This window comes from Shewanella sp. SM29 (assembly GCF_025654245.1).
Classification (GTDB): domain Bacteria; phylum Pseudomonadota; class Gammaproteobacteria; order Enterobacterales; family Shewanellaceae; genus Shewanella; species Shewanella oncorhynchi.
Window position 1 is genome coordinate 1 of record NZ_JAKKRN010000016.1, and the last position, 57,671, is coordinate 57,671.

Below are 57,671 nucleotides of genomic sequence, written 5' to 3' on the forward strand. Positions count from 1 at the left end.
CAAGCCAGAGCTACAGTGCAACAACTGCAATAAGCCTTGGTGGTACGATGATTTTGACTCGTTATTTATCCAGTGCCCACATTGCCAAGGCGAACTGCGACGAGTCACGCCAGAAGAACCATTTAGACATCGTTAATGTGTGATAAATATAGTTATCACACATTGACAGTAATCAAGCCTCAATGCCGATAAGTGACGTTATCGGCATCCCCAAGCCCTCTCACATAAAGCTGCGCACAATGTATATTATGTTAAATGAAGAATATTTGCTACTTACTTAATCACTAGTGTGTGTGGCTTGTCATTCCAAATGAGTTTTGTGTCATTTCGTGAGTCTGACTTTTTTTATTATATATCAAGGTCATAACTCACTCCTTCAACAGTTTTGCTCCATTATGGTGCAAAACTGTTCATCCAGAGCGCATTAAACTTTGTGTTTGCTGCTTTTTAACAAAGTGCATCTCACACGCAGCTATGCGAACACTTTTGAAGTATAGATGACGTGTTAGAAATGAATTTTATGAAACAATGCCCCAATCAAATTATGTTGCTCCATTAGAATGATTACTTACAATAATTCATAGGTTTACCAAGCTTAATTGAAATTGGTTCGTAGCTATATTTCCACTGCTAAATCTTACCGATTAATTTGTTGTAATGTTGATGACGTGATTTATCAACATAGGAGTCGCTCGAACACATCACCAGTTCCACTTGACTGTATCTTAAACAATTTAATCGTCGCTACGTGAATGCTTTGGTATATTGGACTCGCAAACTAGCCAGAAACACCTAGCAACGCGCTTATGCTTGTCCAAAAAGTCACAATAAAATACTAAGATGTTGCCGATTTTGAGCTGCTATGGACATAAATATGTCATTTTCAGGAGTTTTTATAGATATCGAGTGAAGCGCCCTAACCTTCTTTGGGACAAAAGCGTGTTAGGACGTGGGCCGTATCAGGCGAATTTCGGATAAAAATTTATATGGATTAACGCCTAGCTCACCGGCAAAATGCGAGTGCAGCGAGTATTCTGTCCGGTGAAGCTGCTTGTTGTGTGGCAAATTTCATTTTTCATTCAAAGATTCACCCGGTTTGGTATTATGAATTTCAGGACATAAATGATCCGCTATTCCATGCAGTAGTACTCTAATTCTCGCTTGGTCGACACGTGCCATTGCCATGTTTATATCTCCATGACCATAGCCGGAACGATATTTATCTGCTTCTTCACGTAGATCAGAGGCGGTTCTTGAACGAATATCAAAAGTAGGGGCATCTTCCTTAGAAATATATGCATCAATATCAGTGAATAGTTTCTCATCTTGCAACTCAAGGATGAGATTTAAGCATGCCAAGCCGCAACAAGCTGTTTGTAAGGATGCCCAACCAGTCTGATATTTACCGACCTTACGTGTCCAGCTGAGAAGTAAGTCTCTAATTTCAATGGCCTCCCTATCACAACCCCGTTGATGTGCATCTACTGCGGACCCGAATATGTTATCTGCGATTCGGTACGTTTCAATGTATTTTATTGTTACTTCATCGTCAGGTATCCATGAAAACACATAAATCAACCAACGAGCCGATTTTCTTAGATTATCTCTATGATGATCATCGCAAACATCCGAACAAGAAACAGCGAGGAGTAATTTTGTGATATGTACTATCCAATGGACTAAATCGAATGTAAGTTGAGATCTTTTCTCAATAGCCAGCAATAATAATTCCTTTTCTGTTTGATACAACCCATCCGCCCACTCCTCTATATGGCCAACAACTCGCTGTGCTGCTTCATCACCAGAATCCGCATTTGATAAAGCATTTACTAATACCGTCAACCATGCCATTAATGTATCGTTGCTGGTTCCGGAATAGTAAGGCGCTAAGCTTGTGCTATGTACTCTCGTCAGCGGGGAATCAGGTATCTTGAGGTACATTTCTGCAATCAGTTTTATATCATCTCGCACCTCTTTGACCGCATAACGGACTTCCCATGACTTGCTTCGCAGTAATTCGAAAGTGAGAGTTGCAAGCTGTTTAACGGCTACTTGAGATGCCGGCTGGTAGTTTTTATTAACAGCGCCAGTGCAAGCAATAAATGCGATTTTCTCCGAGATAGAAGCTATGTACTCAGGTTTGTCATGTGCAACGATAAGTCGAGCAGCATTTCCTAACAGTGATACGCCTTCAATTAACACGTCAGCCATATCATGCGGAATAACACTTTCCACTGCACTTATCAGATAGCTTGATACAAGATGCGCATGCGTCCGTGCAGCATGCTCTTCGCCATATTCAATGGAAAGGTAGAGCTGTATGAGCTGAAGTAGGCTGTGTAGATTTTGCTCAATGAATTGCTCATCTTTTCGTGAAACGCCTACTTGCACATTCTGCCGCAAATGCTCAAGTGTATTTGTTAGAAATCTATCAGATGCGAGCGGATTTTCTAAAATATAGCTGTTTGAGAAGAACGTTTTTCCCTTTGTTTTAATATACAATGCATTGATTGCAACTATCCCATTAAGTGCAACTCGTGAAACCTCGTGGTCACCTTGTTCTGCGTAGCGCCTTGAAAAGGTTATGCAATAGGAAATTGCTTGCTCGGCTGGTGCTGTCCAATTTGGATGCAACTGAAAATAGGTAACACGATCCATATTGTATTTACCCCTGATTTTCTCATCTTCTTTTTCATCACTTGCATTAGCTCGAAATATCGGAGTCGTCCGCTTTACGGCTCTGTCCCATATATTAAAATTCCTTTTCGTATCAGCGACCACCAATTCCAATTGCGTAGTAGGACTAATCAAAGCAAGCGCTCTGCGATACGCAAGCACAAATAGCAATATAATTAACAACATACACCAAGCTGTTGCTGCAGTAGCGCCCGCCACCCAGGATTTATCTGGTACCAGCGACAACCCTGCGATGATCACAGCCAAAGAGAATGTCGAAACAAATGCTCCAAGCAGTCTAACGTCTGAGCTAAACTTCCTGAATAAGCCATGCGGCATACGCTCTACATTTACCTGCATCGCGAACATAATGAGTGAGAAAGCAATCGCGGTAGCGCCAATCATGGCCCCACCAAGAGAAAGGAATAGCGCCTTAAATGAGTCTAGTAGTTCTGGCTTGGAAAAATGTGGTTCGAGATAAGTTTGAAGTGATGGAACAAGTATTGCGCTTACCATCATTAGAGCTGCTAGAAGAATCAAGCCTAATTTGCCAGCATATTTAGACTTGAAATTGAAAATCCAGTTTTTTCCAAGATATAGATATTGCCATCCTTTGGCATGCCAGAGAGACAATGATTCTTTCGCTCTTGATGTAATAGCAAGGGGTATTTGTCTTATCTTTTTCCAGTGCAATATGGCTTTATCGAGCACAGTTTGGTGATCCCTTTATATAATGAAGCCGTTAGAATCAATTCACAGGGCAAGTAATGTCCCAGATTCATAATGTTAGCATCGGTAAGACACACAACATTTTATTCGTGCGCATGCACGTTTACCTCGTTGGACCAGTAAAAGCGTGCGCGGTTAACTATCTGTATGCAAAGAACTTATCAGCTTTCTGCCAAATACACCATCTGGAAAAACGCGCATGCGCGTTTTCCAAACCTATGAACTAAAATTCGGTTACTATATTCAACTGATTTTATAGATTTTTATTTATTTCGGATAGAATTAGTGCGCACTGATTTTGTCTGAAAATCATACCAAACACCTAAGTTTAAATACGACTGTATACCCATACATTGTTAGCCGATTTCTAGTAAGGCCAAATATAGGTAAATAGATAAGAATATGTATGGCAGCAGGTGTGGGAATTTTCGGTTGAACTAACGAGCCGAAACTCGTTTTGGGGCATAAAGGATTTAGATTTAGAAATGGCAGCGTACCGCATAGGATCGCTGCCATTTTAGTATGATACTTTAATACTCAGTATGAATCTTTTTTACTTAGTATGAGACTTTATTACTCTCCCACACCAGGGCAATGGATTGAATACAATGATGAGCTGCTACAGGCCCAATTCCGTTTGTGAGAATTGTCGGGCACAAGGCTAGGAAACAGGAGCTTTACTGGATGGCGCATTAGTGTTCGCCTCTAACTCCCCTTTTGACTCGTTATTTAGGCTATTCAATCGTGAAATTTTGATTAAACGGCCCCAAACGAGAGGTAAGTTAGTTTTCAAGTCTTCGAAGTGCTCTTAATTCTATATCGATCTGCTTAGCATCTAAAAAATACCCTTGCACAAATCGTCTGAATAGAGCAAGGCTAAACCTTGTCAGGTAAGGCATTGCCTCAAGTTTTCTTAATACTTCTGATATCAAAGCGGCCAGCCTTTTTTCACTGGTATCCCCTTCAATGCATTCCATAGAGGATTTACAGCAAGCATAAACAATATTCTCAGTATATCTCCAGCTAGACAGTGATAATGGTTGTCTGTTATCCAACCCTATAAACGCTGCACATATCGACTTGAGACAGCATGCGGTGAGAACTTCAAGTGCAATTTCGCTAGATGGATAATGATTAGGATACATTTTAATAATTTCGGCTGCGAGATATTGCCCTTTCTCTTCATAAGTACATAGTTGAATTACATCTTGATGCATAAGTGGTACAGGTAGCCCAAATTGAACATGACATAGAGCGCTCCTATTTTCATCAGTTTTTGTAGCGGTATTAGCATCAATCATAAACTGGTTTGTATTCACCAGATTTACATTAAGTTGATGATAAAAAGAGCAAAGCATTGAGTCTAAGCACAGGAAAGGTATCGAGTGTGAAATGGCTAACTTTAGTGAGCTATAGTGAGAAATATCAAAGCAATCTCTCAATTGAGTTAACATTTCTGGCATATCAATACTGCGGGGTGAAAGCACCTCACATTTTCCTATCAACAAACGTAGATTATTAATCGAATCATCTCGGGCAATATCTTTCGAAGTTGTTTTGATAAAAGCATTTTCGACTTTTGCGATAGATAAATAATCGTCACGACTAGTATCTCGTAGCCAACCTGAGACAATATCTTGAGTCTCTCTTGTGACATACAATTTGATACCAGAACGGAGTACTCCGTGAACCAAACCAGTCAATGATAAATAAACTAACGAGAGCATATCTAATATCGCAGATTCTTTAGGAGTTTCACCATCAGAAAAGAGCCTTAAGCTCTTGTTGCTCTCCTTATCACAAAGGTATAATAATGAGCCTTTTACTAAGTCGTTACTATGGGTTTGATTTAACCGCATTAGAATAGGTATTGGCCGCTCCCCTATCTCTGGCTCTACGATTTGTTTCTGTTGGGACATTTCATCTACCCATTTCAGAATGCCATCAACACCATCATCCTCAAAAGACATTTTAAAAAAACTATCAGTACCTGTGTTTATGTCGTTACGAATATCTATAGATATCCTTACAGCACCGACACTTGGTGGAACTTTTTCAATAATCTTATATTTTGCCATACCCAATTTAACTTCATCACCAACCTGCGCATCATTGAGTAACACACCTAATGGACTCATAGTATCGATTAAGTATTCACTATGACCACAATTATCCACTAGAAGTTTTGTGTATTGACGTTTTCCAAGACTATACACAACGGCTTCAGCGCAACGTTCTGAAGAATATTGAAAACCCATAGGATCTTGGAGTTGCTCTAGATGATTAAAGTGTAAGTTCGTAACATGAATAGACATTTCAACGGGAGCGTCGATAAACCATTCAAGCATGAATGAATCGGCAAATCCCAAATCAACGCTAGCAATGTTGTGAAGAAGTCTAAGTCCTTCATCGCTGTATTTTTCTAAGATATTTTTTGGAATTTTTTTAAGTAAGGCCGTTATTCTCTCTCTCTCAGCATTCGTCAAGATCAAGAGGTGTATCAATATCCCCCAGTAATAGCAGGAGTTACGAAATTGCTCTATACCTTTCTCCGCCAATTCAATTGCTGTCGAAAAATCCCCAGATTGTGAATATCTTCTAATTTTAACAGCTAAAAAACGGTAACTTTCATCAATGCCTTCTACTGTATCAAGCAAGCGATCCAATTTTTCAATCTGGTCGGACTCTAATAACGCCTCCGCATAATCTTCAAGAACTGGACTACACCAAGGCGTTTGAGGTAGAAGTGGCTCAACTAACTTAACAACATAAATAAATAACCCGACCCTTTTTAAGTCAAGGCACAGTTGATGAATAGCTAACACATTGAAGTCTTTTAATTTATCAGTACTTGATTGCAGAAAGTCTTCTATACTTTTAGACAATTTGATCTTTTGCCTCTGATCTGTAGGAGTACAGATCATTGAATCTAATATTATTCGAATAAATTCTTTAAGTTGGTCATCGGGTACAGATACATCACCACCTTTATCCAACCATCTTTTAATCTCGTGGTTTGTAATCGAGCCTTGTAAAAACGCTGAAGAAACCTGAGAAAAATCACTTTCGCTTATAGTAAGTTCTCCGTCTTTGAGAATCTTCTGAGCAAAACCGTGTGTATCAATGTCGCTTACTTTGAATGGAGGAAAATCATGGACTTCAGGTATAATCTTTTCTACTTCTTCAAGATTCTTAGAGCAAAGTTTTATTAAAGCAATGACTTGAAACCATGATGTTGCTAGTAGAACAGCAGCAACTCGAAATATACGCGTATCTTCAATTCTATTTGCAAAGTCTAGGCATTCAGAGATTTGATCTTCAAGCTCTTTCATTTGATCTTGGTTTACAAGCCAGAAATGTCGTCCGCTAATATCTCTATTTAGTTTAAAAGCCTTAGATAAAGATAAAAGAATCGTGCTATTCGTATTTGGATATCTTGTATTAAGTTCAGTTGCAATATTTGCAGCTAGAAGAAAATCTTCGTTTCGAATAGCACATCGAACCCCCGAACATAACTCGTGTTCAAATTTTTCGGATAGACCGTCAGCGATGAACAGTTCTAATTCTTGCCTATCAGCAACAATTTCATAAAACACTTCATCAGTGAAACTTTCCTTGTACTGAGATGATTGGTAACGCTTCCTCGCAGTACTATGAGATGCCTGTGCTAAGTGGTGAACATAAATTGACTCGACCACATCTTTAATCACCTGCTTACAAGAAGGATTTCGAAGCAGTTCAACGAAGATATCTTGATGAATCGTAATTTTTTTTCCTTGTAAAAGACAGAGTTTGTAATTAAGCAACTTAAGCAGACTGTGACACTCGTCATCAAGAGAGGTGACAGAATTAATGCTCGTTAAATATGCTTCTGCCGTCTTCCAATCTCGGTGGGTAATCGCATAAAGCAATTGTCGAGTAAACGTAACCAAATCATTTGAAGATAGACTAGTAATAACCAAATTGCCGATTGAGACAGTTGCATTTTCAGCCGCTTGAACATTGTGACCAATAGTTGTGACTTGAGAAGAGGAATCAGAAGGCATTGTTTCTACTCACTAGTATTAGTGATGACGATATCACCAATAGAAATAGTGCTATTTCCATTGTTACTGACGTTGTGACCTATATGTGAGGTTTGAACTACAAAATTATTGTGTTCATGTGCTTTTATTTGCTTCAAAAGCTTAGTTAGGGGTTGATGTTCTTGAATTTTTCGTTCGATGGCATGAGGAGCAAGATCTTCGTTGATTCCAGCTTCTTTCAACTCTTCAACCAGCAGCTGAATCTGATTGTCGTCAATAAGCCAACCTTGAAGTTTTGATTTAAGTAAATCAAACCCTATCATTGCTCCACCCTTGACTCCATCGTAAATAAGTCCAGACAAAATTGTTGCTGTAAGAAAATCCATAATTAATCCTAACTATCACCTTTATCGAGTGGACTGAATCGCCACAGTTAATGTAGCCACTTTGCTGCATTACTAAAATTTGGTCAATGCCCTGATGCTAGAGTTGGTCAAACGTCAGGCTGATAAAACGCTTTGGGGCAACAGTGAGTTACATTGGGAAGTGTTCATTTTCATATGATTCAACTAATGAAATCCATTTTTCAAGCTCGGAACCTTCAGCGGTATTAGGTATTGCATCAAACAATCCTTCAATTTTCTTTAAAGCTGCACGATACTCATCATCAGAACTCAGAGGTGTCTCTTCGCAATAAGTAATAATCTCATTCCCGACAGAAGGAGAATCAACCCTTGCCGCTAAGTCATCAGGTAGTGGTGCGGTAGCATCACATTTTGAGAGCAATATATTGATTTTAGTATTCTTCATTATCAATTCCTCTATTCGAATCGTCACAGTTACAGTAGCCACTCTGAAGTATGACTAAAAATTGGGTCTAAGCTATACTGACACGCTTTGAGGCATTAACGTGTTAATCCATCTACTGTCAGATATCAACATTTTATCTCTGGCAGACAATGCCACTTGGTTGTGTATTGTGGCGTGAGCTGGTCTCGGCGCATGGCCCATTTTTGCTCGATACCTTGGGCGGCAATGAATAAGGTGTCTGTGCCATAACGTTGATTGATACCATCAAGGATTTTCATTAATGCTGGCTTGGCTTTTGAGACATTGAATAAATCTAACTGGCCATGCTGGGTGCTGACCAAATCAATCAGGCCAACACCGACTTTATAATAACGTACGCCGGTACGGAAAAGTTGAGATGCTGCTTGTGTCATACCCTGAGTGAGTTCAATGCTGCAATCGGTGGCACAAGCAAAGTGCACTAAGGTTTTAAAGCCAGTTGGGCGTTCATCGTAGGGAGAATTGCTAGCAAACAACAACATGGTTTTACAGCTTGAGCCTTGCTTACGCGCTTTCGCTGCAGCAATCGCCACATGTTTACTTAAGGCTTGCAGTAAATCCTCATACTCGGTAATACGCTCGCCCACACTACGAGTTGAGAATATTTGCTTCTTATCCGCCCTCGCCTCGTCCCACACTTTGCACGCTTGCCCATTGAGTTCACGCACAGTGCGTTCTATTTCAATACTAAATTGCTTCCGCGCTAAACCTGCAGGGATTTTGGCTAAGTCATAGGCGGTCTTGACGTTCATCAATTCAAGTTTTTTGCTTATCCTGCGCCCAATACCCCAGACATCATTCACATTCATTGATTGTAAAATTGAAATCCTGTCTTGTTCATTATCAATAACACACACACCATGATAGCCAGGTAACTTCTTTGCCGCGTGATTGGCCGCTTTAGCCAGTGTGAGTGTTGAGCCTATGCCGACACAAACCGGTAAACGTGTTTCTTTCCAAACTGCTTTTCGAATCAACTGACCTTGGGTTTGTAAGCACTTAATGGCGGGGTAACAATTTTTAAAGGAGAGAAAGCTTTCATCAATGGAATAGACATGCTGCTCTGGTGCAAATCGGCCAATAATATTCATCATCTTTGCGGATAAATCAGCATAGAGTTCATAGTTACTTGAACAAACAATGACACCTAATTTCGTACACAGGTCTTTGACTTGAAAGTATGGTGCAAACTTAGGAACGCCCCGTTCTTTCGCTTGCTTGTTTGCCGCTACGATGCAGCCATCATTGTTGCTCAACACAATCATTGGCTTACCACGCCAATCAGGTCTAAATACCTGCTCGGCGCTGCAATAGAAACTGTTGGCGTCTACTAAGGCAAACATCAGATGTCAGCTAATAATGGACTTTGGCGATGGCAACGAACAGAACGAATAACAACCCCTTCAATCGTAAAATTATCATAGTCGTGAATAGGCTGAGGTTGGTGCTGCTCATTCGATGACAGCAGCATGCGATGCGTTTTATCGAGGATTTTACATACAAATTCACCGTTGAAATTGGCAACAATCACATCACCATGACGCGCGGTTTCCTGGCGGTCAACAATCAGTAAATCGCCATAAAAAATGCCCACGCCCTGCATTGAGTCACCTTTTGCGATACCAATAAAGGTCGCACTAGGATGCACAACTAACAGCTCATCAAGGCTGAGACCCAACTGACTATATTCAGCGGCAGGGCTTTCAAAGCCAGTAATACCGGCACTGGCATAGATGGGAATAATACGCATAGTTAACACCACTGTTTTTATATACAGTAATTATAGGCGTTGTTAGGTAACTGGCAAGAATTATTGTGATGTTTCGATGTAACACCATTGGTTCTTTTCTTTATCAAACCCCACGTCAAAATTCACCGCGGTGGTGTCACCCGTCTGGTCTCTCTTTGCAACGATATCTTTTAGTTCAGATAAATCATCAACACAGGTGAGTTCCGACAACTGCACCAGAAACATGATTAAGAAGCTAAAAGCGGTTAAAAGTAATGTTGTGACAAACACCCGCACTGGTCTGAAGAGCATGGTTCTGCTTTCCTTTGCAAATAAACAACCTGTTCAGCTACGTTGAAATGTAGTAACAGCGGGTCAAAAATGCAAAATCAATCAAGATGACCAACTTTTCATTGAGCTTGTTCAAATCATCATCTTCGCCAATACTCAATTGGCTACATTTTTCCCAGATATAACTAACTAATAAACAAAGACATTAGCTTTGCGGCATACAAGGAGTTAACAGTTCATGGCTGCTTAATTCGTGAGAAGTACAGGCTAGACTTGGGCAGCGCACATACTGATTTTTTTCACTTAGTCTATTGTATAAAGAGAGAAATATTGAGGAATTAGCCTAATGTGCGGACGCATAAGCATTGATAGTTTTCTCGCTAATACGGTATCCCTTCAACTGGGTGTGCCATTTAATCCACAAACTAACCTTGATTTGCGCCCTACTGTAGTGTGCCACTACAGTAATCCTCCAAACTCAGGTCAAAATGAATCTCTACAAGTTTGTGCTATCTGGCACAACTTGTGATTTCAATTTTTCTTCAGCAAAGATAAGAAATGATTTAGATGTAAAACTTTGATCTACGTAAAGAACGGCTCTCTAACGATAGTGTAATTTATATGGTAAGAACCGCTTTCTCCCCCCTACTGCAAAGGATTGTGAAATCAATGCCAAAATCTCCTGAAGTGTATATCACATTTGATTGTAATATTTACAGTAAAGAGGCAGTTCTTAAGGCCTGTTACCAGTTGGCAGATATAGCCGTTTTCGATGTCAGTTCCCAAAAGAATAAAATCACCGTATCCGCAGTGGTTCATTCTACCAGTAATACTTCGGCAGATGAATTGTCTAACGATCTGAAAACTTCGGTTATCGACTATCAATTGCGTGAGAAAATTGAAGCACAAACTAATAAAATCAAAAACATATTAATCAGTGCTGCATTAAGTAACTCTTTGAGGGCGTCGAACTGATGAGAGTAGCTTCTCCAGAAACTTTTGCATCACAGAGTTATCGTTTACTGCCATTTCGGTTTGAACGTGTAAATGATGATAGATTTTTACTCATCAATGAGGTTGGCGAACATTGCTATTTAAATTGTGCGGATTTAAATGACTTAGTTGATGGATCCTTAACCACATCAGGAAAAACCTTTCAGAATCTTGAATCTAAATCATTTGTTTACAGTGAAAAGAACAACTTTGCGCTGAGAGCTTTCAGTGCAAAATATAGGGCAAGAAAATCATTTCTGTTTGATGGTCCAGCGCTACATATTTTTGTTTTAACACTCAGGTGCGAAAACTCGTGTGAATATTGCCAAGTAACACGAAGAAGCCCTGATGCAGTTAAGTATGACATGCCACTTAGTATCGCAAAGCAGGCCGTGTTGCGCATGTTTGAGTCACCAGCAGAAAATCTAACGGTCGAATTCCAAGGTGGAGAACCACTACTTGCCTATGACGTACTAAAGTACATTATTGAACTCTGCATAGAACTTAATATAACTGAACAAAAAAATTTGCAGTTTGTTGTAGCTACGAGCCTGCAAAATATAGACATGGAAATGCTCGAATTTTTCCACCTCCATAACGTTCATATTTCTACTTCGGTCGACGGTCCTCAATGGTTACACCAACTCAACCGGCCAAATAGTTGCTCAAATAGTTATGAGAAGACAATGCATGGTCTTGAAATGGCTAGGAGTGTTCTGGGACATGACAGAATAGCAGGAATGACCACTATCACTCGTAGTAGTTTAACTGCGATAAAAACCATTATCGATGAGTATGTACGTCTTGGTTTTCACTCGATTTTTCTACGCCCCTTGAACATGTACGGGTTCGCAGTGAAGAAAGAAAACAAGGTAGGTTACTCATCTGAAGATTTTAATAAATTCTATGAGCAAGCGCTTAAGTACATCATAGAAATCAATCAGCAAGGCTATCGTTTAGATGAAGTAAACGCAGCTTTAGCGTTAAACAATATCCTGACGCCACAGGCAAATGGATATGTCGATATGCGTTCGCCATGCGGAGACGGTACAGGAGTCTTGGTATACAACTACAATGGAAAAGTGTATCCATCGGATGAGTCTAGAATGCTGGTTGAAATGGGCGACGAATCTCTCGCACTTGGTTCGGTTAATGAATCATACCAAGACCTGATGTCATCAAGTGTGTTGAACACTATCTTACACGCAGGGATTGCTGAAGCCCTACCTGGATGCTCTGATTGCGCATATTTACCTTACTGCGGAGCGAATCCAATACAAAATTACTCTCGTTATGGCGACATGATTGGTCATCGAACATTTAGTGCTTTCTGTGCAAAGCAAAAGTTTCTTTATCGATATGTATTCAATTTATTGCAAGACAAATCTAATCGTACTGTCTTCAATAGCTGGTTGCCACATAGTCTCTGTCAGAGAGCCGAAGAGGGGCTGACAAATGAATAAAGGGATCCCATTAAAAACGAGAGCAGAGATCAATGCATTCAATGGTTCGAAGATGTTAAAAGTCATAGGACTGGATGAATTTGTGTCTAGCGGCATATGCGATAACAGACATTGCCTGCTTCTGCCAAATTATGATCCAAACCAAAGAGAGTTACTCAGTCTAGATTGGGGAGCTGTTGCTATACAATGTGGTGGCATACCAAGTAATCTAACAGTTCCGGTTATCAGTAAACTAGAGCATCCTGAAGTCATCTCTACTGGAGATGTGATTGTATTAAACGAGAATAGAGTTGATATTCTGTATCGTCGTAAAAGCACTGCGAATCTGCTTTTTGTCACAGAGAGATGCAACCACCAATGCATCATGTGCTCCCAGCCGCCAAAAGTGCTAGATGATGGCTGGCGTTTTGAGGAGTGCCATCAGCTACTGGAACTCATTGACCGAGATATCCCTGTTTTAGGTATTAGCGGTGGCGAGCCGACATTGCAACGCGACGGATTTCTAAAACTGCTTGAGCATGCCAAAAAAGCTCTGCCATCAACGCAATTGCATATCCTGACCAATGGGAGTGCTTTTGAAGAATATCACTATGTCGAGCAGATCATTCAGTTAGGCCATCAACAAATTGTATGGGGAATTCCAATTTATGGTTCTACTCCTCAACAACATGATTACCACACACAAGTTCTAGGCTCATTCAATAAAACCATGCATGGGCTCTACAATCTTGGGCATGTCGGAGCACAAATAGAGCTAAGGGTTGTACTAACTCGACCAATCATAGAAAACATAGTAGAGCTATCAGAGTTTATTGTTAGGAACCTTCCATTTGTATCCACTGTCGCCTTAATGGGATTAGAACCAACCGGATTCGCCAGAACAAATTATGAAGCCGTATGGTGTGATTTAAATGAATACCAAGAAGAATTACTCGAAGGAACACATGTTCTACTAAGCTCAGGGCTAGATACCGTCCTTTATAATATTCCACGATGCCATGTTCCCAAATCACTGCGTTCTATCGCAGTACAAAGCATCTCAGATTGGAAAAGCAGCTCTAGGAAAGAATGCGAATACTGCGAAGAACAGGATCTTTGCTGTGGTTTTTTTAAATCTCATACCCAGCGATTTAGTGAGCAAAATGTTATGCCCATTCAGTTAGAAAGGAGAGCAGAAAATGTGGTTAGAACTTAATAAAATCTGGCGATCAATTACAGGAATCCTTCCAACAATTTCAGTTGCTTCTATAGGCGGAAGTACATTATTGGTTCCTCAGGCGTATGCTATTCCGTCAGTGACAATGGCAGAGATTGATAGCGCTCAATTGAACCGCTTGGTCAGTTTTGACATGCAAATAAACGCAAACAGCGAAAACTTATATGCAGGTCATCGTTCTCATTCCAGCCACCGTTCTCACTCAAGCCACAGATCTCATTACTCATCTAGGACTGGAACGAGTTCATATCCATCCACACCTAGCCCTATTAATACACAGCCAAATACTCCGACATATCCCAGCTCAGCAGCTCAAAACAGTTCTGTATCAGATACTCCGTCTTATCAGGGCAGTAGTGATACCCTGAAAGCATTAGTGATGAGAGTTCAAATCGTACTTCTCAGAAATGGTTACAACATAGGAGCGATTGATGGACTAATGGGACCGAGTACTTCATTAGCACTGAAATCATACCAAAAGGATATGGGGCTGAAGATGACGGGGACCATGACAACAGAGACACTAACTAGCTTAGGAGTTTCACTTCCATAAATGCAATGTCATGAACAATGTATAAAACGCCACCGTTACAGTAGCCACTTTGAATCATTATTAAAATTTGGTCAGCTTGATTGAAGCCATACGAGTTTCATTGCCAGTGCTGATTTGAAAATGATTTGTACCTTAATATGTATTAACATGCAGAAATCGCGTGTTTACGCGCATATTTTCACTGTTTCAGCAGCAAACTACAGTAAAACGCGATTTAGTTGCTGTTATGCACATGAAAGTGCATAACTACTCAGATCTTGAGTGTGTCATGATACTGAAGTCTTGTTCGTGTCATAGCTAGATAGTCTTAACGCTTCACGCTCTCTCTATAGAGCGCATAGCATCACTCACATCTGCAAAGTGCTGACCGATGAACTCATTGTTGCCATCAAGTGACGCATTTCGATGTCTCTGTTCGCAGATCAATATCAGATGTAGAAAATTCTGAGTACAATTCCTAAGTTTGCCAAAGGGATAAGTGAATTTCTTTTTAAAATAGTAGAAGCTCTTGTTGCGGCGATTGAGATTTAGATAAAGTAGTCCAAACCCAAGAATCAAAATTTCTTCTAGGAATGGAGAGTAGGTCTGCCGCCGAACAGAATACATCACGCAGAAAATCATAGTCAGTATGTTCTACACCAGCATTTTGAGCAAAGGTTCTAATATGTCTATCCACTGCAATTGAGTCAATGCCAACTAAGCATTTCATATAATCAACAGTTTTGGGGCCAATTCCTGTCAGGCTTTGTAATTCATTACAGAATATTCTTGTTGATAGGCGATCTTTTAAATCTGCGGATGTATTAACATCATTGTTGTACATAAATAAAACTAGGTTTTTGAACCGGCTTATTTTCGTATTATGTGACCAATTTAAAAACTCGCTGACAGTATCATTCTCAACAAGTAGAACAAGATCAAAAACAGTATTTTTATCTTTATGAGTATTTAAAATAATATCGATTCTTGGCTTTACGACAGTTGAGTAGTTCAGTCCAGCTTGAAGGATTGAATCAGCTAATACAGCTCCCATATGCTCATATGTAGGTCGGCTGTTGTTGTTAATTTGTGATATACCCTGTGCTTGAGCATAATCAGCCACTTTTCTGGCGGATTTAATGGTATGTATTGCTGACTGATATACTTGTGTTTCGAATGTCATATCTCTATAAACTCTGAAAGTGCTTTTAAGCGCTCAACGCAGTTGGGGCAAGCTCCACAAGGATACTGACTCGACGCTTGGCATGAGTAGGTTTTCCCTATAGGAACACCTAATTGCAAGGCGACTTTTACCACTTCAGCTTTAGATGAATATCGAAAAGGTGAATGGAATTTTACGGGGCCAATTGACTCTGTTAAACCATCTAGTTTATTCATAAAGGCAGAAGTGCAATCAATTTCTTTTGCGTGATTGCTGTTAATAAAGCCAGTAAATACATCCAAAGTGTTTAAAGTTTGTGCTCTGGCTGCAGCGGCGGCAAAAAATAGCATAGTTCTATAGGGGATGTACAGGTCATCATCTATAACTTTTTCACGCCATAAATCCGCTTCTTTTATCAGTCTAGATTTAGAACCACTAAATACTTCACTTATGTCGATTTTTTCTGGAACTGCAACAAAAGTTCGAGGTAGAACATCATTCAATCTAGTCCATTCAGTATCCATGCAATGCTGACCATAATTGAAAAAAAGTGGCTTTACTCTGATATTTTGGGATACAAGCTGGTAGACGACTGTTGTTGAATCTAGTCCTCCCGATGTCAGTACAATTGCTTCTTTCATTTGCGTTCTTTTTCTATGTTGGAAAGAGTTATAAATAGTGAGTTTAGGCATAAATCCATATCGTCGGAGTAACAGGTACTTCCCACTGTAATCATATTGTTATCATTCTCACATTTAGGGTCGTAAGTGATAACTGGTTTCTTTTGGGCAAACGCTATTCCAACTTCAGCTAATGTTCCCGGATCTCTGCCTAAAGGGACAGCGAAGACAACATCGCATTGATTGATTAGTTCTATATCTTGGTGGAAGGTTTGTATTCGCTCAAATTCGTTTGACTGTGCATTTAATTCGCCGTTCTCTATTATAGGACGCTTAACGGTAAAGTTGTGATAGCTCAAGCATGCTAAAACTCTGTCTAAGATTGTCCTATCCACATATGAAAAGTCAGGAGCAGCAAAATAAATGCTGTACTTATTCCTCTCATGCCAAGGAAGAAAGGTTCCACCTAGCTTTTCTTGTATTTCAATAGGAAGTAAAAGACTTCTGTGCAAATCTCTTTTAAAGTCATCAGGGAAAGTTGTTTGAGAATAATGTGTTGCTGCTAAAGCTCCCACTCTAGATGCCTCTTTCCAGCACCTTCCGTCAGAAGCAAGCGCTACAACAATTGCAGAATAAACATCTCCAACTCCTACAGAGTTAACTGTTCTATCTAGGGTAGAAGAAATGTTTAGTACTTCGTTGTTTGTAAAGTCAAATAGTCTACTTCCTCCTCTGTTTTCTTTTAGAAGGAAGCTACTTGGACCTAAACTAGATATTTCTTTTAATAATGATGCAATATCATTTCTTCCGTGTTCAATAAATAGGTCGGAAGAGGTTGATGTTATGATAGATAGTAATCTCCCTTTAAAAGGGTTGAGACTTGAAAATGAATCAACTCCGTAAGCAATATCAATACTAAAAACTGCACTTGTGCTGAATTGCTTGATGATCTCATTTAGGTCGAAACTACCTGGAAAAATTAGAATAGAGTTAAATTTGCAGAGATCATTAAAAACATCGTTTAGTAAAACTTCTTTTGTCTCCCTAAGTAAATCCTCATAACCTTGTTCACTAACTTCCGTTGGGTCTGCTATAGCAATAACGTTTGGTGCGCCTATAATTTCACCCAAAAAAATGACTTCACTACACCCATGAGCTTTCAAGTAAGACGAGGTTTCTTTTTGTAGGTAACTTGGACAAATTATGGCTACAGAGTAAGGGATGTTAGCAGCCCAAAGACCTCGGCAGGCATGGACGATTCCCCCAAGCCTCAATTTGCATTTTTTTTGTGATGTAGGGAGAGTGAAGTCGACAAACACTTCACCTAGGATCAGCAACATAAATATGTCTCCTACTATACGTGAGTCACATCAATACGAACTATAGGTTGGGGTATCAAACTCGTATTTGTAATTACACCTATGTAAGAGTGTCCATCTTGTAAGCAAGCTGCTAGATAATTGAACTGGGTGGGAAGTGCTCCCAATGGCAACTGGCTCCTAGCTTCAATTGCTACTATTCTTGACTGTCTAAAATTTATTTGTACTGCATCTCCAACGTTAGGTAGAGAGCTATTAGTTGTGTAATATGCCGATATCCCTACGTCTTCAAGAATACAGTTTAACGACATTAAACATCTGTCAGTGCCGCTAGCGCCCCCAGTTTCCCCTCCGACGCTTCTTGATCCTGAATAATCGGTAAAGCGCCCAGATCCTGTACTTCCCATGTGAAATTCCTTTTTGTAGATATATCATGTAATTGCAAATTATCTATGTAGTGGCATAGTGAATTTGGCTATCTGATTAGAGGTATAAGCCAACACTTAAACAATCTCGACTCCATAATCAACTAATGAGATATCAAAGAATGGCTCAAGAATGTGTTGTTCAAACTCTTCAACCTCAGTCTCTGGAACTTGAACAAACGTCGAGCGATGGTTAGGCGCCCACCACTTGTTGGGGCCTTCGTAACCAATATTGCTGTTAGCTAATCGGATTATTCTGAAAGGCCTATCAGCCCATCCCTCCCCCTTCGATGAGAACACGTTAACAGGACCAGTAAACTGCCCTAATAAACAAATGCCGCGATTTCCATGAGTGAGATAGAAGTAATCACCAATCTCAGCTTGAATAAAATTTTCTGCTTGGGTGACTACTGATTGCCCTTTTGCGGGAGTATCCAGATGAACGTATACCAGCCTTTGTTCAATAGATGATGAGATGTCTGAACGAGAAAAATACTCAGTGCCTTGGGACAACTTCCAAAAGGTCAAACGCATGTGAACTCCATTTCAATAACCTAAATATGCAATACACTGTGTTGTATACTAACCAGCGTCCCACTTGCAACATTTTATTAGAGAAAAACACTTAGTTGTCACATTTAGTGAATCGCCACTACTTCATTGGACAACTGTCAGTTGATGCACCGCAGTCTTGCAGTGAAAAAGAACTAATCAACGATGTCAGTTTGCAACTTATGTAACTCGTCCTGCATTTTAATAACTGTTAAAGTGCAGTTTTCGTGAGTTATAGCGCTTAAACGATGTGTTTTGCGCATCATCGTGACAAATTTGTCTCAAACTAAGCTTATGCAGCCCTATATGCATACATAAACACGTTAGTGAATTTGGTAAGTTAACAAGTCACATATTAGCTCTGATATCTTGATTTATATTAAGGCTGAACATTCAACTCGTTCAAATTGCATATTCATTAACGCCCGCAACATTCAACAAAGTGTAAAAATCTGCGACCTTAACTCTATCCCCTCTTTCCTGGCAATAGAAAAATATCGCTCTTTGTTTCGCCCGCGAAAGTGCTACAAAAAAAGTCGATAGCCCTTCGGTATCGCCTGGCTTATAGGACCACCAAGCGTTGTCGTCGATCCCCATGAAAATGGTTGTATCGAATTCTAGCCCTTTACTTTTGTGTATAGTCATAAGCGGAATATGGTTTGTGCCTTCAAACTCATCCAACAAACCTTCCCAAGAACTTTGAGTATCAAGACATTTTGTAAAAAACTCTTCAAGTGCAGCCACGTTTATTTCAAGTAAATCCCCTGTTGCGTAGCGAGAAAAGGAGCTGCGAAGATCGTCTGAATTAATAAATGTAATGGTTTGCTCAAATACATCTCGACCATTTTCCAATGTCATAGGCTGTTGCATTAACATCCGTAGTGTAGAAATAAACTTTGTTAGCTGGAGTTCAACCTGTCGCAGTGCTTTTTCATCTTCCTGGTTAGTATTTCGAAGAACCTGTATATCTGATGATAATTGACTCCACGCTTGTGCATTTCGACGACCAAGCCCAAGTTTTAGCAGAGTAGAAAATAAAATAGTCACTTCTTCGGCAAGCAAGTCTTGTAATGTAGTTTGGCCTATTTTTACACTCTCATTTCGTAAGCTCAGTCCATGTAGAGCGAGATAATAGGATAGCGGTTGTTCATAATCCTCTGGTTTTTGACGCACTAAAATAGAATAATCTCTTGGATTAAGTGACCGGCTTTGCATGTCATTTGCAATCCACTGAGCCAAATGAATCGCCTCTTGCTCTACGTTGTTACTACAACAAATCCATGCGGCATCACCGAAAATTAGGCTGTTATTACTTGTATGAATCTCTCTCACTTCATGGTCGATAGCTTGTGCAATAACATGTTGTATTCTGACCAATTCAGGTGAAGAGCGATGATTAAGAAGCAGAGAATACCGCTGTGCCGCAAAGTCGGCCTCAAATTGGTGAAATGCATCACCTCTAGCGCCAGCCCAACCCATTATTCTTTGCTTGTAATCTCCTACGGCTGTTACTTCCGCCTCACTTGACTTGAAAACAGAAGATAGAAAGTCATATTGGGCAAAGGTGGTATCTTGGAACTCATCAACAAAGACAATAGGATACGATGCTCTAATAGAGCTTCGAACATGATCGTTGGTACGAATAATATATTCAGCAAGTCGATTTAGTGCTAAAAATGACACTCTGGAAATACCATCTGCATAATTCATTTGCTGACTCAACCAAAATGCTAGAAACTCCTCCTCCAACCATGACAATTTTGGATCTCCTACCCGCACACTTCCGACAAACTGATTCATGTTTTGGAGTCTTTGCGCAAAGCGATAGATACCCACCGCATTGCTAAAATTATTTCTGAAACAACTAATAAGCTGCTTCTCTTGGGCAAAAGAAGGAAAAGAGATTTCATATCGCTTTGATGGGCGCTGACGCTCAGGCAAAGCCATGCGAAATCGATCCACTAAATTCTTAGTAAAAGCGTCAAAAGTCATCGAAATAAATCGAGTACTGAGTTCTTCTGAACAACGCTCTTTCACTCTATCTGCGAGATTTTTGGCTGCATCAGTCTTAAATGATATAGCCAGAATTTTCTTATTTAGTGGACATATACCTGTCTCAAGCAGGTATGCAGCCTTTTGCGCTAAAAACTCGGTCTTTCCGGCTCCAGGGTCAGCAATCACGCTTGTGGACTCTCGCCGCCTTATTGCTTGCCAAGCATTTGGCTCAAGATCATCAATGCCTTTGGGATGCCAGTAGTCAGGTTGAATAAACTTCATTCGCCCCCCTAGCTTTGAAGGGCTATGTGAATAGACTGAACTAAAGCTCGTAGCTCTTCTGGTGCGTTTTGAGCCAACTGTTCTGGCGGAATAGAACTAAGCACTCGAATGTGCGTGCTCGGCTTACCTCTTCCTAAAAAGAGATATCTATACCAACGTAAGTCATTTACGTCACCAGCGTAGAATTCAGGATTCCCTTCATTCCCCATGACAGCATTTCCGGGTTCACCACGCATGGATGGCCCATTAGAGTATTCATCTGGGGCAACCCGGTATTGGTAAGGAAATGCTTTTAACATTGAATAATCAATATCTAATGGGCTTGAAAAATAAACACCGTAGCGCCTGAGTGCGTTAACCCAAGAGCTAATGTTAGTCAAATCAGCAACCGGATAAGTATCAAATGCATCAAGGTTATATTGGTACCCTGACGGGTTAAGGTATTGCCCAAAAATATCTATGGGCTGTACGCCATGCTCTATCAACTTGGCTAGTGCATTCTTGATCCTTCCCCAGCCACCGCCATATCTGCCCCAATCGAGATCGAGTAATGTGATAAAGGGGATTTTTAAATCAGTCAGCAAACGCCACATGTGATTCACATGACGGCCCCCTAATGGAACCATGGCGACAAATGACCTATCAATTGGAATGCCCATAGCTTCTGATATAGCGGGCAGAATTACCTCCTCGGAAGCCCCCTCCCCGAGAACCACGACCTTAGCGAAATACAACTCTGGATAAGCTCTCACCGCTTGCTGGATGTACTTTGCAGCTTCATTACCATCAACTGGTAAAGTAAGTTGACGAACTATGGTGGTGTTTGATCCTATTGCTAGCTTGAAGTGCCTGACTTGCATCGGTTCTATTCTGGCGAGGATGCTAGGCGAATGGCTGGATAGCACGGCTTGTGCTCTTAAACCATACGATAGGCTACTAATCTGATTTATTATTCGGGACAGATAAAATGGGGCTAGGTTATTCTCCGGCTCTTCAAGCGCCAAAATAGTCAATGAGGGCAAAGACAAATCTGCCCCGAGAAAATTATTACGTTCAGGCTGAGCTAAGATCTCGGCTTCAACATCGAGAGTGGTTGAAGTTATGGCGATGTGAAACAACGAACTTTGGCCATCGCTTAACTCATCGATACTACGATCTCGAGCGCTTTCATCAGGGTGAAGCAGTACCTCTACCTTCCGAACAAATTCTTCAAAGCGTAGGTCGACCGGACGAAACTTCGGTGTACTATTAGTTCCAGCAGAGTGTAGTTCCTGCCAACGCTCTGTGAGCTTTTCGGTTATGGTACTAATCGCATTTTCACCCTCAAAGGCCTCATTAAGCTCAGTGGCCTTTTGAGTAAAAGATGACCGAACTTGCTCCGACCAGTTAATGGCCTTCCAAAGTCGCCCTTTCAGAAATGATGAGACCTGGGAAGATGCACACCTCGTAGCAGGTACGTAAATCAATTGGATTCGAGAGCGATCCGCTGGGCGCACATTATGAAAATCAGTCTCTTCTGGATTGCCCCATGTCGTAATCGCGCGGAACTGGCTCGTTATGTACCCATCTATTGAGCCATCATCTTCCCACTCCGCTTCCAAGCGCAAACGACACTTCAGTTTGCCGCTCTCATCTGTCACGCTCATATGGTGAAAGAAGTCTGGTACCACAGAGTGATCTCCATTTTCATCATCCAGTTCAGGGAAGGCGACAATGGCTTCAAGCGTTAGAGTTCGATTTCTGGGCCTTTCTTCTTCCGAAGTGGGAATATGGAAATCCTGACGCCTGATAGTCCGCTGTTCATTGGATATGCCAAACAAACGCTGTAAAGCCAGCATCAAGGCTGTTTTCCCTGAACCATTTGCTCCAACTAAGGTGGTAAGATCCGGATCGACAGCTATGCTCTGACCTTCTGGTCCAAAGCCTCTAAAGTTGTATAGTTTTATTGTCTCAATATGCACGTCTGCTTTCCTGCTCTTCATACCCACAAATTGCTCAAAACACCCACTAAAGATAACTGTGATGTGAACGCCTCTTATTTTTCTCTATTGCACGCCCAGAGCGTAGCCTTTACAACAAGTAAATGGTCGTTTTCTAGGTTAGCTTCGCAAGAAAACATTAACACTGCTAACATTTTTTATAAGTTGGTACAAATAGCAAATGCGAGTTACGTCATCATATGGACTTTAGTGATACTGAAACACACAATGGGGGAGTTTCTTCTTCGCCACCGCTCCATAAATCGAAGAGGGACCAATGCGAGAAACTTTTCCGTGGCAGCAATTTGTTAGCTACGGCTTCTTTATACCTCTTAACTTTGGCTGGCGCTGCGCATTGTTTAAAATTTCCATAGATTCACCACAGCATCTTTCAAATAACTCATTTCGCCATTCAATCGAATTAAAATCTTTCGAAGAAGTGACTTCAGTTCCATTGAGGTATCGTTTTCCTCTATGTATTACACCAAAATTCTTCGATGGACCTACTCGATAGATCCCTACGAGTTGTGGAGCTCCTCCACTATATGGATCTTGCCTAGACTCAAGTGAGTCACAGAAAGCACTAAAAACATTTCGACTAGTACTTCCTGATTGATGAGGATCCTGGTTAGATTTCCCAACCCACTCCCCATACCATGTTTTTAAAGATACCTTTCCACTTCCAGAAATTGCTATTAACCCAGACTTTTCAGGTAATTCAATGTTCTGAACAGTAACTCCATCATGATCCACCTTAATCCAAGATGCGTGGAAGATAGACTGCATTCTATGCCCCAATCGAGATGCATATAAAATTTGGCAGGTTCCTCTTTGAAGCTTTGGCATCAAATTAAGGCTCCTTTCAATCTGACTTCTAACTTTTTCAATTTTTATTTCGATAGAGTCGCTTTCATTGAACAGCAATCTATCATCAATATGCTCAACTAATTGACCTAAGATCTGTATAGGGAATGAAACTGAGCCACAGTAGCCAAATATGTCAGGAAAATGTCTTGAAGCAAACAACTTCCGTCCTGCGTCCCAAGTAGCCTTCTTGCCCCATGAAATTCGGCTATCACTAGCAATATAAATTGATGCAGGACCATGAGTATCGATGCCAGTCCATGAAAATAGTGTTGTCATATGTACATCTCTGAGTATAAATAGTATTGTTAACACATTCGTGGTGCTAATCGTCGCCATAACTGAGCAACCCCGGGCCCCTCCACCAATAATATTATGGGGGGGACAGGTAGAGAACATTTCCCTAGGTAAAACTGGGGAATTCCCGGTCTCGATGTTACTACCGTCTTTACAGCTAATATCTAATTAAAGGACGTGAAGTATGTGACAATGGCTAGCCATTACTCAACAAAGCCATTTTTATGCAACCCTAACTTAATATAGTAATTTATTGAGTCATCGCTAGAATTTGTACTGGTCCAACACTCCCGATTCAAATCGATATATTTTCGAGCGACTTCAAGCCTTTCCGCTGGTTCTAATGAATAGATTTTTTTCCACATTTCTTTTTTTACTGGAAATTTACCATCAACCTCAAAGTAGTATTGAGAGATACTCATGGTGACTGCACTCAATAGGATTTCCTGCTGCTCAGACTCTGGCATTTTATACTTCATTTTCTTGTTCTCATTGAATGAAATCTACAATGTATTTGACAGCTGAATCGTTGCCATACCTCTCATCACTCTGTAGCATTACTAAAATTTGGTCAACAAGGATTAACGTAAATCTATAGCTTTAAGGTGTGAAACTCGCTTTGGGGCATAACTTTGTCAGCATTCTCACTCAGTATGAATAGCCAGATTTAAATTCGACAGATTCCGGTTCCAAGAATATACTACTAACGCTTGTTATGAGAAACGCGGCTTCGGCTCCACTCGTAGACAGATGAATTCAAATAGCCCTGTTCTCTTCCGCGCATAGCGTATTGACCACAGGTAGCGCGAAATAGAGCCACTTAATGTGGCTCTTATCGTTTATAGAAACGCGATATTCGAGGGTGAATGAGCGTGATAGATTCGCCCTTTCAGTACCCACCATAAGAAAATTTGGAACTGTTTCATCTTAAGGAAGATCATCAGTATCTTACTGACTCTAGGATTGGGGCTAAAGCGCATATAAGATTGTGAGTTATTACCACTAAGAAATCTAAGATTAACGCAACGCATACCGCAACGAGAGGCTGCCAAACAACAATTGTCGTAAAGTAGTATGTTCCGTTAAAACTCATCTGTCGGTCTTTACGTGACAACGCAGCTGAATATGTTCATCCTAAAAAATATTCTGTCGCTTTACCTATTTTTTCACGTCCGAGTATTCCAGCAGTAACCATGTCATCAAGTCTTTGCTTAACCGTGTTATAACTAAGACCCAGTAGTTTTTCGACCTCTCTGGCTGTAATCGTCGTTTTTTTTAAATAACGAGGCTCATCAGCAACAAAACCAATAATTTTTTTCTCAATATCATCTAAATCAGAATACTGCTCGGCCAATTCAGTCATTCGATATGCAGCACGCTCATATGCAGAAACGAATTCAGTAATGGCACGATTGATAATACTTAACTGATATCGAATAAAATAGGTTAAATCTAAGTTGTCATGCTCACAATCCAGATAGCTCTGACCGTATTTGATGGGCGATTTTTGCAACAGCGCTGAAATCGCAATATAGCGAAACCCCGTATAGCCACACTTAAACAGATACCAATAAAACAAAGCTCTTGCTATCCGTCCATTACCATCACGGAACGGATGAACATAGCCAATGACAAAATGAAGAGTGATTGCCTGTATAACCGGGTGAATGTGATCGTCAGTCGAGTTTAACCAATTCACGACGCGGGATAATAGGCACTCAATAGCATCATGCTTTAGTGGCTGATGAACGACCTCACCATCAGCGTTCACAACCGCAATATCATCTGTGGTTCTAAATATCCCAGAGGTGTAGTTTTTTTGCTCTAAGTGCTGCGTACCCATTCTATGTAAGGTTTTTATCAAATCAATACTGAATGCCTCATCCTTGAGGTCCCACGCTGCATTCATTAAGTCAGCATTCCCAACAATCATCCGCTCACCATCAGTACAAGGCCTACGCTTCTTTCGGAGCATTTCTTTCGCAATCAGCGTCGTTGTTGCAGCGCCCTCTAGCTGACTACTCGATATAGCTTCATCATCAATCAAATTATTTTTAAAGTGCTCAAAATGTACGCTTTCTCCGATTTGCTCAAGCACTCCGAGCATCGCACTATGCGTGGTGTAGCGGTCAATCTGTGACAAAACCCGACTAAACTCATGCAAGTGATTAAATCGGCAATATGTCATGAAGTCAGGAGATTGCGATAGCGCTCGGTTTACGGACTCCGGCAGGTGTAGTGGTAACGGTTTATTTTCTAACGGGGTGAGATTGATTAGCGAACTGTCTCTATGTAGCCGAACTAACCACCAACAGAAATTAACATTTAGGCTAGGCTTAACGCTGCGTCTAAATTCATCAAAGGAATGATACTCGATATGAAGTGAACTGATGTAATCCATGTATTTATTAGGATCATCACCATGATTACGGATCTCAAATATAACATCACTGATAGTGCTAAACGGACACTCAGGCGGTGATAGATACTGACCTGACATAAATTTTATCTCAAAAAATCCAGTTATTGAGACAAGATTAATCAAATTGATAGAATTGAACGAGCTTTTTGTTACATAGAACTTCATTCATGGCTTTACAGTAATTAACGTACAGAGGCTTCATTGAATGCATTGCGTTAGGGCAAACGTGTAAATCTCTCTAATCACTTTATCTCGGGCAGACAATTCTACCCGGTCGCACAGTGTGGTGTGAGCATGTCTGGCCGCGTGTTCCATTTTTGCGCGATACCTTGAGTAGCAATTAAGTGTGTGTCTGCGCCGTAACGCTGATTGTTACTATCAAGAATTTGTATTAACGCGGGGTTAACTTTTAGCGCGTAGAACAAATCTAACCGGCGGTGTTTATGCTCACTAAATCGATTAACACTACACCGATGTTGTAAGGGTGATGACGGCGCATTTCTCATTCAAGCTGTTTCAAGCTAACTGGGCATCCCTTTTCAACCACCAACAGACTTAGACTGACGCCCTTCCAAATGAGTTATAGCGATATTAATGTTTGATAATCAAAAAGGTAGCAAAACATGTGTTGGGGTTTTCATCTGGCAAGGTCAAAAAGGTCTTTGATAATCGCTTATAGCCCTGTGTTACAGGGCATGCTTAATGGGATGTTGGATCGCAAGTGAGCATGGCCGTTTCAGTGCACTATTGAAGGCTAAGAATACTCCCCTGCTTCTATTTTATTTAGCCATTCATTGACTAATTTACAGCCCTCTGGTGTTTGCATTAATGCGATGGGCTTATTGTTACCTAGTACTGGGATTTCACTATTAAACAGTGTTTCAGCGAGGGTTTTCTCACCATAAATTTCACATGCCCTATTAAATAGGCACTCGGTACTTAGTGATGTTGAGTTCATAAGGTTAGTTCGCTTCTCGTAAAAGGTGTCATTCCAAGTGTAGCAAAATCATCAATGATTAGTCCTGTCATAATCATTTTCTGTTCATCAAGATATTTAGCGGCATTCATAGGTTTGAAAATACTTTTTAGCATAACAATTCACTCTGGACGATTAACTGCTTATATCTTTAGGCTGTATATTACGCTGCAATACACATTACTATTGAAATATATATCAAATAAAATTAAGTGTGCGCGGCAAAATAAAAGAAAAGTTAAATTAACCACACTGTAAAAGTATTAATAATATCCGAATTGAATATGAAATTAATAGGTGCGAAATTCATAAGTTTATGATTTTATGTTTGTTTATTTTTGGCACCATCATTCGTCACTGCTCTCGAATACAGCGTGTGTTTTCGTAAAAAATATAAACAAGTCAATATGAAAACGTGAGGCGCCGATGGGTGGCAACATATTTACGATATTCAACAAATATTCAAACCTCTCTTGCGTTCGCTAAAAATATTTATTTACACAATAATTTGGAATCACTAATGTGTATATCTATCCATAAAGCGAGGTTAATATGAAACCCAGAAAAATTCCGCGACACAGTAAAGTGATGGCGCGCATTCATTTCCATTCACAAAAAAATGATTCTACACGTTTCTGTGATAGTGAACTAGAAGTTGCTCGATTATTGCTATTGGAGTTTGAGGATGATGTCATTGCATATAATACCCAACCGGCGTCATTTACATATCTCGTCAACGGAAAAAATAGACGTTATACGCCTGATCTCATTATTTCACATAAACATAAAGGGGTGTATTTCGAGGAAATTAAACCAAAAGACAAACTCGGTAGTCAAAAAAATATTGAAAAATTCGATATTCTCTCAAAAGCCTTTGCCGCCATCTCTGACAATGGTTTAAAGCTCGTTACTGAAGAACAAATCTATGTCGGCAGTACAATTGCAAATCTAAAAAAACTCTATCATTACCGGTCACTTACGCTGTCAGAACAATGCCAGCAGGTAATGCAAGAATTACCCGCGCGTATCACATATTGTGGTCTCATTAGCTGGGCAGAATCTCATCAATGTCATGTTTATGATCCGATGATCCTATTAGCAAATCGATGCTACACATTCGACTTAACTTGTATGTTAAGCCCATTAACTCATCTGGAAAGATCTTATGGCTCAACAAATCTTTAAAGCCAATATGGTTATTTGTCGCAATAATCGTGACTACCGGATAGTCATGCTCGATGACACGTTAGTGACACTAGAGGTTGTGGACAGCAAACATCATCAGGTGTTATCGATTGACCAGCTATTGTCTGAATATCAACTAGGAAGTTTGAGCCTCCCTAAGACAAATCTGAATCTTGACCAATCTTGGCTAAACGAACAACAGAAGGCTGATCTTCGGCGTTATAACACCTACCTAAACTATCTAGACAAACTCGAATACCCAGGTGCAATACGTTCACTCAATATGGCTATTTCGACCTGCGGAGAGATATTAAATGAACCGGTTAATTGCCGTCCATCAACATCAACACTGCGGCGCTGGTATTCAAAATGGCTAAACAATAATAGACAATTCATCTATCTGCTGGCCTCCAGAAAACACGATCCAAACCTGACACTCAGCTGCAGAATCGATGCAGCGATGCGTTCTCTCGTCGACGATGTCATTGATAGTTTTTATCTGACTCTTAATGGCCCCAACGCGGCGGATTGTTACCGAACGCTTATGCAACAACACAGGCGCATGGCACTTGACTGCCCAATGATATCAAAATCGACATTTTACAGAGAAATAAAAAAATTAGATGAAAGCGTTATTATTAGGCGGCGGCAAGGTTCGGTCGCTGCAAATAAATATCTGCGCACTGCAAACCATCAATATCAGGTCAATGGGCTATTTGAAAGATGTGAAATGGATGCGGTTCACGTCGGTATTTATCTCGTTGATCAACATGGCGATATCGTTGGGAAGCCGATCATTTTCTTGATGATTGATGCTTTTAGCCGCTGCATTATGGGAATGCATATCAGTATCCAAGAAGGAGAAACCACTAATGCAGCGGTGAGCGCATTACGCCATGCCATTTTGCCCAAATCCAATCAACAATATTCCTTTATGGAAAATCCATGGACATGCCATGGTACGCCCATGGATCTGTACGTCGATTCTGGCGCAGCATTCATTAATGAATCATTCGACGCACTATTAGCTCAACTCAAGATCAATCGAATCGCTGGGCCGTCACGCCAGCCCTGGAAACACAGTTTTATTGAACGCTTTAATAGTACGTTACGCGACAAACTCAAGGGGATACCTGGATATGTCGGAAAATTAACGGATGGTTTCACCTATGATCACCCGGCAAAGCACTATGCCACCCTGACGGTCGAGGAATTCGAAAAGATTGTCTGTATTCTCATCAATGATATATACCATCAAGAAGCGCATGCAGGAGTAGGAAATCAAACGCCAATAGCGATGTGGAACACACATATTCGCTATTCTCCGGCTATTGTGCCTGCCAATGTTGCGATATTTGATCTTTACCTGCGGCAACAAAAACGAGGCACACTCCAGCAATTAAAGGGATTGCAGTATAAAAATCAGTTTTTTAATTCCATGGAATTACGAAACCTTTTTGAACAATTAAAAAAGAATAGTCGTGATCACGGCAAAGTCACTTTTTATGTTGATGAGCTAAACGCCAGTAATATCATGGTCATTAACCCGTTAAACCAATCTGTGTTAACTGTGCCTAACACCAACAAATTAGCTTGGGGAAAAACCTTCCTGCAACTGAAAATGACCAAGAAAATTTTCATGCCTAACGCAGGTGAACTGAAGGTCAACGATATCACAAAACAGGCCCTCGATCGCAAAAAGAAAGCCGCTCGAGACGTGAAAACGAGCCACAATCTTGCCGATGAGGCGTTGTCCATGGACACACCGCTGACTCAAGATGTTATTCAAGACATGTTAACTAAACGTGAAAAAGTGGCTCATCAAGCGCTGGTATTATCGCCAGCAAAACCGACGGACAGCGATGTCCCAGAATCCGCCGTGATCCCTAAAATAATCAATTACCAAACCAGCTAGGAATAACACATGGATCACTATCAACCTCAACGAAAGCCTATCACCACAGCATTTTTATCTCGTTCAGTTTACCACTTTGAGTGCAATGCAGTGATTGCGGCATTAGAACGCAGCCTGAAAACAACTGGCCTTAATCCGACTGGGCTGATGATTGTTGGCGATTCTGGTCTTGGTAAATCCACAGCGCTGAGACTGTTTGAACAACGATTCAGTCGACCTGCAACAGAAACACATTCCTACAAAACAGTCGCCAATGTCGTGACCCCTGTGGATGCCAGTGTGAAAAGCTTGTGCTCCGCACTCCTGAAGGTCTTGGGTTGCCCGACGCCAGACAGAGGAACCGCCAACAGTATGTTCACTCGGATCACCACCTTGATCCACGAGCTCGATACAAAAATCATCATTTTTGATGAAATTCAACATCTAACTGAGCGTAATGCCCAGAAAAAAACGCGGCCAGTTATCAATCTCGTTAAAAACCTGATGACCGAAACAAACTGTCCGGTCGTCCTCGTTGGTATGCCTGACGCGACAGAACTATTGAGCATGGATCCGCAATTAGCACGACGATTTTCGAAATCGGTGACGCTCAAGCCTTTTAGTATGACTGATGAACTCATCACTGAGGAATACACGGCCTATGATCTGTATGTTTCATTTCTCCACTCGATTGCGTCTTTCATGCCAATTAAAACCATTAATCTCATCGATCCGAATGTTGCTCGTCGTCTCCTTGCCGCCAGTCGCGGAAAAATTTCTATCATTATTAAAATTTTGGAGTTTGTGATCGAGAATAGCCTTGACGGTAAGAAGGCGACATTACTCGATTTTTCCACCGCGTTCCGTGATATTGCTGATCATGACATCTCACATTGTCCGTTTTTAATCACGAGCAACCAATTAGAAAAGTGGTATTTTTCATGAGTGCAGTGACATTACCCATCAGATTGCGCCCCTATGAGGCCGAATCCCTGCCGTCCTACCTATGTCGGCTAGCCACCGTCAATGGCTGGTCAACCATGGCCGAATTTTTATTGGTCATGGGGATAAAGAAAACCAAAATCGATCCGGATGTCTCGCTTGACCGCCTAGTGCAATTAACCCACCTTCCCCACTCGGAGTTTCTACCGCGCATGGAGGAGATCCCAAGGTCCATGCCAGCGCGGATGTTCTATCAACACCCCCCCAGATTTTGTCCTATTTGCATCGGCACCACACCGTACGTGCGTCATGTCGAGCACTTTAAGACAGCGCTATTTTGTGTAAAACATCGTTGTAAACGCATTGATCAGTGTCCCTGTTGTCAGCATCCCCTCACTTGGCAGCAGCATCTATTTAGTCACTGTTTGCAGTGCAAACAACCCTGGGCCACTTTACCCGCCAACCATGAAATCGATGTTGATTATCAACAATGGATTGAACAAGAAGAAGGCGCAGAGGAGCGGTTGCACTTATTGCATCGGGCAATCACCCGTCTGATTTATCCGACCGATCTCGATCCCCTTCCACCAAACCACAAATTGAGTCTAGACAGTCAGTACATTCTCGATGCATTTCACCTGTTGCAAGGCCGTTTTGACCTGATTTGGGGCAAACAATGTGCCGAAGATCGTCACTATCTCAGCCTCTTTGGTGAACATCATGTGCAGTCGCCCCTCACCAGCTTGCGTGAGCTGAATGGCTTACCGGCTCAGGTGGCTGAAACCCAATCCACATGGCCCAGTTATACCGTGCACGACAGAGTGGATAAACATCCACACATTACAGTGCCTTTAGCGTGTCGAGTGAGTACATTTTACCTGCGTCAGCTGCTCGACTTAACGGCTGTTCAACTGAGTATTCTCGAGGACAGTGGCCATTTTGATAGCCTATACCACCTATCCAATTCACGGCACCGAACTTATGATATGCGCCAAATTTATCGCTGGTTTAAGACACGTATTAGCCAAGATAAATGTGCCTATTACCCTGAACAGAGTTTTAACAAACTGCTTATGATGTATGGCATCGAGTTCAGTCGACTGTTCGAGGGGATCCATCAGGGAAAATTTCGAATAGCCTTGGCCAGTTACAATGAGCAATTAACACTCCACCTGGCCGCTGAGGATGTGAAACAGTTTGTCGAAGATAATGAAGTATTTGATCCACAAGAAGACAAATCGCAAAAGTGGGTTGCTAGGCGTTTGAGGATCCATTTTGCGGGAATGAAGGAGATGATCCGCCCAGGGCTATTTGCCTGCAGCCGCAATCGTGACATCACACGCGCGTCATTGCAGGCAGTGTTAGTGCAATATTCATCATTACAGCGCTGGTGTTACCTGCGTAGTTACCACCGTTATAGTGTTGAGCGTGTGATGGTCGAGGCACAAATTATCCCCATTTTTAGCTCAACGTATTGCACTCTGTTGACCCATGAACAGTTAGCGCAATTGGCAGTGCTCACCGACAGCCGAGCCGAACTTCAATTAGAAAACAATCCAAAATGGGTGGTGTAGTGTCATTTTTGCATGAAGCGACGCTTCGACAATTCCAAGGGCAATGTGAGCCACAAACGGTTATAAACTTTCATGCTGTTGCAACGCTAAATCGCCGATTAAATGCGTATAAATCGACATTTGCGGGCGATTTTGCCTTAAAACGGCTATAAATCAGGGTAAACTTGCCGATTTAACATAAGCACGAATTGCGCGCAGTCGACCCCAGATGCCTTAACGCCTGATAAAGATCATATAAGTAAATCAGACGCCACAAGCTCACCTCTTTGCGCGTAGCCTATACAACACTCACTTCAATCCAAGCTTTTTCAACAAAGCCCGCGTCAATGGTAACTTATCAAGGCGCTTACTCAATGGCTTCAACGCTAAGAACAAAATGTCTTCAAGGCCCTCTCGGTCATGGTGATAAAAATGAACGAACACTCGGCCGTGATGAGCTTTGATGTCTTTTCTACATCACAAAGGATGACATTGACGTGCATCAAGCTGCTCCACAACGGCATCCAAGTGCTTTCTCTGTGCACTCAATCAATTAGTTATTTTGATCGTGATTTTTTCTCAAAAGATTGTCTTCGTTGAATTCAAATAGTCTTCACTTTAATTCCATGCTTACACTTCTGATAAAAATAGAGTGATAAATTACTTAAAAAACTATATTATTAAATATAAATAAAGTCATATTTCGGCCATCTTCAATCAGATGCTGATTAATTTATTAGCGCTTAAAATCATATTCTTTGACAAAAAAGCGCTTAAAATCATAAATTATGACAATTTAAAGCCTTCCAAAGAAAATCGTATTTTCTAACTCGTTGTTTCTACGCATTTCCCAAACTCATTTTGTATGACAAGCCACATGTGTTCGTGGCCACTCAGAATGAGATTTCGCGGCAGACTGAGATTTGCTTTTTTTCCGCCAGAAATTTTCTGGGCCATCTTACCTCCTCTTATTTGTGTATTGGTACGATTAACTAAGTTTGGTGCTTGGGGACTAGATGATGGTTTGTTGCTATTTGCTGGTAAATGGAAAATGCAGTTTTGTGTCGCGTCACTACGTGAATTCTTTAGCGTGTTGGCTGGCATAGCCCTCTATTATTCACATAGCAACGCGTTCTTTTTGACTGGTATCAATATTGCCAATCTTCATAGGCCAATGGCAGACTGTTGAGTAAATTACGATGCTCTCGCCAATTTGGCATTTGCTTGTCCATGATGGCGCGAAATCTTTCGTTATGATGACGTTCAAGTAAATGCGTCAGTTCATGAACCAAAATGTATTCAAGGCATTCTGGCGGTTTTTTAGCTAACTCTAGGTTTAACCAAATGCGTTTTGCCTGAATATTACAGCTGCCCCATTTGGTTTTCATTTTCTTAATGCCGATGTAGTTTGCTTCTACACCTAAACGCTTTTGCCATATCTCGAGTAGGTACAAAATCCTTTGCTGCATTTCCAATCGATAAAATCCGTTAAGGAGTTTCAAGCGATTTTCTGTTGAAGTATCCGTTGAAACCGCAATGACTAACTTAGACACGCCTTTAAGACTCACAAGATGTCTACCAGTCGTCTCCACCATACTTAAGCGGTATCTTTGTCCCCATAAGTAATGGCTTTCACCGTTAACCATTTCGCGACTTGATTGCCTGGGTTGAGCAACAAAATCCCTTTGTTGCTTTTTAATCCAGGCTAACTTGCCTATAACAGCTAAGCGTATCGCTTGCTCTGACGTATGAATCGGAGCTGACACTCTTACTCGTCCATCCGGAGGTAATACGCTTAAATGTAAGTTTTTAATATTCTTGCGATTAACCACTATTTCTATGCCGCGCACTTCGATTGAAAAAGTCTCATCTAAAGGATGTGTTGACGGCATTAATGGTATTCCTTTTGTGCTTTAATAAGCTCCATTATTGCAGCCACATCAATGCCATAACTGGCAGTTTCTTCACGGATTGCATTGGCAATTTCACGTTCCTTAAATCGGTCACCTAGCCAATCCGCTCTTTTAGTAAAGCGAACCGCTGTATCTATTTTGGTTGTTAATACTTCATCATTACCAAAGTTATCGAAAATGGCTTGTTTAGCTGCGGTATCAATAGAATCCGGATAGCTAGATTGACTCGCGCCAACAGGATTAACCACTTTTTGGGCCAGTTCTCGGATTTTTTCTAAATACTCTTGATAATTCAGTGCTTTTTCTCGGCGCTGTTTTATTAGCTCTTCGAGCAATGTCGACATCTGGTCAAAATATTTAGGGTTAACTGGATTTTCATCCACTATGGTTTTACGGACGTTATTCTCAATGGCTTCCGCCATAGCATCTTCATTATCGCGCAATCCTTTTGGGAGTTTATCGATGCCCTCCCCGTTGTTATTGATCACTAAATCGATTAGCCCGAAGTCTTCAAAATCCATTAACACTTCGCTGTCATCAGCTCGGATATACATATCGAGCAAGTGACGCATTGCCGGTTCAAAGCGCTTCATTTCGAGTAAATCACCGCTGGCAAGCTTCACTTCATCGCGCACTTTCTCATAGAACACGACTTCAGCTTTGATCTGGATAGATTCTTCTGTGGTGTAACCCGCTTGCTCCATTTCATTGGCTAAATTGGCGTAAGCGCGGAGCAGCTTAGCGACCGCAGTATAGAGTGTCAGGCGCAGTGTTTCTTGTTCGCTTCTAGTGTCCGCATCATAGCTAACACCAGATTTGCCACAAAAATAATGAATAAAATCTTGAGTATGACGAGGCGTTTCAACGGGTTCGCAAATCGCCCGTACAGTCTCCAGTGCATTATCGAGATCTTCCCTCGCCTGCACTAATCTGTCCTTCAATAAACCAGCAACATCTTCAGCATCATAAGCGTCAAACGCTTCGGCGGTGTAGTCTTTTAATGCTTTGTCTAATGACCTAAATAAATCTTTATAGTCAATGATATAACCATATTCTTTATCCTCACCATCGAGTCGATTCACCCGACAAATTGCTTGGAATAAGTTATGGTCTGCCATCGACTTATCAATGTATAAATATGTCGCAGAAGGCGCATCGAACCCCGTCAGTAGCTTATCAACCACAATCAATAAACGCATTTGACCAGGTTCGTCGATAAAACGCTTTTTAACCTCTTTTTCAAACTCTTCGACTCTTTTAGCCGCTTCATCTTCAGATTGTTCGAAGTAACTCGCTAGCATTTTTCGGTATACATCGTACTTAAACAGTTTTTCTGTTAATCCTTCTCCTGATTCTTCCCCCTTAATTGAACCGGCAACAGGCTGATAGCTGGTGACAATCGCGCACTTGTCATGTAAGTCAGTTTTACTAAACAGATCATAGACAACACAGGCTTGATGCACGCTAGCACACACCAACATGGCATTGCCTCGGCCGTCCATCAATCGTGGTTTAAGTTCCATATCCATTAAGATATCGCTAACGATTTTTTCGAGCCGTGATTTACTGGAGAGCACTTTTTGCATCGTGCCCCATTTTTGTTTTAGCTGCATTTTCGCTAGGTGAGACAATCCCTTGGTTTTAGCCTCAAACCACTGATCAATTTTTTTCTCTGAGGTTAAATGCTGATCGATATCTCTAGCTTCGTAGCGCAAATCCAGCACCACACCATCAAGCACTGCTTCATTAAACTTGTAGGTATGAATGTAAGGGCCGAAGATTTCTAAGGATTTTTTCTTATCCTTTTTCATTAATGGCGTGCCCGTAAAACCGATAAACATGGCTTCAGGCGCCTCTTTACCGCTAAGCAGGGATTTCATTGCCGTATGCAACTTGCCAGACTGAGTACGATGACACTCGTCAACAAAAACAAATAAGTTGCCTTTAACGCTAAAGTCTTTTGGCAAGTTACGGGTTATTGCTGCAATAAAATCGTCAGTTGCTTCGTCATCGCCTCCCACTCCAGCATTGTCATCTAGCGCTTCGCCATTGCGGCCAAATTTATGTACCAATGAGCATAATAACCAAGGATTGGGCTTATTTAGGCTGGCGACTAAATCACTGCCACTTTTAGTACGGTAAATAAATTCATCGACACCGATAAAGACTTTTTCAATCTGCTCGTCGAGTTCGGTTCTGTCTGTAATGATCAACACCCGAGAATCGGCGACATTTTCACGGATCCACTTAGCCAACCACACCATGGTTAAGCTCTTGCCTGAACCTTGGGTGTGCCAAATGATTCCACCATGGCGTGACTTAATGTGTTTTCTGGCGGCTTGAATACCAAAGTATTGATTATGACGGCAGGTCTTTTTTACCCCAGAATCAAACACCATAAAGTCGTGGATCAGTTGTAAAAACCGCGACTTATTACAAAGCTGGCCTAAGTGCGAATCCAGTAAAGTGCTCGCGTTTTCCGCTTTCTCAACACTCGTGATAATGGCAGGATCTTTCCATTCCACATTTTCTTTCCACTCAAGATAGTATTTCTCGGTGGTTTCAATCGTGCCGTAGCGCACACCTTGGGTATCATTGCCTGCCATGACAAGTTGCATGGTCGTAAAAAAATTGCGGATAAAGTCTTTCTTTTGATTATCGAGATTCTGGCGTATCCCTTCACTCACAGAAACAGACGAGCGCTTTAGCTCAATTACCCCAAGGGCAATACCATTGACATAAAGTACCAGATCGGGACGTTTGGTTTTTGGCGATAGCTGATCCCCCTTCACAGTCACTTCTTCAGCAATAGCAAAATCATTCGCTTCAGGGTGTTGCCAATCAATTAGCCAAACCGTTTGATTTTGCTCACCCGCGCCCTCTTTCTCTTTCACGCCATAACGTAATAAGCGATACACCTCTTTATTGGCATCATAGAGTTTTTTGCCTTCACCCAGCGCGGTTGCAATATCCAGTTTACGTAATGCACGATTGATCAGTAGTTCTGACACACCGCGATCGGCCAGCCAATTGGCTAATATATGGCTTTCGACATTGCGATTATCTTGTCTGTCCTTCCAATCGCCTAAATAGCGATAACCCAATTCATTTTGAAAGAATTTGACCACACGGTTTTGGGTGGCACGTTCCTTTTGGCCTACTGTGCTCATATTACTTCCTTTATTTACTTGATAGTTACATTAGTAGAAGCGCAAAGGATTGCCAACATGTCATCACCATGAGTTTCAATTTCGTCTGTACTCCAATGGTCTTTGGTTTTTGTAAGTTTAATCATCTGATAAAGCTTTAAACTATCAATTCGTTTTTGATTAATATTTGCTTCAAAATGTGCAAGCTTGGCTTTGGGCGGAAAATTACTTAATCGAGAGTTTTTACTGTGGCTAATTAAACAAAGATTACCGAATTTATGTAAGGATTTACTATCCAGAGGTGAAAAACCATCCATTGGATGTTGTGGATAAAAGTGCTCAACTGAACTTCGAAATGTAAACTCAAACTCTTTAACGACAGGATCTTTGTTTTTTTCTTTATGCCATAACAAATAATCAAGGTAGTTAAATACAAAGTTGTTCTCAATTTCGCCAAATTGTAACTTGTTTAGATCAACGTTTTTAGGTTGGATATTTTTAGGGGAATCAGAAGGCTTAGTTAAATAAATCATATCGTAATAAGATTGACCTTCACCTTTTGCTAAGAACCTATCAAATACAAATTTCTTTGCTGTGCTTTGCAAATGTTTCAAGTAGGGCTTAGCCTCAACAGAATTTTTCTCATACAAATAATACAAAGTTGCATTCAACCAATGCTTATAAACCAGCGTTGGTGTCGATACATGAAATGCAGCAAGCAACATCAAACATTGTCGATTTGTACCTTCGTAGTTGTTTTCGTCTTCTGTATTTGTACTAGTAGTATCATCAAAACTATTAATAAAACTTACACTAGTATCGGAATACCATTTTAAACGCTTCATGCTCCAACGGTCTTTACCTTGGCTAAATTCTCGCTTAATCACATACTGATCAAATAGGTATTTGCATTTAAGTAATGCATATGAAAAATCTTTAACGTAATCAATTGGGTAATCAGTATTAATCAAATGTTCGTCAAATTGTGTAATAAGTTGTTTGTCATCAAGCGCTACGTCTTCTTCGGTATAGACACGTAAAACATGAAGCAAAAAATTAGAAAAATTAATCACACTATTAAATCGATCCGGTACATCTTCATCAATTACGGATGCAGATTTACCTGCAATGGCAGGCTTGGATATAATATCAACCAAAGACATAGATACAGGTGTCGATTTTTTTGATTCTTTACCTAAAATTTCAGCTAAATCATCAAAACCGTCAACCGTAAACTGTCCCCAGTCATTTTTGCCAAAAATTTTATGCCGTTGTTCTGGAGTAAATCCATATTGTATATAACGTTCCATATTGGAACAGGCTTCCCAAATGCTATGTAGTGCATGCATTGCATGTTGCTTTTCATCGGTATCATCAATGTCATTTAGTACTGACATCAATTTTGCTTTCAATACTTCATGCTTTTCAAGTTGCTCACCACGATTGTTCATTACTTCAAAATAGTGGTTTAAATCGGTATCTTCTGGTACTTCTACGCGCATGATTTGTACTTGATCAAATAAGTAATCGGTAAATCCATGCAAGTCATTTATTTTAAATTGGTTTGTGCTTAAGGCTTTATGGATTAATGCATATCCATTAACAATAGATTCATTATAGACCCCACTATTTAAGAGGTGTAGTGCTTTGCCCTGTGCCAATGCTGTAAATGTATCGCTAGATTTTGGTCTGCTTTCAAAACTGATATTTGCTTTTGTGTACCAAGCCATATTGGGAAATTTTTTAGAAGACCCACTGTCTTTTTCAGCTACCGAGCAATTCTTTAAATAAGTTGCTAATAGCGATAATGTGGTAAAGCGCTGTTGTCCATCAATGACTTCATATCTTCCGTCTTTACGCTTAAAAACGACAAGCGTTCCAATGTAATAACGGTCATTATTTTTTACTTTGTAATCAACAATATCCTGAATTAGTTGATTAATTTCAGCTTCACCCCAAGCATAATTACGTTGGTACATAGGCACAAGGTAGTTAGCTTCGTCTTGAAGTAATGCCTTAACTGAAAGCGCTTCAATTGCTTTACTGCGTAAGTTACTCATAGTAGTTCATTCCTTTAAACAACTTTACAAGCGGGTCAGTAGCAAAACTACCCTTACGTAAATTATTTTTATTATCAGCATTGGTAAGAGTGTTTAAACTTATTGTCAGCACATCTGCAGGTTTAGTGGCATCTTTAATCGTGCGAAACAGATTATTGGCCAGAACATGGTTATCCATTGTGGCTAGCTGTAATACTTGTTGTTTGATGCGCAGTGAATAGGCCCAAATAAATAGTTTTTCTATCGCCATTGATAGTTGCGCATTTGCAAATTTGTCGATGTAAAAAATTAAAGCACAGTCAAACATAGAGCGAACATATTGATCCCCCGTACGTTTCCTAGCGGAATACTCATTTAATGTTTTAAGAATTTTTTGAGCGTTATCAGTTAGGTGATGTCCGCATAATGAATGTGATGATTGATGCTCCCCATCTACAATCATCCCGACTTGACGTTGGTAATGTGCTGCCATTTCAAAAAAACGTCGGCCATTAATAATCATTTGGTCTAAGTGAAACGGGAAAGACTTGTATTGACCATCTATTTTTCGATGATATTGCGAATTATATTCATCAATATAATGATGTGCGATGCGCAAAGATTCTACGTAAGGGTAATGTTCAATATCGTCTATGTTTACGCCCTTAAACAAATCTACGTCATTCTTGCCAAAATAACGGGCAGAATGTCCTGAAGCCCAATGACGAATACGATATAAATATTCGGAAAATAATGAAGCAAGCTCATCACTTTCTAAGGCTTCCCAACTCGCGACAGTGAGACCTTTTAAATCATTTTCGTGCTCACTAAATTCGCGCAAATGAAATGCTTTTAATAAGTCGTGGGGTTCTAAATCTCTCCCCCTCGCATTTTGCGAATCAAAGAACTGAAAGGCTTCTGAAATATCATTCAACGTAAAAGTTACCACCTCACACTTATTCAATAAAAAGTCTATATGGGTTTCCGTAAAATCGTGGCGGCTAACTAAACGTTTTAATTTAAGGTAATTTTGGTGCAAATTCCGTTTACTTATATCACTATCAAACGCTTGTTTTTGAATAAATTTAGACACAAATAAGTCCAGTTGAGTTAACTGGTCTGTCAAATCTTTACGTTCTAGCTTCGCTAGGCGTTGTTCAATAATGGCATGTACGGCTAAAACTAATGTCAAGGTACGTTGTTGACCATCGACAATATTCAATGAGTTAACTTTGGTTGTCCTTTTTTTCTTATCTTGATGAAATACGACAGTCCCTAATCGGTACGCAGACTGCTGCTGGTGTACATCAAGGTCTTGAAACAGTTGATTAATATTTACATTAGTCCATTTATAAGGTCGCTGATAGGTTGGGATGGTTAAATTTTCCAGCTTCAACAGTTTACTTACGCTGATAATGTCCTTATTTAACGCTGTTGCCATTAAGATAACGCTCCTTGCTCATTAGATTTTCAAACAGTAAACGGTTTTTACCCGTGAGCAGTTCTTGCATCATGCCTTGTTTGATCTGGCGGGTTTTACTTAGACGCTGTTCAAGGGTTTGGATTTCGTTGTCCATATCCGAGAGAATAGTGGCAATGGCGATTTGCTCATTTTTCGTGGGTAGAGCGATTGGTGTTGAATTACAATTATCTTTATTCAAATAAGGCAATGTCGTTTTAGTAGCTTTACTATAAAAATGCTCTTTTAAAGATGTTAATGTATATGCAAGATATCTACTACAGACAGCATTGGATGGAATAAAAGCATGAAGTTGTTGATTTATGACGATCTCATCTTCGACTACAGCCACAATACCTAGTTCACCAACACAAGACATTATAACTGCATTTTTTGGCACAACTTTGGAACCAATGAAAATAGCTTCTTCACGCGACACATATAAAGAAACTTTAGACATATCAATACTTTTAAAAGAATCAATGTCCGAGGTTGTGACCCATGGAATATTACCACTAAAAGAGCGGGGCTTATTTCGACCTGGGACTATGAATCCACATACTTCTTTAACCTGTTTAACCTCCCAATCCTCTGGAATTTCGCCTAGCTCGCTGGGTTTGGTGCCTTTACGCTTACCGTCGACAGCACCTTCTGTACTGTTAATATCAGAATAATAGGCAAATTGAGGTAAACGGGTTTTGCCTGTCAGCAGTTGCTGCATGGTGGCGGTTTTCATCGCTTGTTTTTTGGCAATGAGTTTTTCTAACTCACTCAGCAAAGCATCCACATCAGACAAAGCATTAGCAATGGCGGTTTGCTCTTTCTTCGGTGGAATAGAAAGTTTATAAGGGTTTAATTTTTCAAGATTAATATTTAACTGTGCATTTGAGGTCGCTATAACTTCAAATTCAGCTTTTTTATCAGATAATGAGTGATACAACCATACTTTATCTATGTTTTGCTTTTGTTTAATAACAACGAGGCTGTCAGGACATGCCGATTGGTAATTAACAATTGCTACATCACCAATATTTGCAGCAATAGTAAAATAGAGAGAATTAGCTGGAAAAAGTCTACTAACAGCTAGACCTTTATCGTTGAGAGTTTGTGAGTAAGTAACATTTCGACCATTAGATCTAGTTATGTCACCCGTTTGGATAAACGGTATTGAACCACCAAAGAATTTAGGATCATTTCGCGGTCTCGCGCTAAATTTACCTCGTTCAATACTTGTAATGTCGCGAAGAGTTTTAACTTCCCACTCAACAGGAATCACCCCTATATCAGTCTGTTTATACCCTTCTGGTATCACTTGGTTTATTGCTTGACTCATAGTGTCCACTCCAAACCCATGGCTTTGAGGTGGCCCGCGACTCTATCGCTTAAGGTTTCTACCGATTTTGTTAAGGTGGGCAGCGGCGTGCTGTAACGCTCTTCCAGCTCTTTAACGCGGTTGGCCATTTGCTGGGTTACACGCTCAATCTCGGCAATGATGTTGGCTTGCAATGTGGCGAGCCATTTGTCGTTGACGATCAGGGTTTTAATTTCGTCAATGCTCAAATGTGGGTACTGCTTAAATACCGCTAAATCCAAGATTTCTTGGGCTTCTTTTACGGCTTTTTTGGCGTTGGCATCGGAGGTAAACAGCTTGGTCGCTTGCTTAAGGGCGGCAATTTCCGCTTTATCGGTGGCGACTTTAAGGCGCGCCGCAACGCTGACTTTGGTTATTTTGTCTTTGTCGTTTAACGCATCGGCGAGTAAGCCGTCTTCGCTCCCTGTTCCAGAAGTGGTATTTTCCTCTAGATAAGTTTCGAGGGCTTGAGTGGCTTCGTCTTGTTTGACTTGAAGGGCATCAAGCTTGGTTTGCTCGGCGGCAAAGTAACGCGCCACGATTAAGCGCGGTGGAATAAGTTCGGCTTTGTACTTTTTCTTGTTAATGATTAAATCGGGTGTTTCTTTAAGCTTTTCACCTTTGGCTGCGACTAACTCACGCAGGGTTTTACCCGCTTGCCAGTCATCTTGCACTAATACGTAGACGTCATCTTGCAGTGTGTCGCTCCAGTAATCCATGAGGATCTGGTAGATGTCGTATTTGCTTAGCAGTTCACTGTTGGCGTAGGCGGCTAATAGGCTTTCTGATATGTCGTGGATTAACTCTTTAGGGCTGTCGCCTAGACTCATTTCGGTTAACGCAGCTTGTTTCACCCAGGCTTTAAAGGGTAATAAGCTGCGGCTGGCAAAGTCTTTAAACTCGCTATGGGCCAAAATACTGGCTTTCACTTTGCTGGCGTCTATCATGCAGTGGCTGTAGCCGTCACGCGCTGGCAGCTCTGGGTTACGACCAAATAAGGTCGCTCGAATACTAGGGAATACCTGCCAGTAATGCGCCAAGGCATCAATATCGCGATTAGGAATACCGCCTTGCAAGTGGGCGCTTAAATCGTGCAAATCTTCTGGCTCTGATGAGTCGATATAACGCGGTATGTTGAGGTTGTAATCGTTTTTGGCAATTTCATCAATCGTGACTAAACGGCTAAAACGCTCTAGCTCAAGCCCTTTATTAAACACATCGACAATTTTATGAATGTCTTGGCTGCGCAGGCGGTTTTTATTGCCGTCTTTGATGAAGCCTTTGCTGGCGTCAATCATAAAGATGGAACGGCCGGTGATGTGAGTTTGATTGTTGTTCACTTCATTGCCGTGCCCTTCAATCTGCGGCCTTTCACTCTGCAAGCCTTCACCAAAGTGAACGGCAGCTTTTTGAGCGTGCTCTTTGTCAATCACGATAATACAGGCGGGGATCCCCGTGCCGTAGAACAGGTTGGCAGGTAAACCAATAATGCCTTTGATGTAACCTTGCTTAATCAGATTTTGGCGAATATTGGCTTCGGCATTGCCTCTGAACAGTACGCCGTGGGGCAGAATGACTGCGCCCTTACCTGTGCTTTTTAAACTGGTAATGATGTGCAGTAAGAAAGTGTAATCACCGTTCTTTTCGGGCGGAGTTCCCCAAGTAAAGCGACCATAGGGATCGCTTTGTGGGTTTAAGCCGCTCGTCCAGTTTTTGTTAGAAAATGGCGGGTTAGCCACGGCAAAGTCAAAGGTTTTGAGTTTATTGGCGCCGTCTTTCCACTGCGGATCGGCAAGGGTGTTGCCTTTCCAGATTTTAGCTGTGGCATTGTTGTGCAAAATCATGTTCATGCGAGCAAGTGCACTGGTGGCGTTGTCCATCTCCTGGCCGAAAATAGACAAGCCGCGTGGTGCTTCGTTACTGGCTTTTAACAGCAAAGAACCCGAACCACAGGTGGGGTCGTAAACGGTGGCATCTTGTGGGGTATTGTTTTGAATACCAACCACTTTCGCCAGAATTTGCGAGACTTCTGACGGGGTATAGAATTGGCCTTTGGATTTGCCCGATTCGGTGGCGAAGTGGCGCATTAAATACTCATAGGCATCCCCTAATAAGTCGTCACCATCGGCACGGTTACCGGTTAAATCTAATCCTTGGAAAATCCCGACTAACTTAGTCAGGCGATCAACCATTTCCTTGCCTTTGCCGAGCTTGTCTTCATCGTTAAAGTCGGCAACATCGATAACGCCTTTGAGATCGTTTTCTTCCGCTAAGCTACCAATGATTTTATTGAGTTTATCGCCGATTTCTTTATCATTTTTGGCGGCAATCATGTCGTCAAAGCTGGCACCTTTGGGCACGACTATCATGCCGTACGGATCGCCTTTATATTTGTCGGAAACGTATTTCATAAACAAGAGTGTGAGAACGTAATCCTTGTATTGGCTGGCGTCCATACCACCACGTAGTTCGTCACAGCTGGCCCAAAGGGAGGAATAGAGTTCGTTCTTTTTAATGGCCATGTGGCGTCCTATCTTGCAAGTTATTTTGACGATGAAGTTGCAGCGAGTAATAGCGTTATACCTTGAGCCGCTTTCTGTAGCACCTCGCTTGAAAACGCTGAGGAAAGCCATTCGTTGAAAATGAGTTTTGTGAAAAACGTCGAATGGTTTGCTGAGTAAAAAATGCCCACAGCGGTATACAGTGTTGATGCCTTTTTCAGCGTTTTTCGCTAAATGTTAAGCTTCATACAAACATCAACCTTTTCAAATACAAAAGTACAAAAATGTCGGCTTGTAAGATACCAGTCAAGTTGCTTTAAAACCAGAAAAATGGCCGTGTTCTGGGTGAAAATGTGATAATCCGTGATGGGTAAAAATCGCACTCGCTTAGGTTATCGGCTAGTTACCGTAAGCGGTATCCAGCCGTTTCCAAGCCCAGTTTAGACTGGCTTATATTCAAGCACTCTCTTACGGTTATGCTTGGCCTTTACTCTTCCAAAGTCAGCGTTAAGATGTGAAAAATCTTCAAGATATTCACAGACTAACTTAGTAGATTCTTCAACTAACGCCCCCGTTTCATCCTTCGTAAATGCTTGGGCGCGTAGGAAACATTTACAGTTACCTACAGAGAACTCTATCGCATTTTCAGCAATTCGTCCGTCTCTAGCTGAATTCTGTTTTTCTAATTGCTTGATTGTGAGAACAAGTTCAAGGACATAGGCATCTTCAGATTCATACCGCTCCAGTTGCTGCAAAAAACACTCTATATCACCTGCTGAAAATTCACATCCTCGCTTTCTCACTTCATCTAACGACATTTCTTCGAGTAAATAGGGATGACTATGCATGTTACCGAGACGATACACTCCCATTTGCTCAGCAAGCTGCTCTTTTAAGTCTTCTGCTTCTTCACTCGTATCAACAGAACCACTGCCCATTTTTGCGGAAGTATCTGCCGAAATAAACTGTATAATGCTTCGACATTTATCTTCTTTGTCGTTTACTTCAATGTCACCATAAATAGAGGCATGAAATTCAATTCCGCTGCGCTTGTTATTGCCATGTTTTATCACAAATGCTTCAAATCCATTGAGTAACATTTGGGTTAATGCCGATTGAGTGACTTCCACAGTATGTTTCATCATTATTCCTCATTGATTACGACTTTTATCTTCACTCTAGGCAAGATGGTAGTAGAGTTATTCATTACAAAAACCGCAGAGTCAATGTAACTCGCTGCATTTTTGAATATTTTAATCTTAATTTCAATAACTTATTATTGAAGTTGTTCGGCTAATCAAACTTAACCTCAAAAATCACAAATACCATAAGCTTCAAGCGCCTTACGCAAGTTGTCACTAAGTTGAGTTCGAAGCGATTGCGGTTCGAGTACCGCTATATTTGCGCCCTGTCCTTTTAACCACCAGTTCAATTGCCAACTATTGTGCACTGTTGCTGTCAGTTCATAAAAGTGTTCGTCTAAAGGCATTAATACCATATCGTCAGACATAGGGCTTTCGGTTAGATAAAATGCTAACTCTGCGGTGACCTTAGCTTTAAGCTTTAGGGTTTCGCCGTTAGAGAAGTGCATTGCACCGTCTTGTAAATATTGCTGTAAATTGAAGTCCGCTGGACGAATACCTTGCTCGTAGGTACGTTTTACCGTTTGAAAACGGTGCATTGCGAAGCGCTTTACGGCGGCATTCTCATGCCCTTTTGTTATATCTTGAGCAATCAGGTAAAGCACGTCTCCACGTTGCACTAAGGCAAGCGGCATAAGGTGGTATTCAATCGCCGCGACCTTTTGCTTTGCCTGATAGTGAGTTCGAATAGTTTGATCCCTCAATAAAGCTTCTTGTATTTCTTTTAACAGTGTTTCGTTAATTACTGGGGGTTTAAATCCCATATCAGGCATTACACTCGCGACTTTATCTAACCACTGGGCGTTATAGTCATCTTTTAAGGTATTTAATAGCTGGCGAGAATGCTCAAAATTGTTTTGTAAATGTCGTTGCATCGCCGGTGGCAACAGTTGCTTTAGCGATTTTTCAACCAACATCAGCGACAAAGCATCCGTCAAACTTATAGTATCGATATGAGTCCGTAAGCCGCCCAATTCTGTGCTGCGCCACAGATAGGGTTTCTCCTCGGTTTCTGAATAAATGGGAAAATACTGTGATAGTACATCTAAGTCTCTTTGCAAGGTTCGGTGGCTAATGTTAAAACCTTCATTAGCAATCAACTCCAATAGTTCGGTGCTTCTTATCCCTTTATCTGTGGGAATAAACTTAAGCAGTGTTTGTTGCCTGAGAAGCGTGTTTGCATTTTTATTTGCCGACATAACAGACCTTTTAATCTAATGATGAACCATGACACGACAAAGCTTTAGTGATTAAGCAGATAACCTACCTGAAAATATTTCTCGAAGTAGTCCATATATTCTGATTTATCTCGGTACCAATGTTTTGCTCTTTCTTGAGTATCTTCATCATAATATTCTTCAAATACGTTGATTAGTGCGTCACATTCATTGGCGCTAACGGGGAGTCGGCTCATCAAATACATTAACTCTTCAGGTGCGAACCTTGGCATGTTCATCAATAAAAATAACCAGCCTTGTTGGATTGCACAGTGCTTTTGCAATGTTCTACGAAACCAGTATTCATAGCCCCATTCTCCAACTGGATAATGTTCCGGCGCAAGGGCTAAGGCTTGTAGTAAGCTACTGCTGGGATGAAAATGCATGACTATTTTTGCCGCCAGCATTATAGGCACAAAATCACGATTGAAGGCTTTATTAGGCTCCCTTGGCTTTGATTTCCCCTTTCTTGCTGGCAAGGGTAATTTTGATTTAAACCATTTATGTTCAGTACGACTGCGGGGATCTCCGCCATAGCGACGATTTAATCTTTGGATGGTCAGATAATGCGCATCAAGTAATAATTCAGCCTGTTCAAGTAAGATACTCGGTTGCAAAGCGGGATCACTGCTCGTTGACATTAAAGCCATCAATGATTCATTACTATTGAGAAATAGTGTCCATAAGCTATAAAAAGGTGAATCTTCTTCCATGGCGTATTTTCCTGAACGCGTAGCGCAAAGGGCTTTTACATTTCTAGCTGGATTTGGAAGCTTACTTTCCCAGCAATCTAATGCGAGGCGAACCAACAATGTCATATCATATTCTTCGGCCCACGGGTTGTTGTACTCATCTCTCAGGAAATTATCAACCCTATCAAACTCCTGAGATTCTTGGATCCATACGCGCTCTGTCAGAGTTGGTTGCTCAGCATAACCAATACCAAATTTATTCTCATCATCAAGGAGAGACAATAACGCTTCAGTTTCTTTTTTAAATGATTTAAAGATGATCATAACCCGCCCTCTTAGATTTTCTGTTGATGATTAAATCAAAATACTCTGTGTAATTTTCGAGTGAATTGTTTGCGCCTGGGTAATAGCCTTGCGGTTGGTATTTATCAAAAAAAGCTTGTTTGACAGCGATGCATTCAATAGCGTTTGAGTTCGGCTTTTCAAGCAAAAACAACAAATGCTCTGGAATAATGTGTTCGAAATTGTTAACTAGAAAGTTGATGCCTTCTTTTTGATAGCAATGACTGAGTAAAGTACGGATTAGCAATAATTCCCCTGCATTTGGATAGAGCAAATACGGTGGCCAACTGAGTGCGGCATCCTTAAGAACGTGGCTATTAGGTTTTAAGTGCATCAATAACACCGAGGCCAGCATAAAATGATTGCTGTAGGTTGAAAAAATGGCTGAGCCATCATCACGTGCTACTTCTGTAGCTGCGCGATAATCATCCCAATGTTTTGATTCAAAACCTTCCTGCCGTTCCCTTAGTGTTGAATGTGTTATTAACAAAAAATCTAATAGTGCTTCGGCTTCAGTGACTAAAGAAGCCTGAATTGATTGAGATGCTGCTAACATTTGACTCAGCGAGCCATCATTAACGTTCGCGTAAAACGCGGCCCAAAGTTTAGATAACTCAGGGTAAGTATCTTGGTTATGAAGCGGATTACGCGATGCTAATAAGTGTTTAATTGCAAGAGCATTAACACATAACGATTGCGTCGATTCTTTTAATAACAATCGAGAAAGCAGTAGCTCGTCATACCAACCTTCTGGCGTCGCTAATACATGTTGATATATTCCTTTCCAATCTTCAGAGAGTGCTAACCAGACTCCTGGGAAGTCCAATAATATGTCCCCAGGTTTTAACTGTTCGTAATGTGGAACATCACCCACTTCAAGCAACGTAAGTAGGCTGATTGACTCAATAACTAGACCATCCATAGTACACCTCAATTCGTTATTTTTTAATATTATACGCAGAGATGCGACAGCTTGTGTCGTAACTAAAAGGAAGTGTATACAACGGACTTTTATATTATCGCTAGGCAATGAATCTTAGTAACCTGCGGCACAGAAAGTGGTTTAAGTGGCTTGTTGGATGGCGTCATTTATAGCTCATCTTTTACCATGGAAAGTGGTTGAATGCCATCGTCAAATGCGACAATCTGATTGACATCAGACGGATGAGTGAGAATAATACGCGGCAGGTTGCAGAGAAGCCTGTCCGCAAAAGATGATATCACTCTGATAAATTAATAGCGTTGCGAATCGATTTCATATCGAACCCACAGCAATCAAATAAGTTTGGCTTAGCGGAATGCCAATAAACTTAGGAGAATTGTTTGTGAAACATGCAACAGCTAACACTTTAAAGCCCGCCAGTATCAATGTTGAACCTTCTGACATTGTTCCCTTGGCAGTCACCGAAACACCCTCCCACGGGAAATATCACTCAGGATCTCAGCCAACTGAGTCCTTAGGTACGTTAGCTATCCCCACTTTGTATTTGCGCTTTGCGTTACCCATGGCATTGGCCATGATGCTCAGCGGAAGCTACAACTTAGTCGACTCTTATTTTATTTTAAAATACATCGGTGCCGATGCATTGGCTGGGGTGACGATTGCCTTCCCGTTACAAATGATGATTTTTGCTTTGGCCTGCATGATAGGAAATGGTACTGCGACCTTAGTGAGCCGATTTTTAGGGGCAAATGCGTTTGATAAGGCGAGTCAAATCGCGAACACTGGTTTTGCGTTAGCCCTATGTTGCGGCGTGATAGTGACTATCTTGTCACTCGCCCAGCTTGATCATTTATTGGCGTTTATTGGGGTAAGCTCAACACTTGCCTTAGTTGCTACAGAGTATCTACAACCCATTCTCTATTTTAGTCTATTCACTTTTTTGTTATCTCTTAGCGGCGATTTACTCAGAGCACAAGGCAAAGTCGTGGTGATGCTGCTGGTTATCTTGTTGTCGGCGGTCATGAACATCTTGTTCGATACACTCTTTATTGCCGTTTTAGATATGGGCGTTAGCGGAGCCGCGTGGGCAACGGTGGCGGGTCAATGTGTGAGTCTATTTATTGCAGCCGTCTATTTTGTCCCCAATAACCGTTTTGCCAGTAAACAGGCGCTTTATAAGCAAGCTGCCCAGCCTATTTGTTTTAGAATTGAGCAGATAAAGCTCAACCTCACTGAGATAAAAGCGATTCTTGGCTTAGGTAGCCCTATATTATTGTCATATCTTGGGATTGCCTGCGTGATCTCATCGGTAAATCATATTTTAGTCAGTCATTTAGCCAATGTAGTGCCCAATACGCCAGCGGCGAATGAGGTCGCGTACATGATCAGCGCTTATGGTTTGATCGGACGCTTTAATATCTTTATCGCCCTGCCGCTCATGGCACTTACCAGCGCAGCGCAAACGATCAGTGCGTATAACTATGGGGCGATGGCATCTTCTCGGGTGTTAGCGTGTGCTAAATGGGGAATCGTCTTGACCTGCTGTTATCTGAGTATAGTGACAATTGTATTTATGGGTTTTCCTACCTCGGTTTTTGGTATTTTCACCGATGCCCCCGCACTCATTGCCGCCTGTATTAAAATCTCGAGTGTGACGTTTATCACCCTACCTTTGGCGGGGATCACAGCTATTGCGATTGCTGTGTATCAAGGCACAAATCGCCCTAAGCTTGCATTGCTATTATCTGGGATAAAAATCTATGGTTTGTTACTGCCCCTGCTGGTTCTGTTACCTCAACTATCCTTTACAAATATTTCATTTATCACAGGTGCATTAAACATTAATATCATGCCAAACGCTTTGACTGAGTTATGGATGGCCTTTCCAATTGCGGACATCTTAGCTTGTCTCTTGAGTTTATTGATCATCAGTATTTGGCCTTTCATTCACGTGCCGCGAGCAAATCGAGTCAGTCATGGAGGTAATGCAAAATGAAGTTAGCCAAGATGAAAGACTCAAGCGCCATCGCATTAAATGAAACCAAAGTTCGCGCTAAAAAACTGCTCAAAGCTTGTCAGCAGGATGAGCCGTTAGCCAAGCAAAGAGTCGCGACCTTAATGGCGAAATTGGGCATATCACACTCAGATCTCCAGCTTAAGCATTGCCAACAAGTGATTACACGTGAGCTAGGTTTTATCGATTTTCATCATTGCCAGCGAGTCCTGTCGGGTCAAGCCATACTAGGGGATGATTGGGGAGGCTTATTCCACACTAAGCAATGCGACACATTACTCAATCATTGGTTTACTGGCTATTTAGCCGCGCGTGAGTTTAATGCGCAAGCTGAGGGCACATTGCTACTCCCCTACAAGAAGCAGTTTTTTGTAGTGGAGCGGCGGGATTACTGCAATGCGCTGAATTTGCAGATAATTTTTCAACCAGTGGATAATGCTGGCGAACCGACTATCCTGCGAGATCTGGTGAGCAGCTATGCTAATGCAGATTGGCATTCCTTTGCTCTTGCCATGGTCCAACACAAACTCCCCAAAGTGTAATGATGGCTGAGATTGTCTGGCATCATGTTGAATGAGCAAATCTAGAGTTAAATGATAAAGACCAGCAAGGTCATCAGTGCTGACGGCCTTGTTGGTGAAATATGGTGGAGGCGCTGCGTTTCAAATCAGAAACTCAAGGCTAGAATAGCTAAAATGCAAAAAGCCGCTAATTGCTTAGCAGCTTTTTTGACGAAATCTGGCGGAGGAACTGAGCTTAGAATGAGGAACCTAGGGTTCAAATTATATAAACAAAAAAGCCATCATTGCTGATGGCTTTTCCGTAAAATATGGCGGAGGAGCAGGGATTTGAACCCTGGGTGGGCTATAAACCCACGCCGGTTTTCAAGACCGGTGCATTAAACCACTCTGCCACCCCTCCGAACGAGGCGCATAATATAAGTAAGTCTGTTGACTGTAAAGCACTAACTCTCAATTATGCGCCAATTGTTGCTATTACACTCAATCCGCTGGATTTTGCTTCACATCGGACATTATGCCTACCCGTGCGGGATCTGGCTTAGTGAAATGTTTGGCAAAGTCGCCCCACTCTTGTTGACTCTTAAGTATATAGCCGGCCACCACTAAGATAGCGCAACATAGGATACCCCAACCAATCGCCACTTCACCTAGGCTTGCCCACATAGCAACTAAGCTAGATGCCCCAAAGGCAATGCTGATCTGTAAGAAGTTCTGTAATCCTGCGGCCTTAGCGGCATTCTGACTAAACTGCTGTAGCGCGCTGTTAACTACTATTGGATAAATTGCACCATTGGCCGCCGCTAAAATAGAGAACGAAATCAGCAGTGGGAAAATCGTGCTCGCGGGATAAATCAGCGTGAACATGATGATTGAAATAACACAGGCTGCGAAAATCGACAACAAGATATTGAGTGTTTGATGCCCGCCAATGCGTTTTATCAGTAACTTACTCGCATAACCACCGACAATAAACATGATGGTTTGCGGGATAAAACTTAACCCAATTTCAGTCGCTTGATAACCGTGCATTTCCATCACAATCGGCCACACAGTTAGGTAGGCAAAGAAAGCACCGGAACAGGCACCGAAGATCACGACGTTGCCTAAATAGCGGGTGTTTTTCAAAATTTGCCCATAAGATACAGCGACATGTTCACTGTGTTTATGTTGACTCTTGCCTGGAACAAAGTACAAGGTCATCAATACCAGCAGAAAAGCGATAACACACAAGGAGATAAAGATTGCACGCCAGCCTAATTGGTTCAGAATATAAGCGCCAAGGATCGGTGCTAATGCAGGCGATAATGCGACCAATGGCATAATGTTGCTGAAAATACCTTGGGCTTTATCGGCATCATATTGCTCAACCACAATCGCTTGCCAAATAACCCCTGCACTACAGGCGCCAATCGCTTGGAAGAAGCGCGCGGTATTGAGCATTAATATAGAATCACTGTTGGCAATAAACACGCTAGCAATGGCAAATAAAACAAGGCCAAAGATCAATGCCCAACGTTTGCCGATTTTATTGACTAAGGGGCCATAAAGTAGCTGACCTAAGGCAAGACCCGCAAGGAAACAGGTCAGTGACATCGCCACCTGTGATGGTGTGCTGTTAAATGAGCCTTCAATTGCTTTGAAAGCAGGCAAATACATGTCAGTGGCAATAAAGCCAAGCATGCTCAACATGGCTAAATAGAATAGAAACATAAAGAACTTTATGTTTACAAAGGTGTTACTAGACGTTTTCATAAAATAATCGGGTCAGATTGACTAAAGTGTGCAGTCTAAAGACTTGTTAAATTTATTGGAAACGTTTATTTTTGACTTGTGCTATCAATTATTTTCATTGGAATGGACGTCAGTTATGCTCTCAGAACAAGCGCTAGAACTCATTGATATTGTGGCTCGTGTAGGTAGTTTCACCGCGGCGGCGAATCGGCTACATAAAGTGCCCTCTGCCGTGAGCTACGCGGTCAAGCAAATAGAAGAAGAACTCGGCGTCATTCTTTTTGAACGGCATCATCGCAGCGTAACATTAACACCAGCGGGTGAACATTTTGTGAAGCAAGCCAGAACCTTGCTCACGCAGATGGACGAGATGAAACGTGGCACTCAGCGCGTGGCAAATGGTTGGCAACCCACCTTGTCCATAGCCCTTGATAATATCGTCCGTGCCGACAGGATCAGCGTATTAATTGCTGACTTTTATCGACACTTCCATGATATTGAATTAATTATTCGCATTGAGGTCTTTAACGGGGTTTGGGAAGCGCTCGCCACGGGTCGCAGTGATATTGCTATTGGTGCGACAACCGCAATTCCAGTCGGTGGTGTTTACCAATATAAAGACATGGGGGATATTGAGTGGGCGTTTCTTGTTAGTAAAAATCATCCCTTGGCCAGTATTGACCGCCCATTAAGTGACGATGAGCTGCGCCCTTTTCCCTCGATTTGTTTAGAAGATACCTCTCGGGAAATTCCAAAACGTATGACTTGGTTGCTAGAGAATCAACGCAGGTTAGTCGTACCTGATTGGATCCGTGCCATTAACTGTTTCCGCGAAGGTTTAGGCGTCGGTTATATGCCAGTGCATTTAGCGAGCGTGTTTATTAAGGCGGGTGCGCTTGTTGAAAAACAACTGGAAAATCCAAAGCAGACAAGCCCTTGTTGCTTGGCCTGGAATGCTGACAAGATGTCGCCTGCTCTCGCTTGGGTGCTGGAATATCTTGGCGATACTGAAAAATTGCACAAAGAATGGCTGGCTTAAGCTTGGTTTAAACTCAATATGCTGATTTAGTCATTGAAATCAGCATTGAATGTGATTGTGTATCGTCTGCTTATGTACAGACTAAATCTTTACCTTCATAGTGGATGAAGACGCAGATACAAGAATCTTATTTTTTATGCTTTGCAGTTAAAGTTGAAATAAATAATTGAGTAAAATTTTGAAGATTAACAATTTGTTATTCATGGTTCTATGACTTTCACCCGTATCTCATGTACGGTATCATTGCACCAGTTAAGTTCATTTTAGGATTTTACGGGAACTTAGTGTGCTGTAAAAAATCAAAATGATCAGTTTGGAAATGTGTCAACGGAGATCAACATGACCCAAGAAACCTTATATTCGACGAGTGCGTCAACACTGGAAGTGAACAAACTTCTTAAAAACACTTATATGCTGTTATCGATGACATTGGCCTTCTCTGCACTGTGTGCGGGTTTGGCAATGGCATTAAATATCAGTCCATTAGTCTCCATTGGTTTATCGATTGGTGGCCTAGTACTGTTGTTTGTCACTTTACGTAAAGCCGAGTCTGCAGCGGGTATCTTCTGGGTGTTTGCCTTTACGGGTATGGAAGGTGCTTCACTGGGCTACATGCTCAATCACTACGCGGGTATGGCAAACGGTCCACAGCTGATCATGCAAGCACTGGGGTTAACGTCAGTGATTTTCGTTGCGTTATCAGCCTATGCCGTGACCACTAAGAAAGATTTCTCTTTCCTACGTGGATTCTTGTTCGCCGGCTTGATTGTGGTGATCGCCGCCGCTGTGATTAATATTTTTATGGGTAACAGTGTTGCCTTTATGGCAATTAACGCAGGCTTGGCGTTACTGATGACAGGTTTTATCCTGTTTGATACTAGCCGTATCGTCAATGGCGGCGAAACTAACTACATTCGCGCGACTATCTCATTATACCTAGACTTCTTAAACCTCTTCATCGCGCTGTTGCACCTGATGGGCATAGGCAACGATGACTAATCCTAGTTAGCGATTTTTAGCTTAACTTGCGTTAGAATGGCCCTACTTTTAGGGCCATTTTTATTTTAAATGAGCAAATTTATTATCCAAGTGAACGGGCCCGCTTATGGCACGTCGGCGAGTGTTAACGCCTTACGCTTCTCCCAAGCTGCACTTTTAGCTGGGCATCAGATTATCTGTGTGTTTTTTTATCAAGATGGCGTGTATAACTCCACAGATTTAAGCTTACCCGCCTCCGATGAAAACGATGTGATCAGTGACTGGAAACAGCTGGCGCAATCCCATCAGGTCCCGTTAGTCAATTGCGTGTCTGCAGCGCTACGTCGCGGCATTGTGAGTCAGCAAGATGCCCGCGAGAATGGCCTTAGCTACTGGAATGTGGGCGAGTCATTTATCATGGGCGGTTTAGGTGAGCTAATCACAGGTATTGAATCGGCCGATCGTTTGATCAGTTTTTAACTCTCAGGGCTACTATGAAAAAATTGTGTATTCTATTTCGCTGCTCGCCACATGGTACTGTTCGTGGCCGCGAAGGTTTAGATCTTGCCCTGCTTAGCGCTAGCTTCGAACAAGAAGTGAGTTTAGTGTTTGTGGATGAAGGTGTGTTGCATTTGATTAAAGATCAACAGCCTGAGCTTATCGGTGCTAAAGATTACATCTCCACCTTTAAAGCACTGCCGCTGTATGATATTGGATCTGTATTTGTCTGTAAGCAATCCTTAGCCGATTACGGCTTAAGCCATGGCTTACTGTCGATCCCAGTGACAGTCGTCAACGATGAAGCCATCGCAGCCCATTTAAACCAAGTGGATGAGGTCTTAGTATTCTAATGATTTTACATCATATTCAAACATCTCCCAGTCGAGATAGCGCGCTGAAACTTTGTTTACGTTACGCCTGTAAGGAAGATGCGATTTTATTATCGAGCGATGGCGTTAACGCGTTACTGCTGCGCCAGTGGGCAATGGCATTATCGCCCTTCAAGTTGATGGTCTTAAAAGACGATGTTGTCGCACGTGGCCTATCCGAACGTTTAAAGAACGTCATGCTTATCGATTACAATGAGTTTGTGGCTCAATCATTACTCCATGACAAGGTGATAACGTGGTAAATCCATTGCAATTTAATGGCGCAGAAATCGCCCGTGACCATCAAGGTTATTTAAAAAATCTTAACGATTGGCAACCCGATATGGCCCTGTTGTTAGCGGCAGAAGAGCAAATTGTACTTACGCCAGCCCATTGGGAAGTGATTAACTTTGTTCGAGATTTCTATCTCGAATATAAAACGAGCCCTGCTATCCGTGTATTAGTTAAAGCCATTGGCCAAGCCTTAGGACCAGACAAAGGCAATTCAAAATACTTATATACCCTATTCCCGATTGGACCTGCGAAACAAGCAACGAAAATCGCGGGCCTGCCCAAACCAGCTAAGTGTATTTAATGGCATAGGGTTAAGTCGTCACGTAAACATGACACAAACAAAAAGGCATGTTCCCTTGGGAAACATGCCTTTCTTTTTACTTGAACAAAGTTGATAGGGTTATTTGACGTTTTCTAACACAACCCAGATGGCTTTGCCTACGGTGGCAAGCATTACAGCAAAAAATACTGCAATCACAGCGGTATAGGAAAGCCAACGGAGATAGC

General features: G+C 41.4%; 46 protein-coding genes and 1 tRNA gene (1 of these 47 running past the window's edge). 16 read left to right on the plus strand and 31 right to left on the minus strand.

Annotated elements, in window-relative coordinates; genetic code table 11:
* Nucleotides 1-1,068: 1,068 nt before the first annotated feature.
* From L5L77_RS12445 to L5L77_RS12475, 7 genes are all read right to left on the minus strand, one after another.
* Nucleotides 1,069-3,387, minus strand: a complete 2,319-nt coding sequence (locus L5L77_RS12445) for a DUF2254 domain-containing protein (RefSeq protein ID WP_263222826.1) — start codon at nucleotides 3,385-3,387, stop codon at nucleotides 1,069-1,071.
* Between the two features lie 800 nt (nucleotides 3,388-4,187).
* A complete protein-coding gene (locus L5L77_RS12450) occupies nucleotides 4,188-7,451 on the minus strand; it encodes a PIN domain-containing protein (RefSeq protein WP_263222829.1) in 3,264 nt (1,087 codons plus the stop codon).
* A gap of 5 nt (nucleotides 7,452-7,456) precedes the next feature.
* Entirely contained in the window at nucleotides 7,457-7,816 is a 360-nt protein-coding gene (locus L5L77_RS12455; RefSeq protein ID WP_115015616.1) for a hypothetical protein, read from the minus strand.
* 148 nt (nucleotides 7,817-7,964) lie between these two features.
* Nucleotides 7,965-8,240 carry a transcriptional regulator gene (locus L5L77_RS12460; RefSeq protein WP_263222831.1) on the minus strand — a complete coding sequence of 92 codons (276 nt, stop codon included), beginning with the start codon at nucleotides 8,238-8,240 and terminating at the stop codon, nucleotides 7,965-7,967.
* Between the two features lie 125 nt (nucleotides 8,241-8,365).
* Nucleotides 8,366-9,622, minus strand: coding sequence for a Y-family DNA polymerase (locus L5L77_RS12465; RefSeq protein WP_263222833.1), 1,257 nt, complete (start codon nucleotides 9,620-9,622; stop codon nucleotides 8,366-8,368).
* Nucleotides 9,622-10,029 (minus strand): LexA family protein, encoded by a 408-nt coding sequence (locus L5L77_RS12470; RefSeq protein ID WP_107404054.1) that lies wholly within the window; start codon nucleotides 10,027-10,029, stop codon nucleotides 9,622-9,624. The genes L5L77_RS12465 and L5L77_RS12470 overlap by 1 nt, the downstream gene beginning before the upstream one ends.
* 60 nt (nucleotides 10,030-10,089) lie before the next feature.
* A complete protein-coding gene (locus L5L77_RS12475; protein ID WP_006087124.1) occupies nucleotides 10,090-10,320 on the minus strand; it encodes a hypothetical protein in 231 nt (76 codons plus the stop codon).
* 648 nt (nucleotides 10,321-10,968) lie between these two features.
* Here L5L77_RS12475 and hxsD point away from each other — a divergent pair.
* The 4 genes from hxsD to hxsA are packed head-to-tail and all read left to right on the plus strand — an operon-like array spanning nucleotide 10,969 to nucleotide 14,524.
* A complete protein-coding gene (gene hxsD, locus L5L77_RS12480) occupies nucleotides 10,969-11,274 on the plus strand; it encodes a His-Xaa-Ser system protein HxsD (protein ID WP_219255591.1) in 306 nt (101 codons plus the stop codon).
* Nucleotides 11,274-12,755, plus strand: a complete 1,482-nt coding sequence (gene hxsB / locus L5L77_RS12485; protein ID WP_263222835.1) for a His-Xaa-Ser system radical SAM maturase HxsB — start codon at nucleotides 11,274-11,276, stop codon at nucleotides 12,753-12,755. Before hxsD ends, hxsB begins: the two co-directional genes overlap by 1 nt.
* The gene (gene hxsC / locus L5L77_RS12490; protein ID WP_263222837.1) at nucleotides 12,748-13,950 is read left to right on the plus strand and encodes a His-Xaa-Ser system radical SAM maturase HxsC; all 1,203 of its coding nucleotides are present in this window, start codon (nucleotides 12,748-12,750) and stop codon (nucleotides 13,948-13,950) included. The genes hxsB and hxsC overlap by 8 nt, the downstream gene beginning before the upstream one ends.
* Nucleotides 13,934-14,524, plus strand: a complete 591-nt coding sequence (gene hxsA, locus L5L77_RS12495; protein WP_263222839.1) for a His-Xaa-Ser repeat protein HxsA — start codon at nucleotides 13,934-13,936, stop codon at nucleotides 14,522-14,524. Before hxsC ends, hxsA begins: the two co-directional genes overlap by 17 nt.
* Nucleotides 14,525-15,014: 490 nt before the next feature.
* On the opposite strand, the gene L5L77_RS12500 is transcribed toward hxsA, so the two are convergent.
* The 11 genes from L5L77_RS12500 to L5L77_RS12545 form a co-directional block, all read right to left on the minus strand.
* A complete protein-coding gene (locus tag L5L77_RS12500; RefSeq protein WP_263222840.1) occupies nucleotides 15,015-15,686 on the minus strand; it encodes a hypothetical protein in 672 nt (223 codons plus the stop codon).
* Complete coding sequence (locus tag L5L77_RS12505) at nucleotides 15,683-16,306, minus strand: 7-cyano-7-deazaguanine synthase (protein WP_263222841.1); 624 nt, start codon at nucleotides 16,304-16,306, stop codon at nucleotides 15,683-15,685. Before L5L77_RS12505 ends, L5L77_RS12500 begins: the two co-directional genes overlap by 4 nt.
* Complete coding sequence (locus L5L77_RS12510) at nucleotides 16,303-17,625, minus strand: nucleoside 2-deoxyribosyltransferase (RefSeq protein WP_263222843.1); 1,323 nt, start codon at nucleotides 17,623-17,625, stop codon at nucleotides 16,303-16,305. The genes L5L77_RS12505 and L5L77_RS12510 overlap by 4 nt, the downstream gene beginning before the upstream one ends.
* Nucleotides 17,626-18,107: 482 nt before the next feature.
* A complete protein-coding gene (locus L5L77_RS12515) occupies nucleotides 18,108-18,563 on the minus strand; it encodes a hypothetical protein (RefSeq protein ID WP_263222844.1) in 456 nt (151 codons plus the stop codon).
* 420 nt (nucleotides 18,564-18,983) lie between these two features.
* Nucleotides 18,984-20,858, minus strand: a complete 1,875-nt coding sequence (locus L5L77_RS12520) for a UvrD-helicase domain-containing protein (protein WP_263222846.1) — start codon at nucleotides 20,856-20,858, stop codon at nucleotides 18,984-18,986.
* Between the two features lie 8 nt (nucleotides 20,859-20,866).
* Nucleotides 20,867-22,819: an ATP-dependent nuclease gene (locus tag L5L77_RS12525; protein ID WP_263222847.1), complete on the minus strand. Its 1,953-nt coding sequence runs from the start codon at nucleotides 22,817-22,819 to the stop codon at nucleotides 20,867-20,869.
* Between the two features lie 330 nt (nucleotides 22,820-23,149).
* The gene (locus tag L5L77_RS12530) at nucleotides 23,150-23,980 is read right to left on the minus strand and encodes a hypothetical protein (RefSeq protein WP_263222848.1); all 831 of its coding nucleotides are present in this window, start codon (nucleotides 23,978-23,980) and stop codon (nucleotides 23,150-23,152) included.
* A gap of 221 nt (nucleotides 23,981-24,201) precedes the next feature.
* Nucleotides 24,202-24,477 carry a hypothetical protein gene (locus L5L77_RS12535; RefSeq protein WP_263222849.1) on the minus strand — a complete coding sequence of 92 codons (276 nt, stop codon included), beginning with the start codon at nucleotides 24,475-24,477 and terminating at the stop codon, nucleotides 24,202-24,204.
* A gap of 650 nt (nucleotides 24,478-25,127) precedes the next feature.
* Entirely contained in the window at nucleotides 25,128-26,498 is a 1,371-nt protein-coding gene (locus L5L77_RS12540) for a Fic family protein (protein ID WP_411569235.1), read from the minus strand.
* A gap of 188 nt (nucleotides 26,499-26,686) precedes the next feature.
* A complete protein-coding gene (locus tag L5L77_RS22805; RefSeq protein ID WP_081248465.1) occupies nucleotides 26,687-26,926 on the minus strand; it encodes a DUF4113 domain-containing protein in 240 nt (79 codons plus the stop codon).
* 248 nt (nucleotides 26,927-27,174) lie between these two features.
* Nucleotides 27,175-27,378 (minus strand): MbcA/ParS/Xre antitoxin family protein, encoded by a 204-nt coding sequence (locus L5L77_RS12545; RefSeq protein ID WP_006087145.1) that lies wholly within the window; start codon nucleotides 27,376-27,378, stop codon nucleotides 27,175-27,177.
* Between the two features lie 570 nt (nucleotides 27,379-27,948).
* Between L5L77_RS12545 and L5L77_RS12550 the strand changes: the two genes are divergently transcribed.
* The 4 genes from L5L77_RS12550 to L5L77_RS12565 are packed head-to-tail and all read left to right on the plus strand — an operon-like array spanning nucleotide 27,949 to nucleotide 32,991.
* Nucleotides 27,949-28,581 (plus strand): TnsA endonuclease N-terminal domain-containing protein, encoded by a 633-nt coding sequence (locus L5L77_RS12550; RefSeq protein WP_006087147.1) that lies wholly within the window; start codon nucleotides 27,949-27,951, stop codon nucleotides 28,579-28,581.
* Nucleotides 28,562-30,496: a DDE-type integrase/transposase/recombinase gene (locus L5L77_RS12555; RefSeq protein WP_263222853.1), complete on the plus strand. Its 1,935-nt coding sequence runs from the start codon at nucleotides 28,562-28,564 to the stop codon at nucleotides 30,494-30,496. Before L5L77_RS12550 ends, L5L77_RS12555 begins: the two co-directional genes overlap by 20 nt.
* Nucleotides 30,497-30,505: 9 nt before the next feature.
* Nucleotides 30,506-31,420, plus strand: coding sequence for a TniB family NTP-binding protein (locus tag L5L77_RS12560; protein WP_006087149.1), 915 nt, complete (start codon nucleotides 30,506-30,508; stop codon nucleotides 31,418-31,420).
* On the plus strand, nucleotides 31,417-32,991 hold the full coding sequence (locus L5L77_RS12565) for a TniQ family protein (RefSeq protein ID WP_263222854.1): 1,575 nt from the start codon (nucleotides 31,417-31,419) through the stop codon (nucleotides 32,989-32,991). Before L5L77_RS12560 ends, L5L77_RS12565 begins: the two co-directional genes overlap by 4 nt.
* Nucleotides 32,992-34,118: 1,127 nt before the next feature.
* Here L5L77_RS12565 and L5L77_RS12570 read toward each other — a convergent pair.
* From L5L77_RS12570 to L5L77_RS12615, 10 genes are all read right to left on the minus strand, one after another.
* Nucleotides 34,119-34,862: a M48 family metallopeptidase gene (locus L5L77_RS12570; RefSeq protein ID WP_263181426.1), complete on the minus strand. Its 744-nt coding sequence runs from the start codon at nucleotides 34,860-34,862 to the stop codon at nucleotides 34,119-34,121.
* The gene (locus L5L77_RS12575) at nucleotides 34,862-38,053 is read right to left on the minus strand and encodes a type I restriction endonuclease subunit R (protein WP_263222856.1); all 3,192 of its coding nucleotides are present in this window, start codon (nucleotides 38,051-38,053) and stop codon (nucleotides 34,862-34,864) included. Before L5L77_RS12575 ends, L5L77_RS12570 begins: the two co-directional genes overlap by 1 nt.
* A gap of 14 nt (nucleotides 38,054-38,067) precedes the next feature.
* Nucleotides 38,068-40,092, minus strand: a complete 2,025-nt coding sequence (locus L5L77_RS12580; protein ID WP_263222858.1) for a DUF262 domain-containing protein — start codon at nucleotides 40,090-40,092, stop codon at nucleotides 38,068-38,070.
* The gene (locus L5L77_RS12585) at nucleotides 40,085-41,512 is read right to left on the minus strand and encodes a DUF262 domain-containing protein (RefSeq protein WP_263222860.1); all 1,428 of its coding nucleotides are present in this window, start codon (nucleotides 41,510-41,512) and stop codon (nucleotides 40,085-40,087) included. The genes L5L77_RS12580 and L5L77_RS12585 overlap by 8 nt, the downstream gene beginning before the upstream one ends.
* Nucleotides 41,493-42,863, minus strand: coding sequence for a restriction endonuclease subunit S (locus L5L77_RS12590; protein WP_263222862.1), 1,371 nt, complete (start codon nucleotides 42,861-42,863; stop codon nucleotides 41,493-41,495). The genes L5L77_RS12585 and L5L77_RS12590 overlap by 20 nt, the downstream gene beginning before the upstream one ends.
* Nucleotides 42,860-45,403 carry a type I restriction-modification system subunit M gene (locus L5L77_RS12595; RefSeq protein ID WP_263222864.1) on the minus strand — a complete coding sequence of 848 codons (2,544 nt, stop codon included), beginning with the start codon at nucleotides 45,401-45,403 and terminating at the stop codon, nucleotides 42,860-42,862. The genes L5L77_RS12590 and L5L77_RS12595 overlap by 4 nt, the downstream gene beginning before the upstream one ends.
* 419 nt (nucleotides 45,404-45,822) lie before the next feature.
* Complete coding sequence (locus tag L5L77_RS12600) at nucleotides 45,823-46,524, minus strand: hypothetical protein (protein ID WP_263185809.1); 702 nt, start codon at nucleotides 46,522-46,524, stop codon at nucleotides 45,823-45,825.
* Between the two features lie 167 nt (nucleotides 46,525-46,691).
* A complete protein-coding gene (locus tag L5L77_RS12605; RefSeq protein ID WP_263185811.1) occupies nucleotides 46,692-47,723 on the minus strand; it encodes a helix-turn-helix transcriptional regulator in 1,032 nt (343 codons plus the stop codon).
* A 44-nt stretch (nucleotides 47,724-47,767) separates the two neighbouring features.
* Entirely contained in the window at nucleotides 47,768-48,757 is a 990-nt protein-coding gene (locus L5L77_RS12610) for a hypothetical protein (protein ID WP_263185813.1), read from the minus strand.
* The gene (locus L5L77_RS12615; protein WP_263222866.1) at nucleotides 48,744-49,697 is read right to left on the minus strand and encodes a hypothetical protein; all 954 of its coding nucleotides are present in this window, start codon (nucleotides 49,695-49,697) and stop codon (nucleotides 48,744-48,746) included. Before L5L77_RS12615 ends, L5L77_RS12610 begins: the two co-directional genes overlap by 14 nt.
* Before the next feature lie 403 nt (nucleotides 49,698-50,100).
* Here L5L77_RS12615 and L5L77_RS12620 point away from each other — a divergent pair, with 403 nt between their 5' ends.
* Together L5L77_RS12620 and L5L77_RS12625 are read left to right on the plus strand one after the other, a co-directional pair.
* Nucleotides 50,101-51,714, plus strand: a complete 1,614-nt coding sequence (locus L5L77_RS12620) for an MATE family efflux transporter (RefSeq protein ID WP_263181415.1) — start codon at nucleotides 50,101-50,103, stop codon at nucleotides 51,712-51,714.
* The gene (locus L5L77_RS12625) at nucleotides 51,711-52,274 is read left to right on the plus strand and encodes a hypothetical protein (RefSeq protein WP_263181414.1); all 564 of its coding nucleotides are present in this window, start codon (nucleotides 51,711-51,713) and stop codon (nucleotides 52,272-52,274) included. Before L5L77_RS12620 ends, L5L77_RS12625 begins: the two co-directional genes overlap by 4 nt.
* Nucleotides 52,275-52,562: 288 nt before the next feature.
* Here L5L77_RS12625 and L5L77_RS12630 read toward each other — a convergent pair.
* Both L5L77_RS12630 and punC read right to left on the minus strand, forming a co-directional pair.
* A tRNA-Ser gene (locus tag L5L77_RS12630) sits at nucleotides 52,563-52,653 on the minus strand.
* Nucleotides 52,654-52,733: 80 nt separating this feature from the next.
* Nucleotides 52,734-54,005, minus strand: a complete 1,272-nt coding sequence (gene punC / locus L5L77_RS12635; protein ID WP_263143185.1) for a purine nucleoside transporter PunC — start codon at nucleotides 54,003-54,005, stop codon at nucleotides 52,734-52,736.
* A 115-nt stretch (nucleotides 54,006-54,120) separates the two neighbouring features.
* Between punC and punR the strand changes: the two genes are divergently transcribed.
* From punR to L5L77_RS12665, 6 genes are all read left to right on the plus strand, one after another.
* Nucleotides 54,121-55,023 carry a DNA-binding transcriptional activator PunR gene (punR, locus tag L5L77_RS12640; protein ID WP_028759950.1) on the plus strand — a complete coding sequence of 301 codons (903 nt, stop codon included), beginning with the start codon at nucleotides 54,121-54,123 and terminating at the stop codon, nucleotides 55,021-55,023.
* A gap of 339 nt (nucleotides 55,024-55,362) precedes the next feature.
* Nucleotides 55,363-56,022 (plus strand): Bax inhibitor-1/YccA family protein, encoded by a 660-nt coding sequence (locus L5L77_RS12645; protein WP_028759949.1) that lies wholly within the window; start codon nucleotides 55,363-55,365, stop codon nucleotides 56,020-56,022.
* Between the two features lie 69 nt (nucleotides 56,023-56,091).
* Nucleotides 56,092-56,481: a sulfurtransferase complex subunit TusD gene (tusD, locus tag L5L77_RS12650; RefSeq protein WP_263143187.1), complete on the plus strand. Its 390-nt coding sequence runs from the start codon at nucleotides 56,092-56,094 to the stop codon at nucleotides 56,479-56,481.
* A gap of 14 nt (nucleotides 56,482-56,495) precedes the next feature.
* Nucleotides 56,496-56,852, plus strand: coding sequence for a sulfurtransferase complex subunit TusC (tusC, locus tag L5L77_RS12655; RefSeq protein WP_028759947.1), 357 nt, complete (start codon nucleotides 56,496-56,498; stop codon nucleotides 56,850-56,852).
* Complete coding sequence (gene tusB / locus L5L77_RS12660) at nucleotides 56,852-57,133, plus strand: sulfurtransferase complex subunit TusB (RefSeq protein WP_105252497.1); 282 nt, start codon at nucleotides 56,852-56,854, stop codon at nucleotides 57,131-57,133. The genes tusC and tusB overlap by 1 nt, the downstream gene beginning before the upstream one ends.
* Nucleotides 57,127-57,465 (plus strand): TusE/DsrC/DsvC family sulfur relay protein, encoded by a 339-nt coding sequence (locus L5L77_RS12665; protein ID WP_105252498.1) that lies wholly within the window; start codon nucleotides 57,127-57,129, stop codon nucleotides 57,463-57,465. The genes tusB and L5L77_RS12665 overlap by 7 nt, the downstream gene beginning before the upstream one ends.
* Before the next feature lie 99 nt (nucleotides 57,466-57,564).
* On the opposite strand, the gene L5L77_RS12670 is transcribed toward L5L77_RS12665, so the two are convergent.
* Nucleotides 57,565-57,671 carry the 3' portion of a hypothetical protein gene (locus tag L5L77_RS12670; protein WP_028759944.1) on the minus strand. The gene runs 16 nt beyond the window's last position, so the window shows 107 of its 123 coding nt (coding positions 17-123); the start codon falls outside the window, past its right edge — the gene reads right to left on this strand; its stop codon occupies nucleotides 57,565-57,567.

What these genes read in the sequence shown, in the direction of transcription:
- L5L77_RS12615 (WP_263222866.1), bottom strand. Translation starts at nt 49,697, where the DNA reads ATGGATGGTCTAGTTATTGAGTCAATCAGCCTACTTACGTTGCTTGAA.
- tusC (WP_028759947.1), top strand. Translation starts at nt 56,496, where the DNA reads ATGAAAAAATTGTGTATTCTATTTCGCTGCTCGCCACATGGTACTGTT.
- L5L77_RS12560 (WP_006087149.1), top strand. Translation starts at nt 30,506, where the DNA reads ATGGATCACTATCAACCTCAACGAAAGCCTATCACCACAGCATTTTTA.
- hxsA (WP_263222839.1), top strand. Translation starts at nt 13,934, where the DNA reads ATGTGGTTAGAACTTAATAAAATCTGGCGATCAATTACAGGAATCCTT.
- L5L77_RS12475 (WP_006087124.1), bottom strand. Translation starts at nt 10,320, where the DNA reads ATGCTCTTCAGACCAGTGCGGGTGTTTGTCACAACATTACTTTTAACC.
- L5L77_RS12550 (WP_006087147.1), top strand. Translation starts at nt 27,949, where the DNA reads ATGAAACCCAGAAAAATTCCGCGACACAGTAAAGTGATGGCGCGCATT.
- L5L77_RS12590 (WP_263222862.1), bottom strand. Translation starts at nt 42,863, where the DNA reads ATGAGTCAAGCAATAAACCAAGTGATACCAGAAGGGTATAAACAGACT.
- L5L77_RS12535 (WP_263222849.1), bottom strand. Translation starts at nt 24,477, where the DNA reads ATGAAGTATAAAATGCCAGAGTCTGAGCAGCAGGAAATCCTATTGAGT.
- punC (WP_263143185.1), bottom strand. Translation starts at nt 54,005, where the DNA reads ATGAAAACGTCTAGTAACACCTTTGTAAACATAAAGTTCTTTATGTTT.
- L5L77_RS12540 (WP_411569235.1), bottom strand. Translation starts at nt 26,498, where the DNA reads ATGTCAGGTCAGTATCTATCACCGCCTGAGTGTCCGTTTAGCACTATC.
- L5L77_RS12545 (WP_006087145.1), bottom strand. Translation starts at nt 27,378, where the DNA reads ATGAACTCAACATCACTAAGTACCGAGTGCCTATTTAATAGGGCATGT.
- tusB (WP_105252497.1), top strand. Translation starts at nt 56,852, where the DNA reads ATGATTTTACATCATATTCAAACATCTCCCAGTCGAGATAGCGCGCTG.
- L5L77_RS12530 (WP_263222848.1), bottom strand. Translation starts at nt 23,980, where the DNA reads ATGACAACACTATTTTCATGGACTGGCATCGATACTCATGGTCCTGCA.
- L5L77_RS12505 (WP_263222841.1), bottom strand. Translation starts at nt 16,306, where the DNA reads ATGAAAGAAGCAATTGTACTGACATCGGGAGGACTAGATTCAACAACA.
- L5L77_RS12565 (WP_263222854.1), top strand. Translation starts at nt 31,417, where the DNA reads ATGAGTGCAGTGACATTACCCATCAGATTGCGCCCCTATGAGGCCGAA.
- L5L77_RS12455 (WP_115015616.1), bottom strand. Translation starts at nt 7,816, where the DNA reads ATGGATTTTCTTACAGCAACAATTTTGTCTGGACTTATTTACGATGGA.
- L5L77_RS12555 (WP_263222853.1), top strand. Translation starts at nt 28,562, where the DNA reads ATGGCTCAACAAATCTTTAAAGCCAATATGGTTATTTGTCGCAATAAT.
- L5L77_RS12610 (WP_263185813.1), bottom strand. Translation starts at nt 48,757, where the DNA reads ATGATCATCTTTAAATCATTTAAAAAAGAAACTGAAGCGTTATTGTCT.
- punR (WP_028759950.1), top strand. Translation starts at nt 54,121, where the DNA reads ATGCTCTCAGAACAAGCGCTAGAACTCATTGATATTGTGGCTCGTGTA.
- hxsB (WP_263222835.1), top strand. Translation starts at nt 11,274, where the DNA reads ATGAGAGTAGCTTCTCCAGAAACTTTTGCATCACAGAGTTATCGTTTA.
- L5L77_RS12645 (WP_028759949.1), top strand. Translation starts at nt 55,363, where the DNA reads ATGACCCAAGAAACCTTATATTCGACGAGTGCGTCAACACTGGAAGTG.
- L5L77_RS12585 (WP_263222860.1), bottom strand. Translation starts at nt 41,512, where the DNA reads ATGGCAACAGCGTTAAATAAGGACATTATCAGCGTAAGTAAACTGTTG.
- hxsC (WP_263222837.1), top strand. Translation starts at nt 12,748, where the DNA reads ATGAATAAAGGGATCCCATTAAAAACGAGAGCAGAGATCAATGCATTC.
- L5L77_RS12510 (WP_263222843.1), bottom strand. Translation starts at nt 17,625, where the DNA reads ATGTTGCTGATCCTAGGTGAAGTGTTTGTCGACTTCACTCTCCCTACA.
- L5L77_RS22805 (WP_081248465.1), bottom strand. Translation starts at nt 26,926, where the DNA reads ATGAGAAATGCGCCGTCATCACCCTTACAACATCGGTGTAGTGTTAAT.
- L5L77_RS12595 (WP_263222864.1), bottom strand. Translation starts at nt 45,403, where the DNA reads ATGGCCATTAAAAAGAACGAACTCTATTCCTCCCTTTGGGCCAGCTGT.
- L5L77_RS12600 (WP_263185809.1), bottom strand. Translation starts at nt 46,524, where the DNA reads ATGAAACATACTGTGGAAGTCACTCAATCGGCATTAACCCAAATGTTA.
- L5L77_RS12575 (WP_263222856.1), bottom strand. Translation starts at nt 38,053, where the DNA reads ATGAGCACAGTAGGCCAAAAGGAACGTGCCACCCAAAACCGTGTGGTC.
- L5L77_RS12465 (WP_263222833.1), bottom strand. Translation starts at nt 9,622, where the DNA reads ATGTTTGCCTTAGTAGACGCCAACAGTTTCTATTGCAGCGCCGAGCAG.
- L5L77_RS12460 (WP_263222831.1), bottom strand. Translation starts at nt 8,240, where the DNA reads ATGAAGAATACTAAAATCAATATATTGCTCTCAAAATGTGATGCTACC.
- L5L77_RS12470 (WP_107404054.1), bottom strand. Translation starts at nt 10,029, where the DNA reads ATGCGTATTATTCCCATCTATGCCAGTGCCGGTATTACTGGCTTTGAA.
- L5L77_RS12605 (WP_263185811.1), bottom strand. Translation starts at nt 47,723, where the DNA reads ATGTCGGCAAATAAAAATGCAAACACGCTTCTCAGGCAACAAACACTG.
- hxsD (WP_219255591.1), top strand. Translation starts at nt 10,969, where the DNA reads ATGCCAAAATCTCCTGAAGTGTATATCACATTTGATTGTAATATTTAC.
- L5L77_RS12580 (WP_263222858.1), bottom strand. Translation starts at nt 40,092, where the DNA reads ATGAGTAACTTACGCAGTAAAGCAATTGAAGCGCTTTCAGTTAAGGCA.
- tusD (WP_263143187.1), top strand. Translation starts at nt 56,092, where the DNA reads ATGAGCAAATTTATTATCCAAGTGAACGGGCCCGCTTATGGCACGTCG.
- L5L77_RS12625 (WP_263181414.1), top strand. Translation starts at nt 51,711, where the DNA reads ATGAAGTTAGCCAAGATGAAAGACTCAAGCGCCATCGCATTAAATGAA.
- L5L77_RS12520 (WP_263222846.1), bottom strand. Translation starts at nt 20,858, where the DNA reads ATGAAGTTTATTCAACCTGACTACTGGCATCCCAAAGGCATTGATGAT.
- L5L77_RS12570 (WP_263181426.1), bottom strand. Translation starts at nt 34,862, where the DNA reads ATGCCGTCAACACATCCTTTAGATGAGACTTTTTCAATCGAAGTGCGC.
- L5L77_RS12515 (WP_263222844.1), bottom strand. Translation starts at nt 18,563, where the DNA reads ATGCGTTTGACCTTTTGGAAGTTGTCCCAAGGCACTGAGTATTTTTCT.
- L5L77_RS12500 (WP_263222840.1), bottom strand. Translation starts at nt 15,686, where the DNA reads ATGACATTCGAAACACAAGTATATCAGTCAGCAATACATACCATTAAA.
- L5L77_RS12450 (WP_263222829.1), bottom strand. Translation starts at nt 7,451, where the DNA reads ATGCCTTCTGATTCCTCTTCTCAAGTCACAACTATTGGTCACAATGTT.